We start from the raw sequence: 57,671 nt of genomic DNA, 5'->3' as shown, positions 1-57,671 counted from the left end.
CATGAAGGGGCAGGGAATGTTGCCGGGCGCGCTCAAGGTCCGCCGCCGCGCCGCCGTGCTGCGCGAAAAGCTCGAAGCCGATGCCAGGCAGAACAACCTGGCCCCGCACACGATGATGGACTGGGTGAGCCTGTTCGCCATGGCGGTGAATGAGGAAAATGCCGCCGGCGGGCGGGTGGTGACCGCGCCGACCAACGGCGCCGCAGGCGTGGTGCCGGCGGTTCTGCGCTATTACCGTGAATTTTGTCCCGGCGCGACGCGTGAGGGGATGCACCGTTTTCTGCTGGTGGCCACCGCCATTGGCGGTTTGTTCAAGAAGAACGCATCCATCTCGGGTGCTGAGGTCGGCTGCCAGGGTGAGGTCGGCGTGGCCGCTTCGATGGCCGCCGCCGGGCTCGCCGAAGCGCTCGGCAGCAGCAATGAACAGATTGAAAACGCGGCCGAGATTGCCATGGAGCATCATCTGGGCATGACCTGCGACCCGATCGGCGGGCTCGTGCAGATCCCCTGCATCGAGCGCAATGCTTTCGGGGCCGGCAAGGCCATCAGCGCCGCCTCTCTGGCGCGGCGTGGCGATGGCGTGCATCGCGTGTCGTTCGATCACGTACTTGATGCGATGCGACACACGGGCCGGGATATGATGGCCAAATATAAAGAAACATCGCAAGGAGGACTTGCCCTCAACTTTGTGGAATGTTGAGGGCAGGGCGCAAACAATTTCATCGCGGTGAAGGCGCGCGCCGCACGCGGAATGAGGCTGCGGCCCGAAGCGCCGAATGCCGTCATCCGGCCCAGAGGTGTATCAAGATCTGGTGAAGTTCGTAACAAAACTCTGCAAAAAATTAAATAGAGTCTCATACGGACCCAAAATTATCCAATCATAACAAGGAGAAGTCGCGCTCGAAAAACATTGGCCGAAACTATGCCTGTAAAGCATATTGTTTGTTAATATTAATGCATTTGATACATGTTTTGCCCTTCGCTAGGTAGCCCCTGAATTCTGTGGAGCTGAGATGATGGGCTGGCCTATCTACCCGCGCGGACTGCGGCCGGAAATGCGCGTCGGTAAGGTGTTTGAGACGCTTGTGGAGGACCGCTTATGCTGAAGATGCGGCATAGCCTGTCCGGATTGGCTGTCGTGCTCGGCCTGGCTGGCTGCGGCTGGTATGTTGTCGGCGGCCAGAAGGTGGATGCCGCTTCTCCACCTGCGCCTGTGTCGGCGACTCCTGTGGCGGTGACGCAAGTCGCGCAGGGAAACGTGCCGGTCGAGCTGAGCGGTCTCGGCCATGTGCAAGCCTTTAATCAGGTGACGATCAAGCCCCAGGTTTCCGGCCAGATCACCCAGATCGACTATGAGCAGGGCCACGTCGTGCAAAAGGGCCAGTTGCTCGTGCAGATCGACCCTCGCCCGTTTCAGGCGAAGGTAAACCAGGATCAGGCCAATCTGGCGCGCGATCTGGCCCATCTTGCGAATGCCAGGACCAATCTCAATCGTGACCAGCCGCTCGCCCGCAGCGGGTTCGTCAGTGCCCAGCAGGCCGACACGCAGCAATCCATGGTCGCGCAGGAGCTGGCCGCGGTCGCCGCCGACAAGGCCGTCCTCGAACAGGACCAGCTGTCGCTGGACTATGCCTCCATCAAATCCCCCATTACTGGCGTCGCCGGATTGCGGCTGGTCGATATCGGCAATGTCGTGCAGCCCAGCGATCCCCAGGGCCTTGTGACCGTGACCCAGGTGACGCCAATCGCCATGCTCTTCACGTTGCCGCAGGCGGAACTGCCGGATGTACAGTCTGCCATGAACCATGACGGCGGCAGGCAGTTGACGGTCGAGGCATGGTCTGACGACGGCACCAGAAAGCTGGCGACCGGGTGTCTGACCGTGATCAACAACACCGTCGACGCTGCCAGCGGCACGATCACGCTGCGTGCCGTGTTCACCAACCAGGACGAAATGCTCTGGCCCGGCGAATTCGTGCAGGCCCGGCTGATCGTCAAGACGATCCCGAACGGGTTGACCGTACCGGCGGCGGTCATCCAGCGCGGCCCGAACGGGGCCTATGTCTGGGTCGTACCACATGACGATAAGGCCAAGGCGCAGCCGGTGACGGTCGGGCAACTGGTCAATGGGCAGGCGCTCGTCACATCCGGCCTGGCGAAGGGCGAAACGGTTGTCACGGATGGGCAATATGGGCTGACGCCGGGGGCGCCGGTGATGATCACATCCAACGATGCGGTCAATCCGCTGCAGAATGCGCAAACCCAGATGCTGGGCATTCAGCCTTGAGCACGTCCAAGACGACACAGGGCGGCATCTCGGCGCCGTTCATCCGGCATCCCGTGGCCACTGCCATGCTGATGATCGCGCTTCTGCTGGTTGGGGTCGTGGCGTACCGGACATTGCCGATCGCCTCATTGCCTGCGATCAACCAACCGACGATCCAGGTGACAGCGGACATGCCGGGCGACGATCCCCAGACCATGGCCTCCTCGGTGGCGACCCCGCTGGAGCGCCAGCTGGGCGAGATCCCCGGTCTGTCGCAGATGACCTCCTCGAGTGCGACCGGTTTTACCCAGATCACCTTGCAGTTCAACGCGTCACGGACGGTGGATTCCGCCGCGGAGGATGTGCAGGCGGCAATCAACGCCGCCGCGGGCGATTTGCCGAAAACCATGCCGACGCCACCGATCTACCGCAAAACCAATCCTGCCGACGCACCGGTTTTGCTGCTGGCGCTCACTTCGAAAACCCTGCCGCTGACGACGGTCGATGATTATGGCGAGAGCATTCTCGCGCAGAAAATCTCGCAGGTGTCTGGTGTGGGCCTTGTCAGCATCGGCGGGCAGCAAACACCGGCGATGCGGGTGGATGTCAACCCGGCGCAGCTCTCGGCCGTTGGCCTGACGCTCGAAGATGTCCGAACCGCGCTTGCCAATGTCACTGTCGACGATCCGAAAGGCATCTTGGAGGGCAGGACACAATCCTACGCCCTACAGACCAATGACCAGCTCACCCAGATCGACGCCTATAACAATACGATCATCGCTTATCGCAATGGCGCCCCGATCCGCATCCGCGATATCGGCCATGCCTCGATCGGCCCGGCCAATGATCAACTCGCCGCGTGGTACGACAAAACGCCGGCCATCATCATTGCCGTGCAGCGCCTGCCTGACGCCAATGTCATCCAGACGGTGGACCTGATCAAGAAAGAGTTGCCGCGGCTCGAAGCCTCGATGCCGCCGGGGGTCAAGGTGTCCATCGTGTCCGACCGGACCACGACGATCCGCGCGGCGGTCAGCGATGTGGAATTCACGCTCATCCTCACCATCGGCCTGGTGGTCATGAGCATTCTCGTCTTCTTGCGCAATTTATGGGCGACGATCATCCCCGGCGTCGCCGTGCCGCTCTCGATCATCGGTACCTTCGCGATCATGGCGGCCCTCGGGTTCTCTCTCGACAATCTTTCCCTCATGGGGCTTTCGATCGCCGTGGGCTTCGTCGTCGACGATGCCATCGTGATGGTCGAAAATATCGTGCACCACCTTGAGAAAGGGGAAACCCCGATCGAGGCCGCGTTGAATGGTGCCGGCGAGATCGGCTTTACGATTCTCTCCATCTCGATCTCGCTGATGGCAGTCTTCATTCCGCTGCTGCTGATGCATGGCATTGTCGGCATGCTGCTATATGAATTCGCCATCACGGTCGCCGCGGCGATCGCCGTCTCCACGGTCATCTCGCTCACGCTCACGCCAATGCTCTCGGCCGTGCTGCTGCGCGCGCCGCCGCCGGGCGGCGTGCGCCATGGCCGGGCATATATGATCCTCGAACACGGGTTTGAGAGGCTGACCGCCGGTTATGACCATTTGCTAAGCATCGTGCTGCGGCATCAGCGGATCACCCTGTCGGTATTGATCGGCACGATCCTGTTGACCGGCTATCTCTACGGCGCCGCTCCAAAAAGCTTTTTTCCGCAGCAGGATACCGGGTTGATTTTCGGCGTTACCGAGGGGGCGCAGGATATCTCGATCGCCGACCTCGCGGCCAAGCAGCAGAAAATCATCAGCATCATTCTGAAAGATCCGGCGGTGCAATCGGTCGCGAGCTATATCGGGCCGGGTGGCGCCAATCCCGCGCCCAACCAGGGCCGCATGTTCATCCAGTTGCAGCCGGAAGGCCATCGCGGCCCGCACGCCTCGGCGGATCAGGTGATCGCGCGCCTCAACAAGCAATTGCAAACCCAGGTCGGCATCACGCTCTATATGCAGGCGGCACAGGACATCACCATTGGCGGGCGCGTCGCCAAGACCCAGTATCAGTACACGCTGACCGATGTGAGCCTGCAGGAGCTGGACGCCTGGGCGCCACGCGTCGTCGCACGGCTGAGCAAAGTACCCGGCCTCACCGGCGTGACCAGCGACCAGGAGAGCAATGGCCTCGTACTTTCCGTGCAGGTCGACCGTGATGCGGCCGCGCGCCTTGGCATCAGCCTTGCCGATGTCGACAACACGCTTGACGATGCCTTCGGCCAGCGCCTTGCTTCAACGGTCTACACCACGCTCAACCAATATAACGTGCTGCTGGAAGTCGCTCCGCAATTCCGCAGAGGCCCGGATGCCTTGTCGTCGATTTATCTGCGCTCCAGCGCCGGACAGGCGGTGCCGCTCAGCGAGATCGCGCATATTGTTCCCACGACTGAACCGCTCGTCGTGAATCATCAGGGGCAGTTCCCCTCTGTGACCGTATCGTTCAACCTCGCACCGGGCATGGCCATCGGCACGGCGGTGACCAAGGCGACGGCGGCGATCCATGCCATGCACATGCCGGCCAGCATCCAGGGCGGATTCCAGGGCATCGCTGCGGCGTATGAATCAGCACTCTCGGGCCAGCTGGTGCTCATCCTTGCCGCCCTGATCGCGGTCTATCTCGTGCTCGGCATGCTGTATGAGAGTTTCATCGTGCCGATCACGATCCTCTCGACGTTGCCATCGGCGGGCCTCGGCGCCTTGCTGATTTTGAAACTCGCCAACATGCCGCTCGACATTATCGGCATCATCGGCATCGTCTTGCTCATCGGGATTGTGCAGAAAAACGGCATCATGATGGTCGATTTTGCGCTCCATGCCGAGCGAGCCGGAAAGACGCCGCTGGAAGCCGCGCGCGAAGCGTGCCTGTCGCGGTTCCGTCCGATCCTCATGACCACGACCTGCGCCATTCTGGGGGGCGTCCCCTTGATGCTCGGCACCGGCACCGGGTCCGAAATCCGCCAACCGCTCGGCTACACGATCGTCGGCGGGCTGCTGGTCAGCCAGGTGCTGACGCTGTTCACGACGCCGGTCATCTATCTCTACATGAACAAACTGTCGCAGCGATTGCGGCCCAGACATTCGGCCGCGACGGCGCGAGGCCAAGTGCGCGATGCCGCGAAGGGGGAGCTTCATTGACCGGTCAGACGATGGTAGACGCAAGCCTTCCCAAATCCCAAGCAATCGCCCGCGCGGCCCGGCGGATGCGGGGGCGGCCATGGGCCGCGGCGACGCTGTTGCTCGCCTCGACCGTGCTTTCGGGGTGTTCCGTGGGGCCGGCCTATCACCGTCCGGTGGTCGCCCTTCCGGCCCATTTCAGCGAGAGCCCGGCCAGCCACGCGGAATGGCCTTCCAAGGATTGGTGGGAGGGATTCGGTTCGCCGCAACTGGACGCCTATATCACCCAGGCGGATTCACAGAATTTTGACATTGCCGCCGCGATCGCCCGCGTTCAGGAAGCTGACGCGCAGGCGCGGATTGCCGGTGCTCCGTTGCTGCCATCGATCACCGGTGGCGGTGCCGCCAGCGTGGACCGTGTCATCAACACCAGAGCCGCCACGCCGAATGCGTATCACCTTGGCGATCTTGGCGTCGCTGCATCCTATGAAGTGGATTTCTGGGGCAAGAACCACGATACGCTGGAAGCCGCCAAACAAACGGCGATGGCTGCGGCGTATAACCGGCAGGTGATTGCGCTGACGGTGACCTCCAGCGTTGCCATGACCTATTTCCAAGCGCTGGCGCTGCAGGACCAGATTGTGGTTGCGCAGAATAACCTGGTGGCGGCGCAGCAGATGCTCACCGGCATTCAGATGGAGTTTGCAAGAGGCTTGACCACGGAGCTGAACATCCAGCAGCAGCAGACGGTCGTGGATACGCTCCGGGCGTCGATCCCGCCGCTGCAGTTGCAGCTGTCGCAGGCAACCGACAGCCTGGCCATTTTGCTTGGGGAACCGCCCGAATATATCAAGTTGCCATCGGGATCGTTGTCGGACCTCAAAATGCCGGGCGTGGCGCCGGGCCTGCCTGCCGATTTGCTGGCGCGGCGCCCCGATGTGCATGAGGCCGAGGCGGAACTGATCGCCGCGAATGCGAACATCAAGGCGGCGCGCGCGGCGTTCCTGCCCAGTTTCACGCTGACCGGACAATACGGGCTTGAATCCGTGGGGCTTGCGAGCTTCGCGCCGCCTACGGCGATCTTCGCGCTTGGCGCTGGCTTGGTGCAGCCGATTTTCGAAGGCGGCGCGCTCACGGGTCAGCTCGAATATAGCAAAGCGCGCGATGCCGAATTGCTGGATGACTATCGCAAGTCGATCGTTTCCGCACTCGGCAATGTTGAGGATGGCCTGGCTGCCGTGCAGAGGACCGGACAGCAGCTCTCCGAGCAGACGGATGTGGTGAAGACGGCGCAGCGCGCTTACGAGATTTCCGAAGCACAATATAAAGCCGGCACGATCGACCTGCTCACGGTGCTGACGACGGAAACCGCCTTGTTCCAGGCGCAGCAAATGTTCATTCAAGTGCGCCTTGCACATGTGCAAGCGCTGGTGGGCCTGTTCCAGGCATTGGGTGGAGGTTGGCAGAGCAGCCTCACCTAGAGCCAACGCGGCTGGCGGTGGCGGCCCCAGAAAAACCTCTGGCGCTGGCGGCCGGTAGCCAAGCGACGAGAATGCGGCCGGATGGTATTGTACTGGAAAAGCTTGAACCTGCCGTCTCGACGGCGGGTGTCGCGGCGTTAGGGAAGCTTGATGGCACGGTCATCGCCCGCTATAAGGGCAGCGCCGGCGAACGCTCGTTAGTACGAACGTTCATTAGTATAGCTTCGTATAGTTTAAGGCTTCCGGCAACGTGCCGGGATGGTTGTGAGGTGCGCGCCTGATTGGCGCGCCGGGGCGCGCTGCGGGATTTTGCGGCACCGCGTATATGAGAAGGAATTCTAAAATGGCCCAGCAAACGACTGGCAAGCCGATCACGATCAACGTGAATGGTCGTGATCATGTGATCGATGCACCACCCGACAGCATGCTGCTTTACGCGCTGCGCGACAATCTCGGCCTGCGAGGCCCGAAATTCGGCTGCGGGTTGTCCGAGTGCGGTGCCTGCACCGTCATCTTGAATGGCAACGCCACCCATTCCTGCATCATGCCGCTCGCGGCGGCCGAAGGCCAGAAGATCACCACGCTCGAGGGTCTTGGCACGAAGGAGACGCCGAACAGACTGCAGGAAGCCTTTATCGAGGAACAGGCCGCCCAATGCGGCTACTGTATCGGCGGCATGATCATGACCGCACAGGCCCTGCTCGACCGCAATCCGAATCCTACCCGCGATGACATCAAGCAAGCGCTGGACGGCAATCTGTGCCGCTGCGGCACCCATATGCGCATCCTGCGCGCGGTGGAACGCGTCGCCAACAGCAATCCGGCAACCGGCACGGGAACGAAGTCATGAACGAGATCTCCCCGACTCTTGGCCGGCGCGGCCTTTTCAAACTCTCGGGTGGCCTCGTCGTCGCCTTCAGCCTGTTCAACCCGGCCGATGTGCGGGCCGCGCCCGGCGCGGCGCAAGCGGCGGGGGCCGGACCGATCCCGGGCGGCGTGCCGCCTGACGCCGGTGAGCTCTTTGCCTGGCTCGCGGTGCATCCCGACAACACCGTCACGCTCTTCACGGGTAAGGTCGATGTCGGCACCGGTGCTGAGACCGCGCTCGCGCAGATCGCGGCCGAGGAGCTGTATTTCCCGGTCGACCGGCTCAATGTCGTGATGGGCACGACCTCCGTCACGGTGAACCAGGGTCCATCCTATGGCAGCCGCACGATCCGCTATGCTGGCCCGCAGATCCGCCATGCGGCGGCGGCCGGCAAGGCGGCGCTGTTCGATCTCGCAGCCGAGCATTTCAAGGTCGACGCAAGCGCGCTTGTCGTCGCGAACGGCATCATCTCGGTGAACGGCGCGCCGTCCCGCTCGATCAGCTACGGCAAGCTCGTCGATGGCAAGAAGCTCACCATGGAGATCGGCGCCACCGGCAAGAGCTTCGACATGGTCGTGGCCCCGCAGGCGAAGCTGAAGGACCCCGCGACCTACACGATCGTCGGGACATCCGTGAAGCGCAAGGACATCCCGGCGAAGATCACCGCCACCTACACCTACATCCAGGACCTCAAGGTTCCGGGCATGCTGCATGGCCGCGTTGTGCGCCCCTACGGCGTCGGCGCCACGCTGCTCAGCGTGGATGAGACCGGGCTCAAGGACATTCCGGGTTTCGTGCAGGTGGTCCGGCGCGACAACTTCCTTGGCGTTGTCGCCGAGACGGAGTGGGGCGCGATTCAGGCGTCGCAAATGCTCGGCTCGGTGCTCGACCCACAAAGCCCGACTTCCAGCCAGGCCAAATGGTCGGATTGGAATGGCCTGCCGGAGCAGGATAAGATCTGGGACACGGTGCGGGCCGCGCCCGGCACCGATATGGAAGTCTCCCGCAACGGCGATGTCGATGCGGTGTTGAAGACCGCGGCGAAGACCTTCAAGGCGACGTTCCAGACGCCGTTCCAGATGCACGGCTCGATCGGCCCGTCCTGCGCCGTTGTCGATGTGAAGGATGATCGCTGCATCATCTATTCCGGCACGCAGATGCCGCACGAGGCGCGCCACGTCACCGCGAAGCTGCTCGGCATTCCGGCCGACCGCGTCGAGCTCATCTGGTACGGTGCGCCGGGCGCTTATGGCCGCAACGGCCTCGACCATGCGATCGCGGATGCCGCGATCATGTCGCAGGCGGTCGGCCGTCCGGTACGCGTGCAGTGGATGCGCTGGGACGAGCATGGCTGGGAACCGAAAGGCCCGGCCATCGTGCAGGATCTGGAAGGCGCGGTGGACCATCAGGGCAACGTGATCGCCTGGCGCCACCATATGTGGCTGCCGACCTCGATGGACACGCGGCTGATCGCGGCGGCGCTGATCGGCAAGCCGGATATCGTGGGCTCGGCCGGTGTGGGCACGCCCGCGATCACCTATGCGTATCAGTTCCCGAACACCGACGTCGCGGACCATGCCGAGGGCAAGGTGGCGCTGCTGACCGCCTGGCTGCGCTCGCCCGCGCAGTTCGAGACCACCTTCGCGATGGAAGCCTTCATCGATGAAATGGCCGCGGAGACCGGCCAGGACCCGATCGACTTCCGTTTGAAGCATCTGAGCGATCCCCGCGCGATCGCGGTGCTGCAGGCGGCGGCGAAGCTCTATGGCTGGGAGAAGCGGCCGGTACGCGGCAAGCGTCCGGCAGCCGGCAGCGGCCCGGTCACCGGCCGCGGTGTCGCCTGGGTCAATCGCGACGATGCCCGTGTGGCGACAATCGCGGATGTCACGGTGGATCCAAGCTCCGGCCAGATCAAGGTGACGCGCGTGGTCGTCGCGCATGATTGCGGGCTGGTGATCAACCCCGATGGTCTCAGGAACCAGATCGAGGGCAACATCGTCCAGTCGATCAGCCGCACGCTGCACGAGGAGGTGACGTTCGACCGCGCGCATGTGACGAGCCGCGACTGGTACGGTTATCCGATCCTGCGCTTTCATGAGGTTCCGGACAGCATCGACATCGTGTTCGTGAACAACACGCCGGAATACCCTTCCTATGGCGGGGGGGAGCCGGCGACCTGCCCGACCGCGGCGGTGATCAGCAACGCCGTGTTCGACGCGATCGGCGTACGCCTGCGTCAAACGCCGTTCCGTCCGGAACGGGTGAAGGCCACGATCGCCTGATCGTCTGCCGGAGGCATCGACGCGGCCGGGGTAACGGCGTTACCCCGGCCGCACAAAGCGTCCCAAACGCTAACGAAAGCAAACCGACATTTGCGGCCACCTCAGAGGGGCCGATGTGACGAAAGGGAGAGCGCCTTGCGGCGTCTCCCCTGCACCCGCCCCGGCCGTTCGCCTCGCTTACGGCGTGCTCTTCGCCGGAGGTGCCTTGAGCGCGCCGCGGAGGCTTGTCACCTGCGAAGCGTCGGCCGGTCCGCCTTTATTGCCCCAGCTCGACCGGATGTAAGTGACCACATCGGCGACTTCGCGATCGCTCAAGCGGCTCGCAAATCCCGGCATGACGGCCGGCATCGGCGCGCCCTGAGTGGGCGGCATCGTCGAGCCGGACAGGATGATATGAATGAGCGAGACGGGGTTTTGGCTGTTCACCACAGGATTGCCTGCCAAGGCGGGGAACATGCCGCTAAAGCCCGTACCGGTCGGCATATGGCAGGCCGCGCAGTTTGCGGCATAGACATTCGCACCGCGCGCCGGAGCGGTCGTGGCGGCTGCTTGCGCCATCGCCGGTTCATAAGTGAGGCCCGACTGCGGCCCTTCGATCGCCGGTCCCGCCGGGGGCAGAGATTTCAGGAAACGGGCGATGGCTTCGAGATCCGACGTCTGCAGATGCTGCGTGCTGTCCTCGACCACATCTGTCATGCCCCCGAACGCGGTGGCGTGGCTGTTGCGGCCGGTCTTCAGAAACGTGACGATGTCCGCCTCGCTCCAGCTGCCGAGGCCGGTCAGCGCATCGCCGCGCAGATCGCTGGCGAGGTAGTGATCCACCACGCCACCGGAAAGGTAATGTTCCCCTTGCTGAGGGGTCAATGCCAATTCCTGCAGGCCGATCCCCCGATCCGTGTGGCATGTGCCGCAATGCTCCGGCCCCTCGACGAGATACGCGCCGCGGTTGATCACCGGATCGCTGCTCAGCGTCGCGGCATGGGTCGTCACCGTTGGGGCAAACGCCCAGCGCCAATATGTCAGCGGCCAACGCATCGAGAGCGGCCAGGCAATGGCTTCAGGCTTGTCCGGCTGAGATACGGGCTTAACGCTGTTCATGAGATAGGCATAAAGCGCCTGAGTGTCAGCGTCGCTCATATGCGCATAAGAGGGGAACGGCATCGCCGGATACAAAGCCTCTCCATCCGGCCGTATGCCGCGGCGTACCGCACGCTCGAATGCGCCATAGGTATAATTGCCGATGCCCGTGGCTTTGTCGGGGGTGATGTTGCTTGTAAACACGGTGCCGATCGGCGTTGCGATCGGTAAGCCGCCTGCTAACGCCTGGCCTCCCGGCGCCGTATGGCAAGCCGCGCAATCGCCTGCCACAGCCACATAGGCGCCGCGCTGCAACAGTTCCGGCGTGACCGGCACCGTGAGCGTGGCTGAAGCATCGCCCCCGGTCCCACCAAATGCTTTGGCCGTGCCGACAGCAGCGCACAGGCCCAAGGCGCCAACGATAACCAGCCCTCCTGCGATACGCAGCGGTGTGGCGCGCAAATTATTCGGCATGTTCATTCGTTATTCCTAATCTGATCCCCGGGCTCGTTCTCTTTTATCGCCAATGCCGCGTTACAGCTTTACACGAGCGTAAGATGGCTCCAAGTGATTTCATGATAACGGGCTGGTTTAAAAGTTTCGAAAAAAACAGGAGATTTTTAGCTAATATCATGTGAGTCTGACTTGGAAAAGCTTGAGCCAGGTTGAGAATTGATACGCCTTACGGTATTTTTCCTAACGTTATTCTATCTGATTGGAGAAGTCCCAATGAAGTTCCTACGATATTCCTTTGCTCCGATCGCATTGCTGTTGATGGCTGCGGCGCCGAATGGGCAATCTATCGCGCAAAACGGCAACAATAACGGCGCGATGTCCTGTGCCTCCTGCCATGGGGCGACCTTCGGCGGCAACCCCGCGCTCCAGGCGCCGGCACTGGCCGGGCTTCCCGCGCCGACGATTCTGACGGCGCTCAATAATTTTGCGAGCAACCCGTCAAGCAACCCCATGATGCACCAGGTTGCCTCTGCACTCGCCCCGGACGAGCGCCAGGCCGTGGCGACCTATCTTTCCGGATTGAAAAAGGCCGACTGATTTTCCGTCTGTCTGCGGGCGATGCCTGCGGACGGATGCGGTGTAAGAAACGGTGCTGTGTCCTTCTCAAAAAAAGGCCACAGCACTTTTTTTCACATTGACCTCGCTTCCGGCGGCAGCGCCGCCGGAAGCGAGGTCAGAACATCACGCCGGGATTGCCGCCTTCACGACATCCGGGGTGAACGGCATGGAGCGCACGCGCCCGCCGGTCGCGGCGAAAATCGCATTCGAGACGGCCGGCGGCACCACCGCGGTGGTGGCCTCGCCGACGCCCCAAGGCGGACTGTCCGGACGATCGATCAGATCGATCACAATCTCCGGAATTTCCGGGAAAGTGATGATCGAATAGGTCGACCAGTCGAGGCTCGTCACCATGCGCCGGTCGAAAGTCACACGCTCCTTCATCGTGCGGCTCAACGTCTGGATCACATTGCCCTCGATCTGGTTGCGCGTTCCGTCCGGGTTGATCACCTGGCCGCAATCCTGAACGATGAAGAACCGCTTCACCTGCACCGCGCCGCTGGAACGGTCCACGGCGACTTCCGCCACGGCCGCCACATAGGTGCGATCCATCTCGTATTTGAGATAGGAGAGGCCGTAGCCGGTGGCGATCGCGGCATGCGGGTCGGCTTTCGGCCGATGGCGCCAGCCGGATATATCCGCGACCCGCTGCAGCGTCGCAATACCGCGCGGATCGTCCATCATCGTCTGCAGGCGCAGATCCAGCGGATCGACGCCGGATGCCACGGCGATCTCATCCAGGAACGACTCGTTGGCGAAGCTGTTCTGCATCCGCCCGGGCGTGCGCAGCCAGCCCGGCCGCAGCGGCGTGCTGGCAAGCCGACGCGCCGTCGTCTTGATGTTCGGGAAGCGGTACGGGATCTGCGTATTGTTGAGAATACCCCCCGGATTCATCCCGCCATCGCTCGGTAAACCGGCAAGGTCGGCGCCCAGCAGCGTGACATTCCCATTCCCCGTCGTGTCCGGATACCAGAACAGGGCATTCCAGGCCTGCACCTTGCCCGAGGCATCGAGCCCGGCTTCCATGTCGATCACCGTCGGCGGCGATTTCGGGTCCCACCCATGCTCGTCCTGGCGCATCCACTGCACGCGCACCGGCTTGCCCAGCGCCTGCGCCATCAGCGCGGCATCGGCGCCCACATCCTCGAAGCCGTTGCGGCCATAGCAGCCGGCGCCGGCGATATAGATGCACCGCACATTTTCCGGCTTCATGTTCAGCATTGCCGCCAGCTGCTTGCGCAGATTGTGGCTCGACTGCGCGGGCGTCCACAACGTCATCACCCCATCTTCCATCGCCGCCACCGAGCAGGACGGGCCGATCGAGCCATGGGTCTGGATTGCGATCTCGTAGGTCGCCTTCAGCTTGCGCGGCGCGGCCGCAAGGGCGGAGTCGACATCGCCGACCGCGCTCGACACCTGGTCGCGCGCCACCTGGGTGCTGCGCACATAATCATAGAGCTTGTCCTGGTCCGGCAGGTTCTGCACATCCGACCAGGTCGCCTTCAACGACCGCGCGGCCTTGATCGCCGCCCACTCATCGGGGGCGGCAACCGCCAGGAAATTGCCCTTGCGCACGATCTGCACCGAGGCCGGCACCGAGCTGTGGTCGACCGAGAGCAAGGTCGCGCCCACCGCGGGCGGACGGATCACCCGGCCATGCAGCATGCCGGGAAGGCGAAAATCCTGCACATAGGTGAAGGTCGCGAAAATTTTTGGCGGAATGTCCACGCGCGGCACGGATTTACCGACGATGGTGTAATCCGCGGGCGATTTCAGCGGCGCGGCATTGTCCACATTGAGCGTGAGCGGCTTCCAGGCGGGCAGCAGTTCGCCATAGGTGACCGAACCGCCGGCGGCGGCACGCACCACGCCGTCCTTGACGCTCAACGCCGAAACCGGCGCCTTCAGGTGGCTCGCGGCGAGCGTTAGCAATTCGCGACGCGCAGTCGCGGCGGCATGACGGACCTGCATGCCGCCGGCCTGCACCGACATGCTGCCATTGGTCGGGCCCTGGTCCGGGGTAAGCGCGGTGTCGCCCTGGATCATCGTCACCGCGGAGAACGGCACATCGAGTTCCTCGGCGAGGATCTGCATGAAGGCGGTCTGCACGCCGGTGCCGAGATCGACCTTGCCGGCATAGAGCGTGACCCGGCCACGCCGGTCGATGGCGATGTAGCTCTCGACGATGGTCGGGGAGATCGGCTTGCCGCCAAAGCCGGCGGTGGGGATGGCGGCGGCATTAACCTGTGCCAGCGCGCGGCCGGCGGGCAGGGAAAAGCTGACGACGAGACCTGCGGCGGCCTGCGCCAGGCGGCGGCGGCTGATAGTGGCGTTCATGTCTGCGTTTCCTTCGTTAGCTTACTGACGCGCGCATGACCGCGCGGACGATCCGCGCGTGCGTGCCACATTTGCAGAGATTGTTCGCCAAGGCCTCCTTGACGTCATGCTCCGTCGGATGCGGGTTCTGCGCAAGGAACGACGCGGACTGCATGATCATGCCGTTGATGCAGTAGCCGCATTGTGCAGCTTGCTCTTCCACGAACGAGGTCTGCAGCGGATGCGGATGCTCCGGCGTGCCGAGCCCTTCCAGCGTCACCACCTTGCTCGTGCCGACGGCCGAGAGCGGATACACGCAGGAGCGGGTCGCCTGGCCATCGATGTGCACGGTGCAGGCACCGCATTCCGCCATGCCGCAGCCGAAGCGGGGACCGTGCAAATGTAGATGGTCACGCAGCACATAGAGCAAGGGGGTGCTCGGGTCATCGATTTCGATGTGATGAACCTTGCCATTCACGGTTAGAGTCTCTGTCGGCATTCTTAGGCACTCCCACAATTATGACAGCCAACCTGCATTAAAACCTATCAATTGATCAAGGTCGTCAATGACGTTCAGGGGCGCATACTGCGCATGTGAGGTAGTCCCAAAAACCCCGGCCGGTTGCTTTTGTGCGCCGTTGGCGGGGAGCGGATCGTGCTTTTGAGGGCCCGATATGACGAAGCCAGGCACTCGGTGCCTGGCTGGTTTCGTACTTGGCGGTCAGGCAGGCGCGCCGAGGGCGCGGCACCCCAGACCCATTAAGGCAAAGCTGGTGCCGGCGCAGACGTCTCCTGCCACCCTCCGCCCAGCGCTTTGTAGAGCGTAAGGCTATTCTGCTGTGCTGCGAGCTTCAGGCTGACCAAAGTGAGCCGGGCACTGAACAAGGCATTTTCCGCCACCAGAACATTGAGGTAATTATCCACGCCGGCTCGAAAGCGCATATCGGCGAGCTGGTAATAGCGGCTGTCGGCATCCACCAGATTCTGCTGCGCCTGCACCTGCGCGACATAGGTCCCGCGGGCATTCAACGCATCGGCAACGTCATGGAAGGCCGACTGGATCGTTTTTTCGTATGCCGCGATTTCAATATTCCTTTCGACCCTGGCCATATCGAGATTGGCGATGTTCTGGCCCGCGGCGAAGATCGGCACGGTGATCGAAGGGTCAAACAGCCAGGACCCCGACGCCGGGCCAAACAGATGATTAAGCCCGGAACTGGCGGTGCCTCCGTTGGCCGTAATGGTGATGGAGGGGAAAAACGCCGCGCGCGCGGCGCCGATATTGGCGTTGGCGGCAAGCAACACATGCTCGGCCGAACGGATGTCAGGCCGCCGTTCCAGCAGGTCGGAAGGCAAGCCCGCCGGCAGGTCAGGCAATGCCGGAGACGCATCCAGCCCCGGGACCGCACTCATCTGCGCAAGCAACCCATGGGGGATCGGCGCGCCGGCCAGCAGCACCAGCTCGTCCATGTCCTCGGCCACTTGGCGCGTGTAGAGCGCCACCATGGCCTGGGCCGTGTCGAGCGTGGTTTGCGCTTGGGCAACATCCATCGCCGTATCGATGCCATGGGTCGCCGACATTTGCGTCAGTTGCAAGGAATGCGCCTGCACCGCCATCGTGTCCTGCGAGATCTGCAACGATTCCCGATCTGCCAGCCACGTATAATATTCCGAGCTGACCTCGGCGACGAGCATGATTTGCGTGCTGAGCGCCGTGTCCGCGTCGCTGAGATAGGTCTCGTGCGCGGCTTTCGCCTGGCTGCGGATTTTGCCGAACAAATCGAGCTCCCATGAAACCGCGCCAACGCCCAGGCTATAGTCGCGATAATTCAGCGGGGTGGCTGTGCCCATAACATCCGCAGGGGTATGGTAGACATTCCGCCCGGCGGTCGCATCAACCATCGGAAACAAATTGGCGCGGTCGACGCGGTATTGCGCCTGTGCCGCCTGCACGTTCAGCGTGGCGACCCGCAAATCCCGGTTATTGGCGAGGCTGAGCGCGATCAGCCCTTGCAAGGCGGGGTCACAAAAGAAATTTCGCCAGCCTATATCGGCCGCCGCAGTGCCGCTCCCGGCGGGTCCGGCACTGGCCGGCCATTCCGGGGAGACCGGTAAAGCGGGGCGCTTATAAACGGGGATCAGCGAGCAGCCCGAAAGCAAGCCAAGCAGCGCCGTGGTGGCAAGGGAATGGCGCATGGTTCAGTGCTCCCGCGCGGTGGCCGTTAGGACCGGATTTCGTTCCGAGCGGCGCTTCACCCTGGTTAGTGTAAGCACGACAACGAAGAACAAGGGCACGAAGAAAACCGCCAGCACGGTCGCGCTGACCATGCCGCCGACCACCGCCGTGCCGATTGCGGTGCGGGCCCCAGCCCCCGCACCGGTGGCAATGGCGAGCGGAAAGGTACCGCAAATGAAGGCGATCGAGGTCATCAGGATCGGCCGCAAACGTTCCCGCCCCGCATGCAGTGCCGCCTCGACCAGGCTTTCGCCTTTCTCGAAGAAGTCGCGGGCGAACTCGACGATCAGAATGGCGTTCTTTACCGCAAGACCCATCGTCGTCAGCAGGCCGATCTGAAAATACACGTCATTATCGATGCCGCGCACCAGGTTGGCGATCACCGCGCCGATGATGCCGAGCGGCACGACCAGCATCACCGCCACGGGGATGGACCAGCTTTCATACAAAGCCGCGAGGCAGAGCAGTACGAAAATCACCGAGATGCCGTACAGCGCGCCGGTCTGCGAACCGGCTTGCACCTGCTCGAAGGAAATCCCGGTCCATTCCATGCCAACCCCGGCGGGCATCTCGGCGGCGAGCTTCTCAATCTCGGCCATTGCCGCACCGCTGCTCACACCGGGCGCCGGCTCCCCTTGGATCTCATAAGCCGCGTCGCCGTTATAAATTTCCACAGCCTGCGGCCCGACCGTCCAACTGCCGGTCATGAAAGAGTCGAACGGCACCATGCCGCCGGCGTTGTTGCGGACATACCATTTCGCGAGGTCGCTCGGTTGCATGCGCGCATCCGCCTCGCCCTGGATATAGACGTCCTTCACGCGGCCATCGCGAATGAACTGGTCGATATATTCCGAGGCCAGCGCGCCTTCGATCGTGGTGTCGACATTGCCGATCGACAGGCCAAGGGCGGAAGCCTTTTCGCGGTCGACATGCAGCTTGTATTGAGGGGCCTCGCCCAAACCGTTCGGGCGCACGGCGACGAGCAGCGGATCTTTGGCGGCCAGAGCCAGGAACTTGTTGCGCGCGGCGTAAAAATCCGCATCGCTCAGATTCCCGATATTCTCAAGCTCGAAGTCGAAGCCGGAGGCATTGCCCAGTTCCAGCACCGGGGGCGGTTGCAGCAGGAAGACCTGGCCTTCCCGGCTATTGGCAAAATGCTGCATCACGCGCGCCGCGACGGCGCCAACCGATTGCGAGGGATCCGGGCGATCGGCCCAGGGCTTCATCAGCAACACCAGGAAGCCTTGGCTTTGTGCCCGGCCGGCGAAGCTGAAGCCGGAAACCGTGAACACGGATTGCACGTTCTTCGATTCGGTCTTCTCGACATATTGTTGAACCTCACGGTTCAGCTTTTCGGTCTGTTCGGCGGTCGAGCCATCCGGCAACGTCACCTGGCCGAGCAGCAGGCCCTGATCCTCATTGGGCAGGAAGCCCGCGGGCACGCGGCTGAACAGGTACACCATGGCCAGGGTAATCACGAGGAAGCCGAGCATGGAGACGCGGCGGCGTTTGGTCATCTTGCCGACGCCGCTCAGATAGCCCTCGCGCGTCGAATCCAAGCCGCGGTTGAACCATTTGAAGACGCGCATATCATGCAGACCGCCGGGTGCCGGCGGGCGGAGCAGCGTGGCGCATAAAGCCGGGGTAAAAATCAACGCGGTCAGGATCGAGAGCCCCATCGCCGAAACGATGGTGATCGAGAACTGGCGGTAGATGACGCCGGCCGAACCGCCGAAGAAGCTCATCGGCAGGAACACGGCGGACAGCACCAAAGCAATGCCGATCAGCGCGCTGGAAATTTCATCCATCGATTGCCGCGCCGCTTCCTTCGCCGGCAGGCCGCGCTCATGCATCAGCCTGTCGACATTCTCCACCACGACGATCGCATCATCCACCAGCAGGCCGACGGCGAGCACCATGGCCAGCATGGTCAGCGTGTTGATGGAATAGCCGAGCGCGGAGAGAATCCCGAACGTGCCGAGCAGCACCACCGGCACGGCGATGGTGGGGATCAGCGTGGCGCGGAAATTCTGCAGGAAGATCAGCATCACCACGAAGACGAGGGCGATGGCTTCAAGCAGGGTCTTAAACACCTCCTCGAGCGAGAGGGTGATGTAAGGCTGGGTATCATAGGGATAGACCATTTTCAGGCCGGGCGGCAGCCTGGCCTGAAGCTTCGACAGTTCCGCCTTGACGGCCTTTTCCACATCGAGCTGATTTGCCCCCGGCGTTAGCTGGAGGCCCATGGCGGCAGCCGGATGGCCGTTAAAGAGCGCGTTGATCGCGTAGCTTTGCGGCCCGAGCTCAATTTTTGCCACGTCGCCCAGATGGACCTGCGCACCGCTGGGCTCGACCTTGAGCAGGATATTGGCGAACTGCGCCGGGGTGTTGAACTGGCTCGGCCCGATCATCGTCGCATCCAGGCGTTGGCCGGGATTGGCGGGCAGGTCGCCGAGCTCGCCGGCCGGGATCGTCACGTTCTGCGCCGCGATCGCGTTTGCCACATCGCCGACCGTGAGCCCGTATTTGTAGAGCTGGCCCGGCTTCAGCCAGATGCGCATGGCATATTCGGAGCCGAACAGCGTGTAGTCGCCCACGCCAGGAATGCTGGCGACCGGGTCCTCCATGTTCGAAGCAATGTAGTCGCCAATGTCCGCATGAGTCATCCGCCCATCGGTGGAGACCAGCGCGAAGAACATCATATAGTCCTTCGTCGCTTTCTCGACATCGAGCCCAGCACTAAGGACTTCGCTCGGTAATGTCGCCTCGGCCAAAGAAAGCTTGTTCTGGACCTGCACCTGAGCGATGTCCGGATCCGTCCCTTGCTTGAAGGTCAGGTCGATGGTCATCGAACCGTCGGATTCCGAGGTCGCGTCGACATATTCGAGCCCGTCCAAACCCGTCATCTGCTGCAGGATCGGCCGCACCACGGTATCGGCGACGGTTTGCGCCGAAGCGCCCGCATAGGTGGTGGTGATGGAAATCTGCGTTGGCGCGATCATGGGATATTGCGAGATCGGCAGCTGCAAAATCGAGATCGCACCGGCCAACATCACGACAAGCGCCAGAACCCAGGCAAAAATCGGCCTGTCGATAAAAAAGCGAGACATAGCTTGATGAGGCCTTTTGCTTAATTGGCGCTGGAAACGACGAAGGACCGGGTCTCATCGACCGACGAAACCGCTTGGCCGGGGGCTGCGTTCAGCAGACCGTCCACGATCACCTTGTCACCCGGTTGCAGACCACCGGTGATGATCCAGTCACTGCCGACATTGCCGCCGATCTGGATCACGCGCTGCGAGACCATGTTCTTGGCACCCACCAGCAACACCGTCGCATCGCCACGGGTATCATGCGAAACCGCCTGCTGCGGGATCAGGATGCCATTCTTGTTGACACCTTCCTCGAGCTTCGCATGCACATACATGCCGGGCAGCAGCAAATGGTTCGGGTTGGAGAAAATGGCACGCACCAGCACCGTTCCGGTCATCTCATCCACATTTACCTGGGAGAATTGCAGCTTGCCGGTGAGCGGATAGGTGCTGCCGTCTTCGAGCATAAGCGAGACTTTCGCCGCGCCAGCGCCCTGCCTTTCGAACTGGCCGGAATCCTGTTCCTGCTTCAGGCGCAGCCAAGTGGCCGAGGATTCATTGACGTCGACATAGATCGGGTCGAGTTGCGTGACGGTGGCCAGCGCCGTGGCCTGATCCGCGGTCACCAGCGCCCCCGGCGTGACCGAGGAAGCGCCGATCGTGCCGGAAATCGGCGCGTACATTCTCGTGTATTGCAGATTGATCTGCGCCTGATCGAGCGCTGCTTTGGCGGAGGCGATGTCCGCCTCATCCTCAAGCGTGGCAGCCACGGCGTCGTCGTAATCCTGTTCGCTTACGGCCTGCGCGGCGGCCAGGGGCTTATAGCGCGCGGCCTTGGCCCGGTCGGTGGCCAGCGCGGCCTGGGCATGTTTTAGCGTGGCCTCGGCGCTGTCATAGCTTGCCTGATAGGTCGCGGGGTCGATTTGGTAGAGCGGTTGGCCGGCCTTGACATCACTGCCTTCCGCAAACAGCCGCTTCAAAATCACGCCGCTGACCTGCGGGCGGATTTCGGAGGTCAACACCGCCGAAGTGCGGCCCGGCAGATCCGTGATGCGCGCCACCGGCTGGGTATGCACCGTGATCACGCCCACCTGCGGCAATGCCGTGGCCGGAGGCGTCTGCTTTTTGCTGCAGCCCGAGACGAGCACGAGCGCCGCCAGACTGGCCGCCGCAATGGCGCCATTCCGCCCAGACCAAGGGTGGATCCAGTGCGTTTTTTTGTCAGCGGGGTGAAAGACGGAAACAATCGGGCCGCCAGACGGCGCGGCAGGGGTCGACATAGAATTCACCCTCACAAACATATTTACAGTACCTAATAGTACCGTTATTGGAAGGGGGGGCGCCATTGTCAAGTGCGCCGCGCAGAGAGCATCCAAGGTGCCAAGTTCGAAAACAGGGGAGATGAATGAGATGTCGGATGCAAAGGTGCGCGCCCGTGGGCGGCCGAAATGCATGCCTGATGACGCGCAATGCTGCATGATCGTAGGTAATGCGCGGCGGCTTTTTGTCCAGAAAGGTTACGGCGCGACGACGACGGACGACATCGCCGCGGAATGTAAAATTTCAAAGCAGACCTTGTACCGGCTGTTCCCCGGCAAGGCCGCCCTATTCGCCGCCGTGGTCTCCGCCCTTACCCAGAAATGTCTCGATCTACCGCGCGATGACGACGACCTGCCGCTGGCCGATTCACTGGCGCGCATTTTCATGGTCGACCGCGAGGAGACCGAGCAGGAACGCATCGAAATCTTGCGGCTCGTGATCGTGGAAGGGCGGCACTTTCCCGAGCTTTCGGATATTTTGAAACGCCATGGTTTAGAAGTTTCGCGGGCGGAACTGGCGGACTGGCTGACGCGGCAAGGCGCACGCGGGAGGCTCAAAGCCGGAGACATGATGGCGCTGGCTCAACTGCTGATCGATATGGTGTTCGGCGCCATCACGATAAGAAATATCGGTGATCTGGAGTGGCCCAGCGTGGAGCGGAGGCGCGCTCATATTCACACCTGTATCGATGTCTTCCTGCACGGCGTCTGCCCCTAGAGTCGGATGATTTTAGATCGAATCGCGTCGCGATCCGCTCTAAAATCTGAATCCGCCTCTAGATATAAGCTAGAGGGCGATTCAGACTTTAAGTCGAACCATGAAATGGTTCGACTTAAAGTCATCGCGCTCTAGCGCGCCGCGAAACATCGCGTCCGCCGCTTGGAACGAGCCGACGTCGTTTATCGGTTCCGGCTCATCAGCCGGACACTCTCCTGCGCTGTGCCGGTGCCTTTGAGTCCACCTGGCACCTCGCGGACAGCACAAAGAGGTCGCTTCGGCTCAAACAAAATGATGAGCCGAACAACGCCGTTAATTTAAAACATCGAATCCAATATGCCATTTTTGATAGATGGTATTATAGCTATTGTTCTTCATGACCGCGGACAGGGCACTGGCAAGCGCCAACCTAAGGCCGGTATCATCCTTACGTACAGCAATCCCATCCCGCACTTTGTGGAAAATCGGTACCCCAAATTCAAATTGTCCCGGGTCGATTTGATCGTAATAAGTGGCTGTTTCGTAAGCCACGCCGAACGCATCAACTTGTCCAAATTGCAGTTGCTGTAATGCCGTGGCGTTATCGGAAAAAGTTACAAGGGTGATTGGGCTCTTGCCCTCTTTGAGGAGCGCGTCGTTGGTCTGGGACAACACAAGGGACGCGGCCGTTCCCGTAACGACGGCCACTTTCTTTCCCGTCAGCGCTTCCACGCCTGGCAGCTTCGGGGCCCCAGCTTTGAGCAAAACCGTGCTTCCCGCAAAGCGATACGGAACCATATCGACCATTTGAAGGCGGTTCGGGGTGATGTTGAGACCCGATAAGACAGCATCGCAATGTTTGGCGAGCAAAGCCGGAATTACGCCGGCAAAAGGTACGTTGATCCATTTTACGGACAGTCCCAACTGGGACGCCAGTAATTCTCCCATTTCAATGTCAACACCTTCAGGCTTCAGTTTCTTGTCGTAGAATTCAAAGGGCGGTTGCGTCATCGCGCTGCAGAAGGTGATCGTCTTGGTCGCCAGTATGGAGGGGGGAAGGGAAGTGGCGTCTGCTTTGGCAGACGCGCATAAGCTCAGAAATAACAACGACAGGCCGACGACAACTCTAGAGATTTTACACGTTTTGACGGCTTTGATCTTCATTTGGTAATCCTGCAGGATTCGAGGTTCAATGATCGTATCGAAGGTGTTATTGTGAGCGATGATTTCGCCGACGTCAGAACGCCGCGGCATGGCCGTCGCGGCGGCTGTCACTGGCGGCAACGTAACCGTCTTCGAGATTTTCCGACAGGCGCCATATGAACTGCCCGGATCCGAAGTCCATGTACGGATCTTCCACGGACTTTAAACGGTGGCCCCGCTCTTCCAGCGCCTGCACGGTATCGGATCGCATCGTCGCTTCGACATCGAGCGTGAAGTCACGATTGACTTTCCACCTCGGCGCATCGCAGGCTGCTTGAGGTTGCTGTTTGTAGTCCAGCATATGCACGAGGGTCTGCAAATGCCCCTGCGGTTGCATGTCGCCGCCCATCACACCAAAGCTCATAACGGGCGAACCGTCCTTTGTCAGAAAAGCCGGGATGATGGTATGGAATGGCCGCTTGCCGCCTGCAACCATGTTGGGTGAGCACGGATCCATTGAAAATCCATAGCCACGGTTCTGCAAACTGATGCCGGTGCCTGGCACGACAATTCCAGATCCAAATCCGCGATAATTCGACTGGATGAATGAGACCATCATACCGCTCTCATCCGCTGCCGTTAGGTAAATCGTCCCGCCAGTGCGAGGCATGCCGAAGGTCGGTGTTTGCGCCCTTGTGCGATCGATAAGTCTCGCCCGCTCCGCCAGATAATTCTCGTCAAGCATGTCGCCGGGGGACACCTCCATTGCGCGTGGATCGGCGACGTACCGGTAGACATCAGAAAAAGCGAGCTTCATTGCCTCGATCTGAAGGTGCTGAGACTCTACGCCGTCCACTGGCAGACTTTCCAGATCAAAATTATTGAGGATGCCAAGCGCGATCAACGCAGCAATTCCCTGCCCATTTGGAGGCAACTCATGCACGTCATAGCCCCGATAGCGTTTGGAAATTGGCGTCACCCATTCCGGCTGGTAACCCGCAAGGTCCGCGTACGTCATAGCGCCGCCGCACTCTGAGCTGAAGGTAGCGATCTTTTCGGCTAATTCACCTTCGTAAAAACTGCGCAGGCCGTTCTTGACGAGAGCGCGCAGCGTGGCAGCGGCGGTCTTGAATACGAACCTCTCGCCGATAGCCGGTACACGACCATATGGCATGAATGTTTCTGCGAAGCCGGGTTGAGCGGACACTGGCGGCGCATTGGCAATCCATTTATGCCCAACAACCGGCGTTACTGCATAACCGCGTTCCGCGATCTCGATCGCGGGCTGTAAAATATCACCGAGGGAAAGCCGTCCAAACCGCCCGTGCAGCGCGCTCCACGCCGCAATAGCACCCGGCACAGTTGCGGCATCCCACCCTCGCGCCGGATGAACGGCATGGCCATTGCCATCTTCGCCATATTTACGCCTGAAGTAATCAGGGCTCCAAGCCACGGGTGCGGTACCGGAAGCATTTAGTCCGACAAGTTCCTTCCCATCCCAAAGGAGCGCAAACGCGTCGCTGCCAAGACCGTTCGAAACCGGCTCGACGATCGTCAGCATCGCGGCCGCCGCAATCGCCGCGTCGACGGCGTTTCCTCCCTGCGACAGGATGCGGAGCCCAGCCTGAGCGGCCAATGGCTGCGAGGTCGCGACAACATTGCGCGCCATCACGGGCATGCGCACAGTCGGATAAGGATTCTGCCAATTGAAAGACATTCATCAACTCCGGGAGGCGCCATTGATAGAGACGCTAGGGTTATTGCTAAGCGAGAATTTATTGTTAGCAATTTTGGTGCCAAGCTTAGTTTGATGAAAACATGTGCCGCCCGTATATGGCCGACATGGCCGCGGTGATACATTCGCGACCTTTAGCACGCCGTTTGCTCATAATTTGTCAAAAGCGATACTCGATGCATACCGTCTAGGCGAATAATGTCGAAGGTTGACATGTTATGGCAGCGGCGACCCAGATGGTATCTGCGGGAAACCAGACGTTAGCTGATTGACAGTCATTTTTGTTGGGCCGCGGGCATTTCTGTGGATCGCCGCTGCGAAAGCCGGCGTTCTTGCCGGCGTCCAACGTGCGCACCCGGCCGCACGCGCCGTTGCGACGATCGCTACAGCATGGCCGGAGTTGCGTTTCGCCGTGCGGTACCGTCCCACCCATTGGGTGCGCGGATGGATCGTGTAGCCGTCCCGACAGCGGAAGGGGGCGATCCGAGCCCCCACTTGGCGCTCTTGCACGGAGGACCAGCCGGCGTCACCTTCGACATGGAAGCGGTTTTATCCCAGGCCGTGCCTGTCTTCCGTGAACGTGGCTATGAAGGAGCTGAGACTTTGCTTCTCTTTGACCTTTATCCCGGAGCCTTCATCACCATGCTTGATCTTCAATGGTCCGATGATTTTAAAATAATCTGAGGGGTGCTCATCAAAAAATCCAAGCCATTCTCATAGCTTGGATTTCGTTCGGTCCGTCGCCGAAGCAGGCAAAACGCGGGTACAGTGCTGCAGACTCATGAGAACCCATTTTATGAGTGAATTAATCCCGCGATATGGGTAAAAATCCCATGAATTGCTTCCGCTAACAAACAGGGTGTTACGTATCCAGGTTCGCCACTTTCAGTGCGTTGCTCACGATGAATTCACGCCGCGGTTCGACGATGTCGCCCATCAGGGTCGTGAAAATCTGGTCGGTATCCTCGGCATCGGCGATCTTGACTTGCAGCAGCCGGCGCGCCTCGGGGTCCAGCGTGGTCTTCCAGAGCTGTTCCGGGTTCATCTCCCCCAGCCCTTTGAAGCGGTTGATGGTCAGGCCCTTGCGGCCATGACCCAGCATCGTTTCCCACAAGGCCGCCGGGCCGTGCACCGGCTTGATGGCGTTATCCAGGGTCAACGTGGTGTCAGCGCTGAACAGAGCGGCCAAGTGCGCGGCGCGTTCGGCGAGATAGCGCGCCTCGGTCGTGCGCAGGACCGCGGCGTCCACCGTGTAGCGTTCCGCCACACCGCGCACCATGCGGCCGAGCGTCACGCCCGACGCGTTCGACGTCACCACCCAGCCACGCTCTGCCACCGGCGCGTTGCCGTTCAGCCGTGCCGCCAGCGCCTGGTCGCGCTCCGGCTGGCCCAGCGCGTCCGGCGCCAGCATGCCGGCCATCGCCATCTGCTCCAGATACATCACCGGCAGCAGGCGCGAGAGCGCTTGCAGCCGGTGCACCACCTGGCCGAGCCAGGTCATCTCGCCGCGCAGTTCGTCGCCGGCGAAAACCCGCCCGCCCGCCGCCTGCAGCGACGCCTCGCCAAGCGCGCGCTCCAGCAGATAGGATTCCAGCGCTTCGTCATCCTTGAGATAACGCTCGTCATTGCCGCGCTTGGCGCGGTAAAGCGGCGGCTGCGCGATATAGAGATAGCCTTGCTCGATCAGCTTGGGCATCTGCCGGTAGAAGAAGGTCAGCAGCAGCGTGCGGATATGCGAGCCGTCCACGTCCGCGTCCGTCATGATGACGATGCGGTGATAGCGCAGCTTGGTGGCGTCGAACCCGCCTTGCTCCGGCTCGCCCTGGCCGATGCCCGTGCCGAGCGCGGTGATCAGCGTGCCGATCTCCTGGCTGCCCAGCATCTTGTCGAAGCGCGCGCGCTCCACGTTCAGGATCTTGCCTTTCAGCGGCAGGATCGCCTGGAATTTCCGGTCACGCCCTTGTTTGGCGGAGCCGCCTGCGGAGTCACCCTCGACCAGGAACAATTCGCACTTGGCCGGGTCGCGCTCCTGGCAGTCCGCCAGCTTGCCGGGCAGGGAGGAGATGTCGAGCACGCCCTTGCGGCGGGTCAGCTCGCGCGCCTTGCGCGCCGCTTCGCGCGCGGCCGCGGCGTCCATCACCTTCTGCACGATGTTCTTCGCTTCCTTTGGATGCGTCTCGAACCAGTGGCCGAGCGCATCGGCCACCGCCGCCTGCACCACCGGCTGCACCTCGGAACTGATCAGCTTGTCCTTGGTCTGCGAAGAGAATTTCGGGTCCGGCACTTTCACCGAGAGCACGGCGGTCAGCCCTTCGCGCATGTCCTCGCCGGAGAAATCCATGTTCTCCTTCTTGCTCAGGCTCTGCGCGTAGCGCGACACGATGCGGGTCAACGCGGCGCGGAACCCGGCCATATGCGTGCCGCCGTCGCGCTGCGGAATGTTGTTGGTGAAGCAGAGCATCGTCTCGTGGTAGGAATCGTTCCAGGTCAGCGCGAATTCCACCTTGATGCCGCTCTCCGGGGCGTCCGCGTTGGCGGTGATCGGCGCCGGCAGGATCGAGGTTTTCGCCCGGTCCAGCCAGACGGCGAATTCCTTCACGCCGCCCTGGTAGCAGAATTTCGCTTCCTGGAACGGCTCGTGCCGCTCGTCACGCAAAATGATGCTCAGGCCGGAGTTGAGGAAGGCCAGTTCGCGCAGCCGGCGCTCGAACACGCCATAATCGAATTCGACATGGCTGAACGTGGCGGCCGAGGGCTTGAACGTCACTTCGGTGCCGACCCGATGCTCCGACGGGCCGACCAGCGCCAGCGGCGCCTGGGTTTCGCCGTGCTGGAACCGGATGAAATGCTCCGCGCCATTGCGCCAGATCCGCACTTCCATCCATTCCGACAGCGCGTTCACCACGGCCGCGCCGACTCCGTGCAGGCCGCCCGATACCTTGTAGGAGTTCTGGTTGAATTTGCCTCCGGCATGCAGCTTGGTCAGCACCACCTCGGCGGCGGAAATGCCTTCCTCGGCATGAATGTCGGTCGGGATGCCGCGGCCGTCGTCGCGTACGGTCATGCTGCCGTCGCCGTTCAGCACCGCTTCCACCGTCGTGGCATAGCCGGCCTGGGCTTCGTCCACCGCGTTGTCGATGATCTCGAAGCCCATATGGTGCAGGCCCGAGCCGTCATCGGTGTCGCCGATATACATGCCCGGTCGTTTGCGGACCGCATCCAACCCCTTCAAGACGCTGATCGAGGCGGCGTCGTAAGCTTCAGGCGTGGCGGTGTCGGACGGGTTCGGCGGGGTGGACTCGGACATAAAAGCGGAGGCTCCAGAATCGTCAGCAATACCACTTTTTATAGCTTAAATGTTTGCGGAAACCTAATCGGAGCTACCGCGCGGCGGGGGCAGGGGCGGCGCGCCGGCGGTTCTTTACAACGAATTGTTGGCTTCCGGCCCGGCGCGGCTTTCGCTTCCGCGCGGCTTTCGCTATCAGCCGGCTTTCAATTTCGAATGGACTGGATATGGCTCGGCAAAAGCGCGGCCGCAAAATCGATGGCTGGCTGATTCTCGACAAACCGCAGGGGATCACCAGCACGCAGGCGGTCAATAAAGTGAAACGCGCGCTCGACGCGCAGAAGGCCGGGCATGGCGGCACGCTGGACCCGCTGGCGACCGGCATCCTGCCGATCGCGCTCGGCAATGCCACGAAAACCGTGCCCTATGTGATGGACGGCTCCAAGCGCTACCATTTCACCATCACCTTCGGCGAGGCCCGCGACACCGACGACGCCGAGGGCGCCGTGACCGCAACCAGCGATGTGCGCCCGACCGATGAGGAAATCCGCGCCGCGCTGCCCGCCTTCCGAGGCCTCATCATGCAGATCCCCCCCGCTTTCTCGGCCATCAAGGTCGAGGGCGAGCGCGCCTACGACCTGGCCCGCGCCGGCGCCCCGCCGGATCTGCCGCCGCGCCCGGCGCAGGTTGACCGGTTCGAGCTGATCGGAAGGCCGCATCCCGACATCGCCGAGTTCGAGGTGGAGTCCGGCAAGGGCGTGTATATGCGCTCGCTCGCCCGCGATCTCGCCCGCGCCTGCGGCACGGTCGGGCATATTTCCGTCCTGCGCCGGCTGCGGGTCGGCCCGTTCCTGGAAAATATGGCGGTTTCACTGGACAACCTGCTCGATCCGGCGCATACGCCCCACACTCTTGCCGAACTCGTTCGGCCGCTCGAGACCGCGCTGGACGACATCCCGGCACTGGCCCTGACGGCGAGCGAGGCCCATGCCCTTTCCCAAGGCCAGGCGATCAGCCTGGTCGACCTGATGGGGCGGATTCCAGATGAGGCCAATCCCGATGAGGGGCTGGTCCGGGTTCTGGCGGTGGGGCGTGTTCTGGCGCTGGCCCGCCTTTCCGAAGGCTGGCTGAAACCGGAGCGCTTGCTTCAACAATTTTCGTGAAGGATCTCACGATGTCGATTACGCCCGAGCGCCGCACGGCGCTGATTGCCGAATACGCCACCGCTGCCAACGACACCGGCAGCCCGGAAGTGCAGGTCGCTCTGCTCTCCGAGCGCATCTCCAACCTCACCGAGCACCTGAAGACGCATGCGAAAGACTTCCATTCGCGTCGCGGTCTGCTGGTGTTGGTCGGTCAGCGCCGTTCGTTGCTCGATTATCTGAAGCGCAAGAACGCCAAGCGCTATCAGGACCTCATCGGCCGCCTCAGCCTGCGCCGGTAACCGAAAAGCGGAGCTCAGGCTCCGCTTTTTTTATGCACTCAGCAGCACCCGGCCCCAAACTCTCCACGTCCGCTTTGCACCGCGTCATCCGGTGGGTGCTGCTGCTCAATCTCGGCTATTTCCTGTGCGAATTCGCGGTGGCGCGGGAGATCGGTTCGGTGTCCCTGTTCGCCGACAGCATCGATTTTCTCGAAGACAGCGCGCTTAATCTTCTGGTCCTGCTGGCGCTGGGCTGGTCCGCCCGCAACCGCGCGATTCTGGCCCGAATCCTGGCCGGGATTCTGCTCGTCCCCGGTCTCGCCACGCTCTGGACCGCCGGGCAGAAATTCTTCGCCCCGCTCCCGCCGGCCCCGGTGCCGCTCTCACTCACCGCGTTCGGCGCGCTCCTGGTCAATCTGACGGCCGCCCTGCTGCTGGCCCGCTACCGCGATCATGCCGGCGGCCTGACCAAGGCGGCGTTCCTGTCCGCCCGCAACGATGTGCTGGCAAATCTGGCGATCATCGCCGTCGGGCTCATCACCGCCTTCGCCTGGCACAGCGCCTGGCCCGACCTGCTGGCCGGGCTCGGCATCGCCGTCATGAATGCCGATGCGGCGCGCGCCGTGTGGCGCGCTGCGTAGGAAGAAAGCGGCCCGCTTTTTTGAAAAAAAGCGGCGCAAAAAACTTTTGTTTACGCTGGGCCATGGGCGTTGGTGCTGACACTGCCTCAGGTCCAGCATAACAAAGTTTTTTTGCTACTTTTTGTTCACAAAAAGTAGCGCTTACTTATTGTCTTACTCCGCGAGGTTCTTCTTTTTCGCGAAATTATGGTGCGCCTCGACATAGCGCACGGTGCCGGATTTGCTGCGCATGACGATGGAGTGGGTCACCGCGCTGTGCCCGGCGCGGTGGACGCCGCGCAGCATCGGGCCGCTGGTCACGCCGGTGGCGGCGAACATCACGTCGCCCTTGGCCATGTCGGTGATCGTATAGATGTGGTTCGGGTCGGTGATGCCCATGGTGCGGGCGCGGTCGATCTGCTCCTGGTTCTCGAACAGCAATTTGCCCTGCATCTGGCCGCCGATGCAGCGCAGCGCGGCGGCGGCGAGCACGCCTTCCGGCGCGCCGCCGGAGCCGAGATACATGTCGATGCCGGTGCTGGGCTGCGAGGCGGCGATCACGCCGGCCACGTCGCCGTCGCCGATCAGCATGATCCGCGCACCGGCTTCGCGGATTTTCGCGATCATCTCGGCATGGCGGTCACGGTCGAGCATGCAGACCATCAGCTCGGCGATGTCCACGCGCTTCGCCTGGGCCAGATTCTTTAGGTTTTCCGCGACCGGCGCGTCGAGCGCCACGACATTGTCGGGCAGCCCGCCGCCCACGGCGATCTTTTCCATATAGATATCGGGCGCGTGCAGGAAATTGCCCCGCTCGGCCAGGGCGATGGTGGCGATGGCGTTGGGGCCGCCTTTGGCGGTAATCGAGGTGCCTTCCAGCGGGTCGACGGCGATGTCCATGGCCGGGCCGCCCTGGCCGACTTTCTCGCCGATATAGAGCATCGGCGCCTCGTCCATTTCGCCTTCGCCGATCACCACGGTGCCGTCGATGGCGACGGTGTCGAAGGCTTTGCGCATGGCCTCCACGGCGGCGCCGTCGGCTTCGTTCTTTTTGCCGCGGCCGATCCAGCGCGAGGCGGCGATGGCCGCGGCCTCGGTCACCCGGACCAGTTCGAGGGCGAGGTTACGGTCCGAAACGTCTTCCAGGCGGCGTGCGGTCATAGCAAGGACTCCTTTAGTTCGGCTATTTCGGCTCAATACGAATGAGATTGGGCGCTTCCAGCACCGATTCCAGATCGGCGATGCGCGCCAGCGCCGCGGCGACCGCGGCTTCGTGCGTGTCATGGGTCACGAGCACGATCGGTACGGCCTCGCCGGGCTTGCGCCCGTGCTGCAACATCGAGGCCAGGGAAATATGGTGTTCGCGCAGGATCGCGGTGACGTCGGCCAGCACGCCGGGCTGGTCCACCACCATCAGGCGCAGGAAATACGCGCCGGTATGGTGGGCGATGGGCACCGCCGCCCCGGCTTCGGGCCGGCTGCGCGCCGTGCCCCAGACCGGCACGCGCGTGCCACGGGCGATGTCGATCAGGTCCGCCACCACCGCGCTCGCGGTTGGGCCTGCCCCGGCGCCGCGCCCCTGCAGGAACACCGTGCCGGCGAAATCGCTCTCCAGCAGCACGGCGTTATACACGCCCTCGACCGACGCCAGCAGGCTTTGCCGCGGCACCATGGCGGGATGCACGCGCATGGCCACGCCTTCGGCGGTACGGTGGGCGATGCCCAGCAGCTTGATCCGGTAGCCGAGTTCTTCGGCGAATTTGATGTCCAGCGCGCTGACGCGGCGGATGCCCTCGACATGCACGGCGGCGAAATCGACCTGCTGGCCGAAGGCGAGGGCCGCCAGAATCGCCAGCTTGTGCGCGGCATCCACGCCGTCGATGTCGAAGGCCGGGTCGGCCTCCGCATAGCCGAGCGCCTGGGCGTCGGCGAGCACCTCGGCGAAGTCGCGGCCTTCCTCGCGCATGGTGGTGAGGATGTAGTTGCAGGTGCCGTTGAGGATGCCGGCGACGCGGTCGATCCGGTTCCCGGCCAGGCCCTCGCGCAGCGCCTTGATCACCGGAATCCCGCCCGCGACCGCGGCCTCATAGGCCAGCGTCACGTTGGCCTGGTAAGCTGCCTGTGCCAGCGCCGCGCCATGCAGGGCGAGCAGCGCCTTGTTGGCGGTGACGACCGGTTTTTTTGCGGCCAGCGCCTGCGCGACCAGCGCCTTGGCCGGGCCGTCCGAACCGCCGACCAGCTCCACCACCACATCGACCGCATCGTCGGTGGCCAGCGCCGCCGGGGTCTCGTGCCAGCGGATCCCGTCCAGCGCCACGCCGCGGTCGCGCGAGCGGTCGCGGGCCGAGACGGCGGTGACGACGATCGGCCGCCCTGCTCGGGCCGTGATCAGTTCGGCATTGTCGCGCAGCAGCCGCATGACACCGGCGCCCACGGTACCAAGGCCAGCGATACCGATCTTCAGGGGGCGGATCGCTTCACGTTTCAGGGAGTCCATGTGAGCCTGCTGCCTCAATATTGTCGTGCCACTTCCGCGATGGCGTCCACCGGGCCGCCATTATCGGTCGCCATGAAATGGCGGATGTTGCGCAGCGCCTGACGCAGCCGGTGCTGGTTCTCCACCAGCGCGATGCGCACATGGGTGTCGCCATATTCGCCGAAGCCGAGGCCCGGCGCCACTGCGACCTTGGCCTTGGCGAGCAGCAGCTTGGAGAATTCGACGCTGCCCAGATGCGCGTAGCGCGCGGGAATCGGCGCCCAGGCGAACATCGAGCCGTTCGGGGAGGGGACATCCCACCCAGCGGCGTGCAAGCCCTTGATCAGGATATCGCGGCGCTCGCGGTACAAAGCGCGCATCTCGTCGACGCACTCCTGCGGGCCGTTCAGCGCCGCCGTGGCCGCGACCTGGATCGGCGTGAACGCCCCATAGTCGAGGTAGGATTTCATCCGCGCCAGTGCGGCGATCAGCCGCGGATTGCCGGCGGCAAAGCCCATGCGCCAGCCCGGCATCGAATAGGTCTTCGACATCGTGGTGAATTCCACCGTGATGTCCTTCGCCCCGTCCACCTGCAGCACCGAAGGCGGCGGATTGCCGTCGAAATAGATTTCGCCATAGGCGAGGTCGGAGATGATGAAGAGCTCGGTCTTGCGCGCCAGCGCGACGAGTTCCTTGTAGAAATCCAGATCCGCCATGTAGGCGGTCGGGTTGGACGGGAAATTCACGATCACCGCGGTCGGTTTCGGCACGGAATGGCGCACCGCGCGGTCGATCGCACGCAGCATCTCCTCGCCCGGCTCGGCCGGGATCGAGCGCACCGAGGCGCCGGCGATGATGAAGCCGAACTGATGGATCGGATAGGACGGGTTGGGCACCAGGATCGTATCGCCCGGGCTGGTGATGGCGGCGGCGAGGTTGGCCAGCCCTTCCTTGGAGCCGAGGGTGGCGATCGTTTCCGTCTCCGGGTCGAGCTTCACGCCGAACCGGCGGGCGTAATAGCCGGCCAGCGCCTTGCGCAGGCCGGGGATGCCCTTGCTCACGGAATAGCGGTGGCTGCGCGGGTCCTGCACGGTTTCCACCAGCTTGGCGACGATGTGCGGCGGGGTTGGGCTGTCAGGGTTGCCCATGCCCAGGTCAATAATGTCCTCGGCCGCCGCGCGCGCCTTGGCCTTGGCGGCGTTCACCTCAGCGAAAACATAAGGGGGCAGGCGGCGGATGCGATGGAATTCTTCGGACATGAGGCGCTCGAGGTCCTTTGGTTGCGTATGACGGCTTCAGCTTGGCCGGGTGTCTAATATACCAATTGTACGAAGCCGCCAGAACCGTCGCGGCTCGCGACGAGATTTATCACGCCCGGCGGCACGCCGTTGGCGGTGAGCTGGGCGGCCAGCCGCCGGGCTCGCGCCAGGGCCAGCGGGAGCGAATCGCCGTCGCCGAAGCCGCCGACCAGCACGTGCGCATCGCCCCGCCCGGCGGCGGCGAAGGTGAGCGGCAAAACATCCTGGACGGGCAAAACCGCCGAGCCGCGGCGGAAGGCCAGCAGCACGGGCGGCGGGGTGGGTTTGGGCTGCGGCTCCGGCGGGACGATTTTCGGCGGCGCCGGGGTCGAGGGGATGGCAGGCAGATTTAGGCCGGGAATGTTAGGCACCGGCGGCGGCGCGCCGGGCAGTTCCAGCCCGGCCAGGGCCAGGGGCGAGGGGGGTGACACGTCGGGCCCCTGGTGGGCAACGGTGGCGGCGATTTTCGCCTGCGCGTCGGGCGCTTGGGGCTTCGGCGCTGGTGGCACGTCGGCGAGATTCGGGTATGGCAGATCATGGCCCGGAGGGGGTTGCCGCTTTTGGGCAATCGCACCACCTTCGATGCTGTGATACAAACCGACAGGACCCGAACACCCTGCCAACAACAACAATGTCAGCAAACTCGATGCCGCTCCCCGATGCCGACCGGCCATCATTTTCTTCCCCACAATCAAAAACGCGCGGCGGACCGCGCTGGGCGGGAACCCGTCCCGGGCTTGTTTGCCCGAGAACCGCCGCCACGGAAAGGATCGTCCAATGCCCGAGACCAAAGGACCGGATGAAACGGACATCAAGCTCCCGGACCCCGAGTTCATGGGCCGCTCGATGGCCGACATCGCCGTCCGTTCGCAGCGCCTGGTCAATGACTGGCTGAAGCGCCAGACCCAGGAGGGGGTTAATCTCGACCCGCTGAATGTCGGCGGCGCCTTCCTGGAAATGACCACCAAGCTGCTCGCCAACCCGGCCGTGCTGATGCAGGCGCAGATGGGCCTGTGGCGGGATTACATGACGCTGTGGCAGAACACCACGCGGCGCATCCTGGGCGAGCCGGCGGAGCCGGTGATCCGGAGCGACCCCAAGGATAAGCGCTTCGCCGATCCGGCCTGGCAGCAGAACGAGGTCTTCGACTTCATCAAGCAATCCTACCTGCTCTCCGCCCGCTACATCAACGATGTGATCGGCAAGGTGGACGGGTTGCCGCCGAAAACCGCGCAAAAGATCGATTTCTACGCGCGCCAGTTCGTCAACGCGCTGAGCCCCTCGAATTTCCTGTTCACTAACCCGGAGGTGCTGCGCCGCACCCGTGAATCGGGTGGCGAGAATCTGGTGCGCGGCCTCAACAACCTGCTCAACGATCTGGAGCGGGGGCGCGGCAATCTGCGCATCAGGATGACCGACAACGAAGCCTTCAAGGTCGGCGGCAACATCGCGGTCTCGGACGGCAAGGTGGTGTTCCAGAACGAATTGATGCAGCTGATCCAGTACGCGCCGAGCACCGAAACGGTGCTGGCCCGGCCGTTGGTGATCTTCCCGCCCTGGATCAACAAATTCTACATCCTGGATCTGCGGCCGAAAAACTCCCTCGTGCGCTACCTCGTCTCCCAGGGCCACACGGTGTTCATGGTGAGCTGGGTGAATCCCGATGCCAGCCTGGCGCTGAAGAATTTCGACGATTATATGGTCGAGGGCGTGTTCGCCGCGCTGGACGCGATCGAAAAGGCCACGAAGATTCGCGAGGTGAACACGATTGGTTATTGCCTCGGCGGCACCTTGCTGGCGGCGACCCTCGGCTACATGAAGGCGAAGGGCGACGACCGCATCAAATCCGCCACCTTCCTCGTGACGCTGACGGATTTTTCCGATGCCGGCGAGCTCGGCGTGTTCATCGACGAGGAGCAGCTGAGCACGCTGGAAGAGCGCATGATGCGCCGCGGCTATCTCGAGGGCAATGAGATGGCGACCACTTTCAACATGCTGCGCGCCAACGACCTGATCTGGTCGTTCGTGGTGAATAATTACCTGCTCGGCCAGGAGCCGTTTCCCTTCGACCTGCTGTACTGGAATTCCGACGCCACGCGCATGCCGCCAGCGATGCATTCTTTCTATTTACGAAACATGTATCAGAAGAACCTGCTCTCCCAGCCGGGCGGCCTGTCGATGAAGGGCGTGCCGATCGATTTGCGCCAGGTCGACATCCCGGTCTATTTCCTGTCCTGCCGCGAGGACCACATCGCCCCCTGGACCAGCACCTATCGCGGTGCGCGGCTGTTCGGCGGCAAGGTGCGCTTCGTGCTCGCCGGCTCCGGTCATATCGCCGGCGTGGTCAATCCGCCGGAAGGCGGCAAGTACAACCATTTCATCAACGATACGCTGCCCGACACGGCCGACGCCTGGTTCGAGGGGGCAATCGAGGTGGCGGGTTCCTGGTGGCCGGACTGGCAGCATTGGGTCACCGGCCTGGACCATAACATGGTACCGGCGCGGATTCCGGGGAAAGGGCTGAAGGTGATCGAACCGGCGCCGGGGTCTTATGTCACCGTCCGTAGCTAAGAGAAGGAAGGCTTCTTTTTGTTCACAAAAAGAAGCAAAAAAACTTTATTAATGCCGGGTCATGGGCGTTGTCGCAGACACTGCCCATGGCCCAGCATAACAAAGTTTTTTTGCGCTACTTTTTGTTCACAAAAAGTAGCCTCTTTCCTTTCTGTCTTGCTTCAATTGCCAGCCTGAGGAGACCGGTTTAAGCACCCGCCACAATGCGTATTCTGCAAATCATGGCGGCGCGCGGCAATGGCGGGGCCGAGCTGTACTCGACCGACATCATGCTGAGCCTGCATGAAGCGGGGGTGGAGCAATGTGTGGTGCTGCATCCCCAGGCCCTGCGGCGCGATGAACTCAGCCGCGCCGGGCTGCGCGTGGAGACGGCGCCGCTGGAGACCGGCTTCCGGCCCTGGCAGAAACGGCGTTTGCGCCAGTTGATCGAGCGGGAAAAGCCCGATTTGATCCATTGCTGGATGCGCCGCGCCGCCAGTCTGGTGCCGCAGGACGCGCGAGACCGGGCGGCGGTGATCGGCTGGTATGGCGATTATGAGGAATATAAGCATTTCGCGCATTGCTCCGCCTTCATCGGCGTCACGCGGGATCTGGTGCGGCACATGCACGAGTCCGGCGCCCCCGCCGGGCGGGCTTTCTATGTTCCGACCTTTCCTTCGGTCGAGCCCGGCGCCCCGCTCGACCGCGCGACGCTGAACACCCCCGCCGACGCCAAGGTGCTGCTGACCCTCTCCCGCCTGCACGCCACCAAGGGGTTGGACACGGTGCTGCAAGCGCTGCCCAAGCTGCCGGACTGCTATTTGTGGATCGCCGGCGAAGGGCCGTTGCGCGAGGAGCTGGAACAGCTCGCCCGCCGCCTGAACGTTCTGGAGCGCGTGCGCTTTCTCGGCTGGCGGACCGACCGCGGCGCGCTGCTGGGGGCGGCGGATATCTGCCTGTTGCCGTCGCGTTATGAACCGTTCGGCACGGTGATCCTGGATGCCTGGTCGGCGGGCACGGCCTTCATCGCCTGCGAGAGCGACGGGCCGCGCGCCTATATCCGCAACGGCGAAAACGGCATGCTGGTGCCGGCCGACGCGCCGGAGGCCCTGGCCGCCGCGATCCGCCAGGTGCTGGACGAGCCGGCCCTGAAAGAGCGGATCGAAGCCGGGGGCCAGGCCGAATACCGTGCCGATTTCACCCGCGAGGTGGTGACGCGGCGCATGATCGATTGCTATCAGACCATTCTTGGCACCACGAGATGACCAGACGTCCGAATGCGACCTGACATGCTGAGGAAGATCGCGCTGGTGGCGGCGTTCCTGGTGCCCTTTGGATTGCTGCATGCCTTTCCCCTGGCGGAAATCGGCATCTTCATTGTCGATGTGTTGTTTCTGGCCACGATGGCGCGGCGCCGGGAGCTGGGCTGGGCGCGCCAGCCCTGGTTCGTGCTGGGCTTGGCCTGGTGGGCCTGGCTGCTGCTCTGTTCCACGCCCTTCACGCCGTTCGGCTCGGCCGGTTGGGTTATGGGCTTTGTCCAAGCCCTGGTGATCCTGAGGCTGCTGGTGTTCGCGGTGGCGTTGCAGACCTGGCTGCTGGTCACGCCCCGCGCGCAGAAGGCGGCGTGGCTGGCCTTGGTGCTGTCCTGCCTGTGGGTCGGCGTTGAGAGCTGGCAGCAATTTCTCACCGGCAGCAATATTTTCGGCGATCATCGCTGGGCGGACGGGTCGCTGACCGGGCCGTTCTGGAAGCCGCGCGCCGGCGCGCTTTACATGCATCTGTTATTCCCGGCGATGTTGCCGGTGGTGGTGGCCCTGCTCTCGCGCGCCGGCACCCTATGGCGCAGCGCCGGCGCCCTGCTCGCGCTCATCGGCGTGGTGACGTCGGTGCTGATCGGCCAGCGCATGGGGGTGGCTCTGACCGGGCTTGGCGTCGTCGTCACGGCCTTGTTCATCCGCCAGCTGCGTTTCATTGCCGTCGCCATAGTCGCCGTGGCCGCCATCGTGATCGTCGCCACGCCGGTTATCTCGCCGCCGACCTATGCCAAGCTGGTCCACGAGACGAGCCGGAATCTCAGCCATTTCTCCCAGAGCCCTTACGGCGAGCTTTACACCCGCGCGACCGTGATGGGGCTGCAATCGCCCTGGCATGGCTGGGGCTATAACGGGTTCCGCGAACTATGCCCGGCGCCGCGATTCGACGCGGGCCTGCCCGCGCTCGGGATTGCGCCGACCCAGCGGGCTCTGGGCGCCTGCAACCTTCACCCGCATAATTATTACGTTCAGGCCTTCGTGGATGCGGGTGTGCCCGGCTTGATCCTGTTTGTGCTGATGGCGCTCTCCTGGATGGTGGTTTTGGGGCGGAATCTGTTCCGGGCGCCGGAGCCGCTGCGCGTGGGCCTGTTCGTCAGCGCGCTCACTTTCACCTGGCCGCTCGGCTCCACGGACGAATTTCCTGCCTTGTACATGGTCGGCTGGCTGTTCTTCATCCTCGGCCTCGGTTTTTCGCTCCGGCCGCGGCCGGCGGCCCCGGCGTCCTGAATGGCGGCGGCCGGCGTGCGGGTCGCCATGATCCTTCCGGCGCGCGAGCATTTCGCGCCGCATGCCGCCGGGGCCATCTCCCTGGTGGTGCGGCGGTTCTGCGCGCTCACGCCGGGGGCCGTGGTCATGGGGACGCCGCGCCCGCAAACTTTTGACGGCATCGACTACCGGCCGGTGCACGGCTTTATGTCCACGCTGCGCGCGCTCCGCCGCGTGGCGCCGGACGCGGTGGAAGTGCACCAGCAGCCGCGTCTGGCGATGATGCTGGCTCTGGCCCTGCCGGGATGCTCCGTGTCGCTGTTCCTGCATAACGACCCGCTGACCATGCGGGGGCTGAAGACGCGCTTCGGCCGCCGCCTCGCGCTGGCTCTGCTGCATAATGTGGTCTGCGTCTCGGAATTTCTCGCTGGGCGCTACCGTACCGGGCTTTCCGGCGCCGGCCCGGCCGTGCTGCCCAATCCTTTGAGCATCGCCGAGCTGCCGCCCCGCGCGGCGCAGCGGCGCAAGACCGTGCTTTTCGTCGGGCGCATCACCGAAGATAAGGCGCCGGACGTGTTCATCGCAGCCTGCGCGCAGGCTTTGCCGCAACTGCCCGGCTGGACCGCGCGGATGATCGGCGGCGACCGTTTCGGCCCGGACAGTCCGGAAACCGCCTATGTGACCTCCATGCGCGACGCGGCGGCCAGAGCCGGGGTGGCGTTCGAGGGGCCGCGCCCGCATGCGGAGGTGCTGGCGGCGATGGCGGAGGCTGCCATCGTGGTGGTGCCGAGCCGTTGGGACGAGCCGTTCGGCCTCACCGCGCTGGAGGCCCTGGCGAGCGGCGCGGCGCTGATCACGACGGGGCAGGGCGGGCTGCGCGAGGTGGCGGGGGCGGCGGCCCGGTTCGTGCCGCCGGGCGACGCGCTGGCCACCGCTGCCGCCCTCATCAGCCTCGCCACGGACGATGCCGGCCGTGCCGCCCTGGCGGAAGCCGGGCTCGCTCAGGCCGCCCGGTTTGAGACCGCTTCCCTCGCCGACCAATTGAACGCCTTGCGCTGAAAGCATGGAGCGCATCTTCCGGCCGGCCGCCACCATGCCTAAATAAGCGGATAAATTTTTTGTAGGACCCGGATACCATGTCTGACACGCTCACCCCCGTCACCGTGCTCACCGGCTATCTCGGCGCCGGCAAGACCACGCTGCTCAACCGCCTGCTCAGCGAGAATCACGGCAAGAAATATGCCGTGGTGATCAACGAGTTCGGCGAGCTCGGCGTCGATAACGACCTCGTCGTCGATTCCGACGAGGAAGTGTTCGAAATGAACAATGGCTGCATCTGCTGCACCGTGCGCGGCGACCTGATCCGCATCGTCGGCGGGCTGATGAAGCGCGCGCAGAAATTCGACGGGATCATCGTCGAGACCACCGGCCTCGCCAACCCGGCTCCGGTGGCGCAGACCTTCTTCGTCGACGAGGACGTGAAGGCGAAAACCCGGCTGGATGCGATCATCACCGTGGTCGACGCCAAACACCTGCTTGAGCGCCTGAACGATTCCCCGGAAGCGGCGGACCAGATCGCCTTTGCCGACGTCATCGTCCTCAACAAGCTGGATCTGGTGACGCCGGAGGAGCTGCAGGCCGTCGAAGACCGCATCCGCCAGATCAACCGCTTCGCCGCCATCCACAAGGCCACCCGCGCTGACGTCCCGGCCGACAAGCTGCTCGGCCTCAACGCTTTCGACCTGCAGCGCGTGCTCGCCTCCGTGCCGGATTTTCTCGAAGAGGATTCGCACACCCATAACGAACATCTCTCCAGCATCAGCCTGTCCACCGACAAGCCGCTCGATCCGGAGAAGTTCAACCTCTGGATCGGCCATATCCTGCAGACCCAGGGGCAGGATCTGCTGCGCACGAAAGGCATTCTGTCCTACAAGAACGAGGACCGCCGTTTCGCTTTCCAGGCCGTGCATATGATCGCCGATGGCGATTTTCTGGCGCCCTGGGGGGCTGACGAGACGCGCGTCAGCCGTCTCGTCTTCATCGGCCGCGACCTGAACCGCCCGGCGCTGCGGCGCGGTTTCGAGAGCTGCGCGGCGTAAATCCCGCCGCCGCGTCGCGCCTGCCGCCCGGCCCCGTATGCCCCGCATGCGGTGCCGGGCGGCTTGTATGGCGGCCGCCGGCGTCGCCGCGGCACTGTCCTCATCGCTTCGTGAATCTTTGGAGTTGATGTTGAACGATTAACGAAATGATAGTAGGGTCTACGACAAAGTTAAAATTTGTTAAAGAAAGTCGTTCCGATGTTCAACAATCTGTCCGCTACCCTCCGTGCGTTCAAGATGAATGACAAGGCCGTTACGGCCATCGAATACGCGCTCATCGCCGCGTTGATCGCGGTCGTGATCATCGTCGCTGTCAGCGCTCTCGGAAACAATGTGGCCAACACGTTCAATAATGTCTCCAGCGAGCTCTAGGCTTTGACGAAGGCTGCCCCGGGGAAGTGGGATGAACAGCGGCGTGAAACACGCCGCCTCGTCGCGGGTGTTGCGCGAATGGCGCAGCGTACGTTCCTGATTCTGGGGGAAGACGAGCAAAGCTCTTATCCGTGCAAAATCCTCGATGCTTCCGATAACGGCTACCGCATCGGCCTGCGGCCGATGCCGACGCTGACGGTCGGCAACGAGGTGACGCTCGAATATACGGATAAAACACGGCGGAAATTCTACATCCGCTGGATTGCCGCCCATGAAATCGGGCTGCAGGCCGTTTAAGATCAGGAAAGCAGCCGCTTTTTGAAAAAAGCGGCACCAAAAACTTTTGTCATTCTGGGCCTCTGGCGCTGAGCCGGCACGGGCTCGTTAGCCAAGCTGCCGGCTCATATAGACCCGTCGAAATCCTGTCTCAGTGCCGCGATGCGTCTCGGAGAAGCCGAGCCTCGTGTACCAGCCGATATTCTCGGTCATCAGCTCATTGGTGTAGAGTCTGAGGTGGACAAGGCCGCGCTGTCGTGCGGTCTCTTCCGCAAATTCCATCAGCCGCCGGCCGATCTTTTGCCCCTGTGCCGCCGGCGCGACGGCAATATTGTCGAGCAGCAGCGCCTCCGGCTCGGCAATCAGCACCACCAGCCCCGCCAACGCGCCGTCAGTTTCGATGAGGTAGACGAAGCCCCGCGCGATCGCGGCGGCATAATCGTCATTCATCGGTCCCGGCGCGCGCCCAAGGCGGGGGATGTAAGGCGCATAGGCCGTGTTCACCAGCTTTTGCACTGCCTCCAGATCCTCGGCCAGCGCGGGGCGAATGTTCGACATGTTGCGATCTTAGTGGGCCCGTACCGGCGAAACCACCACGGCCCAAAGTTAACAAAGTTTTTTGCTACTTTTGTTCACAAAAAGTAGCGCTTTCTCTTCTTTTTCTTTCTCGTCGTCCCAACAAAAAAGCCCCGGGATTGCTCCCGGGGCCCTCATTGTCGTCGGTTGAGCGTGGATTAGAAATCCATATCGCCCATGCCACCCATGCCACCCATGCCGCCCGGAGCGCCGGCCGGAGCCTTCTTCTCGGGGCGTTCGGTCACGCCGGCTTCGGTGGTGATGATCAGCGCGGCCACGGACGCTGCGTCCTGCAGCGCGGTGCGCACGACCTTGGTCGGGTCGATGATGCCGGCCTTGACCATGTCCTTGAACTCGCCGGACTGGGCGTCGAAGCCGAACGTGTACTCGTCCTTGTCGAGCACCTTGCCGGCGATGACCGCGCCGTCTTCACCGGCGTTCTCGGCGATCTGGCGCAGCGGCACCTGGATCGCGCGGCGGATGATGTCGATGCCGACGCGCTGGTCTTCATTGTCCGCCTTCAGCTTGGCGAGGACGAGCGAGGCGCGGGCCAGGGCGATACCACCGCCCGGCACGATGCCTTCCTCAACCGCGGCGCGGGTCGCATGCAGCGCGTCGTCGACGCGGTCCTTGCGCTCCTTCACCTCGACCTCGGACGCACCGCCGACGCGGATCACCGCGACGCCGCCCGCGAGCTTGGCCAGGCGCTCCTGGAGCTTCTCACGGTCGTAGTCGGAGGTGGTCTCCTCGATCTGCGCGCGGATCTGGTTGACGCGGCCGGTGATGTCGGCCTTCTTGCCAGCGCCTTCGATGATCGTGGTGTTCTCTTTCTCGATGAGCACCTTCTTGGCCTTGCCGAGCATCGGCAGGGTGACGGTCTCGAGTTTGATGCCGAGATCCTCGGAGATCACCTGGCCACCGGTGAGGATGGCGATGTCTTCCAGGATGGCCTTGCGGCGGTCGCCGAAGCCCGGGGCCTTCACGGCGGCGATCTTCAGCCCGCCACGCAGCTTGTTGACGACCAGGGTGGCCAGCGCCTCGCCCTCAACGTCTTCCGCGATGATCAGCAGCGGCTTGCCGGTCTGCACGATGGCTTCGAGCAGCGGCAGCATCGGCTGCAGGCCGGAGAGCTTCTTCTCGAAGATCAGGATGTACGGGCTGTCGAGGTCCGCGATCATCTTCTCCGGGTTGGTGATGAAGTACGGAGAAACATAGCCGCGGTCGAACTGCATGCCTTCGACGACGTCGAGCTCGGTCTGGATGCCCTTGGCTTCCTCAACCGTGATCACGCCCTCGTTGCCGACCTTCTGCATTGCCTTGGAGATCATGTCGCCGATCTCGCCCTCGCCGTTGGCGGAAATGGTGCCAACCTGGGCGGTCTCGGCCGGGGTGGTGATCTTCTTGGTGCGCTTCTTCAGCTCTTCCACGACGGTGTTGACCGCCTTGTCGATGCCGCGGCGCAGATCCATCGGGTTCAGGCCGGCGGCAACCGCCTTCACGCCCTCGCGGACGATGGCCTGGCCCAGAACGGTGGCGGTGGTGGTGCCGTCGCCGGCGAGGTCGTTGGTCTTGGAGGCGACCTCGCGCATCAACTGCGCGCCCAGGTTCTCGAACTTGTCAGCCAGCTCGATTTCCTTGGCGACGGTCACGCCGTCCTTGGTGATGCGCGGCGCGCCGAAGGATTTCTCGATGACCACGTTGCGGCCTTTCGGGCCGAGCGTGACCTTGACGGCATTGGCGAGGGTGTCGACGCCGCGCAGCATGCGGTCGCGTGCATCGGGCCCGAAACGTACGTCTTTGGCAGCCATGTGATGACTCCTGATGAAAAGGGAAAATGCAGCTTGCCGCTCTCCGCCGCCCGAATGTCAGCGCGGCCGAGTGCGGCACGGGGTTTTAGGCGCTCTTCTTCTTGGCGCCGGAATCCTCGACGATGCCGAGAATGTCCGATTCCTTCATGATCAGCAGGTCTTCACCGTCGATCTTCACCTCGGTGCCCGACCACTTGCCGAACAGCACGCGGTCACCCGCCTTCACTTCAAGGGCGACAAGCGCGCCGGCTTCGTTGCGCGCGCCGGGGCCGGCGGCGACGATCTCACCTTCCATCGGCTTTTCCTTGGCGGTGTCGGGGATGATGATGCCACCGGCGGTCTTCTCTTCGGCATTCAGCCGGCGAACGACGACGCGGTCGTGCAGGGGGCGGAATTTTGCCATCTGGATCGCTCCTAAAACGAACAGTCTTGAAAGACTCGCAGCCCGTCCGGCCCGGCACGCGGCACCGCGGCTGCTAGCACTCCCGAGAAGAGAGTGCCAAACATCTAAAGTTGGCCCGGAGCCAAGTCAAGCCGCCAGCACTATCCCGCCGCGAGTGCCAACTCGTTGCATTCATCGGGGCTTTTTGTAAGAAAGGAAGCGCTACTTTTTGTGAACAAAAAGTAGCAAAAAAACTTTGTTAACTTTGGGCCGTGCTGGTTTCAACGCCACCGGCCCAGCGTAACCAAAAGTTTTTGCGGCGCTTTTTTCAAAAAGCGCCTGCTTCCTTCACTTAGCCGGCCGGGGCGGATTCACGCTGTAATCATAAAACCCGCGGCCGGATTTGCGGCCGAGCCAGCCGGCATTCACATATTTCACCAGCAGCGGGCAGGGGCGGTATTTGTCCTCGCCGAGCCCCTCATGCAGCACCCGCATGATCGCCAGCAGCGTGTCTAGCCCGATGAAATCGGCCAGCTCCAGCGGTCCCATCGGGTGGTTGGCGCCGAGTTTCAGGCCGGCATCGATGGCGGTGACCGTGCCGGTGCCTTCCTGCAGCGTGAAAATCGCCTCGTTGATCATCGGGCAGAGGATGCGGTTGACGATGAATCCCGGCGAATCCTGCGCCGCCGCCACGGTCTTGCCGAGTTTTTCCGCGACCGCCTGCACGGCGGCGAACGTGGCGTCGCTGGTGGCGATGCCGCGGATGATCTCCACCAGCTTCATCATCGGCACCGGGTTGAAGAAATGCATGCCGATGAACTTGTCCGGCCGCCCGGACATCGCCGCCAGCTTGGTGATGGAGAGGGACGAGGTGTTGCTGGCCAGAAGGGTGTCGGCGCTTAAAACCGGCGCGATCTGGCGGTAAATCTGTTCCTTCAGCTCTTCCCGTTCGGGCACCGCCTCGATGATGAGGTCGGCGCCCTGCAGGCGCGAAAGGTCGGTGCTGGTAACGAGGCGTTTGAGCGCCTCGTCCTTGGCGGCGGCGGTGATCGTGCCTTTCGTCACCTGCCGGTCCATGTTCTTGGTCATGGTGGCGACGGCTTTCGGCAACGCCGCCTCGAACGCGTCAATCAGCGTCACGTCGAAGCCGGAAAGAAGGGCGGTATGGGCGATGCCATTCCCCATCAGCCCGGCGCCGATGACGCCGATTTTCGCGATGTTCATAAGGTTTCCTTCAGCTCCGGAAGAATGGTGAAGAGATCGCCGACCAGGCCGTAATCAGCCACCTGGAAGATCGGCGCGTCCGCATCCTTGTTGATGGCAACGATCACCTTGCTGTCCTTCATGCCGGCCAGATGCTGGATCGCGCCGGAAATGCCGACGGCGATATAGAGGTCCGGCGCCACGACCTTGCCGGTCTGGCCGACCTGATAATCGTTCGGCGCGAAGCCGGCATCCACCGCCGCGCGGGAGGCGCCCACGGCCGCGCCGAGCTTGTCGGCGATCGGCTCGATCAGGGCGGTGAAATTCTCGCCGCTCTGCATGCCGCGCCCGCCGGAAATGATCACCCGCGCCGCGGTCAGTTCCGGGCGCTCGCTTTGCGAAAGTTCGGCGCCGACATAGCGCGATTTGGCCGCTGCGTCAGGCACCGCCACGCGCTCCAGGCTCGCCGAACCGCCTTCGGCGGGCACCGGGTCGAAGCTCGCGGCGCGCACGGTGATGACCTTCCTGGCGTCGGAGGATTTCACGGTGGCCAGCGCATTGCCGGCATAGATCGGCCGCACGAAGGTGTCGGCGTCGATCACGTCCGACACGTCGCTGATCGGCTGCACGTCCAGCAGCGCGGCAAGGCGGGGCAGCACGTTTTTGCCCATCGCGGTCGCGGCGGCGAAAATATGCGAATAGCCGGGTGCTAAGGAAACCAGCAAGGCGGCCAGCGGCTCGGCCAGCGCATGCTCCAAAGTGGCGTCGTCGGCCACGAGAATTTTGCTCAGGCCCGGCAGCTTGGCGGCGTCTTCGGCGAGCTTGCCCACATCCTTGCCGGCGATCAGCCCATGCACGTCGCCCAGTTTCAGGGCGGCGGCGATGGCGGAGCGCGCCGGCTGCTTCACGCCGTGTGCGTCGAAGTCGAGAATCACGAGAGAGGTCATGGTCAGATCACCTTCGCTTCGTTGCGCAGCTTGTCGACCAAAGCCGCCACATCGGCCACCTTGACGCCAGTCTTGCGCGGCGGCGGCTCCGCCACCTTGATGATTGTCAAACGCGGCGCCGGATCGACGCCGAGATCCGCCGGCTTGAGCGCCTCGATCGGTTTGTTGCGCGCCTTCATGAGGTTCGGCAGCGAGGCGTAGCGCGGCTCGTTCAGGCGCAGATCGGCGGTGATCACCGCCGGCAGGGTCAGCGCCACGGTCTCCAGCCCGCCATCCACTTCGCGGGTCACGTTCGCCACGCCGCCGGAGATTTCCACCTTGCTGGCGAAGGTGCCTTGCGGCCAGCCGAGCAAGGCCGCCAGCATCTGGCCGGTGGCATTCATGTCGTCGTCGATCGCCTGCTTGCCCATCACCACCAGGTCGATGCCTTCCTTCTCGACCAGCGCCTTCAACATTTTCGCGACCGAAAGCGGCTCCAAAGCCGCGTCGGTCTCGACCAGGATGCCGCGGTCGGCGCCCATCGCCAGCGCGGTGCGGATCGTGTCCTGGCATTGCGCCACACCCATGGACACGGCGATCACTTCCTTGGCGATCCCTTTCTCCTTGAGGCGCACCGCCTCCTCGACGGCGATTTCGTCGAACGGGTTCATCGACATTTTCACGCCGCTGGTCTCGACGGAACTCTGGTCGGCTTTGACCCGGACCTTGACGTTGTAATCGACCACGCGTTTCACGGCGACCAATAATTTCATGGTGTTATTTAACCTGTGTTGGGTTTGTGGCTCGGGCCTCGGACTTAGATATTGGCTCTTTGCCGCCGGGGAAAGGGCAGCGGTTGCGCAAGGTCTATTCTGATTGCCGCATACGGCATAGCCGTTCGATGGCTTCCTCGATTTCTTCCAGCCGGGCGCAGTAGCTGAGGCGGAAAAAATCCCCGCCGCGCGCGGCGTCGAAATCATAGCCCGGCGTTGCCGCGATGCCCGCTTCGTCGAGCAGCCGGTCACATAGGGCAATGCTGTCGGCGGCGCGCCCGGCTATGTCGGCGTAGACATAGAACGCGCCGTCCGGGGAGGAGAATTTCTTGAACCCCGCCGCGTTCAGCCCTTCCGCCATGATCTCCCGGGCCTGCGCATAGATGGCGCGCCGCGCCTCCAGCTCGTCATGGCAATTGAATGCGGCTTCCGCCGCCAGTTGGGAGATGTGCGGCACGGAGATGAAGAAATTCTGCGCCAGCCGCTCCACGGGGCGCACCAGTTCCTCCGGCAGCACCATCCAGCCGACGCGCCAGCCGGTCATGGAGAAATATTTCGAGAAGGAATTGATGACGATGGCGCTGTCGCTGAAGCTGGCGGCGGAGGCCACCGGCTTGCCGTAGGTCAGGCCGTGATAGATCTCGTCGGAGATCAGGCGGATGCCGTTGGCATGGCAATAGCGGGCGAGGGCGGCAATGGCGTCCGGCGGCAGCATCGAGCCGGTCGGGTTGGCGGGGCTCGCGATCAGCAGCCCGTCGGGCTTTTGCGGCAGCGCCTCGAGCATGGCGACGGTCGGCTGGAACCCGGTCTCGATGCCGCAGGGCAGAATCAGCGGTTTCAGGCCGAGGGCGGTCGCGATGTTCACGTAAGGCGGATAATAGGGCGCGGCGAGGGCGAGCGTGTCGCCGGGGTCGAAGGCGGCTAGATAGGCCAGGGAAAACGCGCCGGAGGCGCCGAAGGTCACGGCGATCCGCTCGGGCGCGACCGCCGTGCCGTACCAGTCATGGATATGCGCGCTGAGCCGTTCGCGCAGGCTCCGGCGGCCGAGCGCCTCGGTGTAGCCCATCACGTCGCCGGTCTGCAGCGCCTGGGCCACGGCCCGGCGCGCGCCTTCGGGCAGGCCGGTGCCGGGCTGCCCCACCTCCATGCGCAAGATGCGTGGCGCATCCGGGGGCAAAGCGCGCTGTCGTGCGTTGGCCCGGTTGATCACATCCATCACCCGGAACGATGGCACCTCGCGGCCGATGCCGATTTTCAGCGCCACGGACTCAGCGCCCGCCGATGGCCAACCCCTGGCCGCGCGGGTCGACGCTGGCGGTGCAGGAGCCTTCGCCGCCCGGCACCCCGCCGGGGCAGGCGATCACGTCGGCGCGGCCGGGGTCCGGCACCGGCGCGACTTTGTGGCGCCCGTCGGAGACGGCGTCGGTCAGCGCTAGGCGCGCCGCGGCGGCGGCGGCTGCCTGGCCGGTGCCGGCGGCGGCGGCGCGGAAGGTGAGGGCGTCGTCATAGGCGATGCCCGCCGCCAGTTGCGGCGCCGGCACGTTGCGCGGCGAGGCAGCAAGCAGCACGCCGGTGCCCGGCGCGATGCGCCCGGTGCCGAACAGATTATTGATGCTGACCGCGCAGGCAACGACGCCGCCTTTCTTGTCCAGGGCCATGAAGGCGGCGGACGCGGGCAGGGTCTGGCCGTTGGCGGCTTCGGTCGGCAGCATTGCCAGAGTCAGGCCATGCGCCCGGGAGATAACCGGCTTCACGAATTTCGGCGTGGAATCGGCCAGGTCGGCCACGGTCAGTCCGGCGCCCGCCTGGTCGGCGGCGGCGACGAATTGCTGGGCGCTGGTGCCGGCATAGAACCCCTGCAGCCCCTGGGTGCGCAGCACCTCGAACGTGCTGGCGAGATCGGGCTGCACGAGATTGGCGCCGGCCGGCAGAATCGTGCCGTTCGGCCCGAATACAGCGGCCGCGGCAGGGTCGCCGAGCAGCGCCCGGCCCACGACCTGCAGGTCGGCTTCCAGCGCCGGTGAGACCGGGGAGCCGGCGGCCAGCTGTTCGGCCGGCTCGATCACGCTGGCATAAGGCAGGTCGCCATAGCGGGCCTGAAGCGCCAGCAGCCCGCGCGCCATGGCCGGCACCGCGGCCGGGCGGCTGCCGCCATTTCCGGCGGGGCTGCCGGCGGGAAACAGCAGCGCCACCGGGGGCTGCATCTGTCCCTGCGCATTCGGCATTTTCACGATGCAGGCGCCGCCGCCGCCAAGCCCGGCGCGCGACGGCAGGGTGACGCTGAGGGCAAACCCCTCCGCCGCCGCGGCATCCGCCGCATCGCCGCCATTATTGAGCATCTGGCGCCCCGCCAAGGCGGCTTGCGGTTCGTCCGCGACCGCATAGCCGAACACGCTGGGCGCCACATTGGTTTCGCCGAGGGCGGCGTTCTGGTCGCTTCCAAGACCAAGCGTCTGGTGGCCAATGCCGCAGCCGGAGAGAATCCCCAGGGCCGCGAGCGCCGCAGCGGGGCGTAGAATATGGCTATGCAAAATCAGTCGTCCTCGGAGTGGAACATACGAAACCGCGTGGGGCGTGCTTAACCGTGAAATGCGAGGGCGGCAACTTTGGGGCTGATTTTAAGGAAGAAAGGGCCGCTTTTTGAAAAAAGCGGCGCAAAAACTTTTGTTAAACTGGGCCTGTGGCGTTGAAACCAGCACGGCCCAAAGTTAGCAAAGTTTTTTTGCTACTTTTTGTTCACAAAAAGTAGCGCTTTCCTTGCTTAACTTGCGCTCAGGCTTCCACGGACTGGCAACTGCGCGGCGAGATCATGGCCAGGAATTCCCGCCGTGTCGAAGGGTCGTCGCGGAAGGCGCCGAGCATGCGGCTGGTGACCATGCTGGAGCCCGGCTTGTGCACGCCGCGGGTGGACATGCATTGGTGCCCGGCTTCGATCACCACGGCCACGCCGCGCGGCTGCAGCACCTCGGCGATGGTGTTGGCGATCTGCGCCGTCAACTTCTCCTGGATCTGGAAGCGGCGCGCATAGGCGTCCACCACGCGGGCGAGCTTGCTGATGCCCACCGCGCGGTTGCCCGGCAGATAGGCGACATGGGCGCGGCCGATGATCGGCACCATATGGTGCTCGCAATGGCTTTCGATGCGGATGTCGCGCAGCACCACCATCTCGTCATAGCCTTCGATTTCCTCGAAGGTGCGGGTGAGCAGCGCCACCGGATCTTCTTCATAGCCTGCGAAAAACTCCTCGTAGGAGCGCACCACGCGGGCGGGGGTGTCCAGCAGACCCTCGCGGTCGGGATTTTCGCCGGCCCAGCGCAACAGCGTACGTACCGCGTCTTCGGCCTCGCGGCGGCTCGGTTTCGCGGCGGCCGTCAGATTCGCGGCGGGCGTATGAATATTCACGGCAGTCTCCGTATGCGGCTTGAAATCCTGGTTCGTTCTTTGTGAACCCTGAAAGGCATGTGGGCAAGGCTGGGAACCGGCAAGCCAGAGAGCCGCGCGTTACGTTTCAATCAGAAAAAACGGCCGTTTTTTCGGTCGTTTCGGGCCCGTGGCGTGGCAATGGCGCAGGCGCACATTGCAGACATGTTCCGGCGTCTAGAGACGGATTCAGACTTAAAGTCATCGCGCTCTAATGGCGCAACGTGTTCTGGTGCGGGCTGTCGAGGCTGAAGGTCGGAATCTCGATATCGAACTCGGTGCCGTCGGTCACCGCCAGCATATGGTACTTGCCGCACATGAAGCCCGAAGACGTAGCCAGCGGCGTGCCGGAGGTGTATTCGAACACCTCGCCCGGTTCCAGCCTTGGCGTCTCGCCGACCACGCCCTCGCCATGCACATACTGCACGCGGCCATGCGCATTGGTGATAGTCCAGCTACGCGCCAGCAATTGCACGATTTGCGGGCTGTGATTGGCGATGCTGACATGATAGGCCCAAACATAGTGGCCGTTCTCCGGCTCCGATTTGTCGGCCAGATAAAACACTTGGACGGTGACGGTGATACCTGCCGTCGTAGCTTCAAAGCCTGGGGTCATAAAGAATTGCCTTACTGGCTTGCATTTTCCCGGTCCGGGTTGGGAAGCCTAACCCAGCCGGGAGAGGCAAACAAGGGCAGCATTTCTGCCTTGTATAGATGGATTGCCCGCGGCGTGGCGTGGGGCGGCACGCCCGGATCACGGCGCGGCCGGCTTTGCCCGGCGAGGGGCGCGCTGCTACATCTGGAGCAATGAATATGTTTTCTGTCTTGAGCCGCCGCGGCGCGGTCGCCGTGTGCATCTTGCTGTCAGCCTGCGCGGCCGGACCGGGTGGTGGCGTGGCCGGCGATCCGCCCAGCGACCGGGCCTATGGGGCCTTCCTGTCAGCGCGGTACGCCGAGACTCAGCACGATCCTGGGCTCGCCAGCCAATATTATACGCAGGCTCTGCATGTCGAGCCGGGCAACCAGCAACTGGTCGATGAAGGGTTCCTCGCCGCCTTGCTGGCCGGCAGCCCGGAAGCTGAAAAGCTTGCCGCGGAAGTGCCGGCCAACGCCCTCGCCGTCATGCTGCGCGGCAACCAGGCGGCGCAAAGCGGCGATTACGCGGCGGCCAACCAGATTTTCACGCAGCTGCCGCAGGACCAGATGATCGGCCTGATCCGGCCGCTGCTGCTGGCCTGGACCCTTTTCGGCCAGGGCGACGCCGACAAGGCGCTCGCCGTGCTGAAGCCCCATTTCGATAACGGCCCGTTCAGCGCCGTCTACGTGCTGAACGGCGCTTTGATGGCGGACGCCGTTCATGACGACGCGCTGGCGGCGCAGCTCTATAATCAGGCTTCCAGCGGCTCGACCAATCTGCGTCTCGCCGAGATTCTCGGCAGCTGGCACCAGCGGCACGGGCAGCCGGAGCAGGCGGCACAGGATCTGGCGGTGCTGGTCGCGGCGCATCCCAATTTGCAGATCTCCTTGCCGCAATTGCAGGCGCAGCTTGGCAAGCCGGTGATCGACACGGCCACGCAGGGGCTGGCCGAGGCTTATCTGACCCTGGCCGGTTCGCTCGACGCGCCAGCGCAATCCTTCCTGCGCATCACGTTGCTGCATTTCGCGCTGATGCTGCGGCCGGACCTCACCCCGGCGCGGCTGCTGCTGGCGGGCGCACAGCTCGGCAACCCCGGCGCCACGCCGAAGCCAGCCCAGATGCGGAACGCGCTGGCCACGCTGCAGCCCGTGACGCCGGACGATCCGCTCTACGGCCCGGTGGCGATGCAGCAGGCGCAATTGCTGGCGGCGCTGAATCGGCCGGCTGAGGCGGTTGCCCTGATCGACAAGCTCAGCGCCGCGGCGCCGAACGATCCTGGCCTGCAGGCCGGTGCCGGCGACATCTGGCGCAACGCCGGTCAGCCGGCCAAGGCGCTGCCCTATTATAATCGTGCCCTGGCCATGGTCGGCTCGCCGCCGCCGGCGGCGGCATGGGCCCTGTATTTCGATCGTGGCCTCAGCCAGGATGCACTCGGCAACTGGGCTGCCGCCGAGCCGGACATCGTCGAGGCGCTCGCCCTCTCGCCCGACCAGCCTTATGTGCTGAATTATCTCGGCTATAGCTGGGCCATGCGTGGCGAGCACCTGGAGCGGGCGCAGGCGATGCTGCAGCGGGCCGTAAGCCTCGACCCGAATGACGGCGCGGTGCTCGACTCGCTCGGTTATGTCGATCTTCATCTGCATCACACGCGCGCGGCCGTCGCCGAGCTCACCCGGGCGGTCGAGCTTGCTCCGGACGATGCCGAGGTCAACGCGCATCTGGGCGATGCATTCTGGCAGTCGGGTCAGAAGCTACAGGCCAATTACCAATGGCAGCGCGCGCTGACCCTAAAACCCGACTCCAAGCTGCAGACCGAGCTCAAGGCCAAGCTGCACAATTATTTCCCGGCCAAATGACGCACACCAGCTTCGCGCCCGCCAAGGTCAATCTGTATCTGCACGTCATCGGCCGGCGCGCCGATGGCTATCATCTGCTCGACAGCCTGGCGGTATTTCCCGCCGTGGGCGACATTGTAGGCGTATCCCCGGCGGCGGCGCTGGGCCTGAGCATTTCCGGCGGCTTCGGCGCGGCGCTGCAGGCCGAGCCGGATAATCTGCTGCTGCGCGCCGCGCGCCTCCTGCGTCCGGGCGCGGGCGTCGCCCTCACGCTGGAGAAGAACCTGCCGGTCGCCTCGGGCATCGGCGGCGGGTCCGCGGATGCCGCGGCGGCGCTGCGCCTGCTGTCGCGGCATTGGGACATTGCCGCGCCGCTGCATGAGGCGGCTCTGGCTTTGGGCGCGGACGTGCCGGTCTGCCTCGACTCGGTGCCGGCCCGGATGGGCGGCATCGGCGACATATTGGCGCCCACACCGCGCCTGCCGCGCTTCGGCATCGTGCTGGTCAATCCCGGCGTGGCGGTGGCCACTCCCGCCGTTTTCAAGGCCCGGCAAGGGCCGTTCTCGGCCCCGGCCACGCTGCCGGCAGCGTGGCATGACGCGCGAGGCATGGCGGATGCGCTCAGCCGCCTGACCAATGATCTGCAAGCCCCGGCCGTGGCCCTGCAGCCGGTGATCGGCGAAGTGCTGGCCGCGCTGGAAACCCTGCCCGGCGCGCTGCTGGCGCGCATGAGCGGCTCCGGCGCGACCTGCTTCGCGATTTTCGCAACGCCTGAGGAAGCCGCCGCGGCCGCTGAAATAATTTACCGTCCCGGATGGTGGAGTTGGGGCGGGGGTCTTTACGAGCCACCCCCCGTCGACCTATGAGCGGGACGCGTTGGGACGTCGCCAAGCGGTAAGGCAGCGGATTTTGATTCCGCCATGCGGAGGTTCGAATCCTCCCGTCCCAGCCAGTTCAGGTAAGCCAGTCAGTGAGTAAGCAGGCGCTTTTTGAAAAAAGCGCCGCAAAAACTTTTTTTATGCTGGGCCATGGGCTGTGGCAGCCACAAAGCCCATGGCCCAGCATAACAAAGTTTTTTTGCTTCTTTTTGTTCACAAAAAGAAGCGCTTCCTTCCCTTCTTTTAGCCCTCCAGCATCATCCGCGTCTGCGCGGCCAGGGCGTCGAGCGAGAAAGGTTTGGCGATCAGCGCCATGCCCGGTTCCAGCGCGCGCCCGACATCGGTGTGGCCGGTCATGAACAGAATTTTGAGCCCGGGCCGCAGCGACCTCGCTTGCGCGGCCATTTCCTGGCCATCAATGTCCGGCAGGCCGATATCGGCGATGAGCAGGTCAATGTCCTGCGGCGTGTGCAGGATGTTGAGCCCCGCCAGGCCGGCCGCCGCCTCCAGGGGCGCAAAGCCCAGCTCCTTCAGTTTGATCACCACCAGTTCGCGCACGGTCGGCTCGTCTTCCACCACCAGCACGGTGCCGAACGGGGGCACGCGGGGGGTCACGGGGCGATGGCCGGCAGGCGCAGCCGGGCCGTGGTGCCTTCGCCTTCGTGGCTGACCAGCTCCAGCGTGCCGCCGCTTCGCCGGGCGAAACGTTCGACGATGGCCAGGCCGAGCCCCTGGCCGGCGCCGCCCGTGCGGGTGCTGAAAAACGGTTCGGTGGCCCGGCGGAGGATATCAGCCGCCATGCCGGGACCGGTATCCGTCACGCTGATGACGGCGTCGTCCCCGGCATATTCGGTGCGCAGCGTGATGCGGCCATTCATGCCCGCCGCCTGGGCGGCATTGTCCAGCAATTCCCGCAACGCCAGTTCCAGTTGTGGGGCGGAGCAGAGCACGTCCTTGCCGACCGCCAGCTCCATGTCGATGGCGAGGCCGGTGGCGCGCAGCGTCTCGATCACGCGGGGGATGACGGCATCGAGCGCGACTGGCGCGGCCGCCTGCGCATCGCGACCGGAGAAAGCCAGCAGGCGCTGCGTGAAGTGCGCGGCGCGGCTCCCGGCTTGGCGGGCACTGGCGAGGTAATCGTCGAACTCCGCCATGCCGCCGCGCCGCGCACGGTTCTGCATCAGCTCCAGATTACCGAGAATGCCGGTCAGAAGATTGTTGAGGTCGTGCGCCGTCTGGGCTGCGAACAGTTCGATGGCGGAAAGCCCGGCCGATGAGTCAGAAATGATGTCAGTCATTGAATTCCTGTGAAACGGTCGTCACTTTCACATTAAACTTCGTAAAGGCGAAGAAAAATGCAGATGGTTTCACAAAAGTTTTACGGTTAAACTGCGGAACCTTAAGCAATCATCGTAGTACAGCATAAGGGAGGGCGAAACCATGCGTATCTTGCTCATCGAGGATGATGAAGATGTCGCCCGAGTGATCACGGCGGGCATGGGCGAAGCCGGGCATCAGGTGATTTTTGCCGCGACCGGACCGGAAGGGATGCGCCGGGCCCTGGACGGTGGTTTCGACGTGATGATTTTCGACCGGCAATTGCCGGACGGGGTCGACAGCGCCAATCTGCTGAAGGATCTGCGCGGCCGGGGGGTCGGCACGCCGGTGCTGTTCCTGTCGGGCCATGGGGGCTTAAGGAACTGGATCAAGGGCCTCGATGCCGGCGGCGATGATTATATCGCCAAGCCTTTCGTCTTCACTGATCTGCTCAGCCATTGCGAAGCGCTGGGGCAACGCGGAAACGGCGAGGCCGCGTAAGGCCGCGCAGTTTCCAGAAGTTTTTGCGCCGCTTTGTTCAAAAAGCGGCCGCTTTCTTGTTTCCCGGACTGAGGGATTGCAAAAATTTCACCAACCCGGCGGTCGATTCATCATCGGCGGCGGTGCCTTGGCCCGACACGGCCGGCAGCAGGGCGGTCGCCAGTTCCTTGCCGAGCTCCACGCCCCATTGGTCGAAGGCGTTGATGTTCCAGATCGCCGCTTCGACGAAGATGCGATGCTCATACAACGCGATGATCCGGCCGAGCGTCTCCGGCGTGAGTTTTCGGTAAGCCAGCGTCAGGGATGGGCGGTTGCCGGGAAACACGCGGTGCGGCGCCAGTCCTGCCGGCCGGCCCGCGTCTCGCGCCTGGCGGGTTGCCTCCTCCAGCGAGCGGCCTTGCATGAGGGCCTGGGCCTGGGCCAGGCAGTTGGCGACCAGCAGGTCATGATGGTCGCGCATCTCCGGCTCGTGGCCTTCAGCGGCGATCATGAATTCGCAGGGGATGATGTTCGTGCCCTGGTGCAGCAGCTGGTAGAAGGCGTGCTGGCCGTTGGTGCCGGGTTCGCCGAAGACCAGCGGGCCGGTCGGGTGGCGCACGTGCGTGCCGTCCTGCTGCACGCTCTTGCCGTTGGATTCCATGTCCAGCTGCTGCAGATAGGCGGGCAGGCGGGCCAGACGCTGGTCATAGGGCAGGATGGCGCGGGCGGCGTAGCCGCAGACATCGCGGTGCCAGATTCCGACCAGCGCCAGCAGCACCGGCAGATTTTGCGCGAAAGGTGCGGTGCAGAAATGCCGGTCCATCGCCTGCGCCCCGGCGAGGAATTCCCGGAAGCGCGCGGCGCCGATGGCCAGCATCACCGGCAGCCCGATGGCCGACCACACCGAATAGCGGCCGCCCACCCAGTCCCAGAAGCCGAACACGCGCTCAGGCGCGATGCCGAAGGCGGCGACCTTGTCGAGAGCGGTGGAGACCGCGGCGAAATGCGCGGCAACCGCCGCCTCGCCAAGGCCGGCGACGATCCAGCGCCGCGCCGAGGCGGCGTTGGTCATGGTCTCGATGGTCGTGAAGGTTTTCGAGGCGACGATGATCAAGGTGCGCGCGGGATCCAGCGCCCGCAGCGTGTCGGCCAGATGCGCGCCGTCGACATTGGCGACGAAATGCGTGCGCGGCCCGTCATGATAGGGGGCCAGGGCCGCCGTCACCATCACCGGGCCGAGATCCGAGCCGCCGATGCCGATATTGACCACGTCGGTGAAGGGTTGGCCGTCGGCGGCGGTAATCTGCCCCGACCGCACGCCCTCGGCGAAGGCGAACAAGCGCGCGAACGTCTCGTTCACGGCCGGCATCACATCCTGGCCGTTCACCAGCACCGGCCGGTTGTCGAGATTGCGCAGGGCGGTGTGCAGCACCGGGCGGTTTTCCGTGGTGTTGATGGCCGCGCCGGCGAACATGGCGTCGCGCTTGGCCGCGACATTCGCCGTCGCGGCAATGTCCAGCAGCAAAGCGAGCGCGCTTGCGTCGAGGCCGGTCTTGGAAAAATCCAGCAGCATGTCGTCGAGCCGGGCGGAAAACGCCGCGAACCGGCCGGGATTCTGGGCGAACAATCGCTTGATGTTGGCGTTGCCTTGGGCCAGTGCAGTCAGTTCCGTCCAGACTTCCATGCGTGTCGTCCTACTGCTGTTGTTCCAGCGTGACTTTACGGGGATCTGCGGAAGAAGAAAGCGGCCGCTTTTTGAAAAAAGCGGCGCAA

Annotated in this window: 48 protein-coding genes and 1 tRNA gene (1 of these 49 running past the window's edge); 23 read left to right on the top strand and 26 right to left on the bottom strand. The window is 63.5% G+C overall.

What is annotated here, in order from left to right; genetic code table 11:
• From VNC39_RS05370 to VNC39_RS05345, 6 genes are all read left to right on the top strand, one after another.
• Positions 1–700 carry the 3' portion of an L-serine ammonia-lyase gene (locus VNC39_RS05370; RefSeq protein WP_325396936.1) on the top strand. Its footprint begins 671 nt before the window's first position, so 700 of the gene's 1,371 nt are visible here — the last part of the coding sequence; its start codon lies off the left edge, out of view; its stop codon occupies positions 698–700.
• Between the two features lie 399 nt (positions 701–1,099).
• A complete protein-coding gene (locus VNC39_RS05365) occupies positions 1,100–2,287 on the top strand; it encodes an efflux RND transporter periplasmic adaptor subunit (protein WP_325396935.1) in 1,188 nt (395 codons plus the stop codon).
• Complete coding sequence (locus VNC39_RS05360; RefSeq protein WP_325396933.1) at positions 2,284–5,445, top strand: efflux RND transporter permease subunit; 3,162 nt, start codon at positions 2,284–2,286, stop codon at positions 5,443–5,445. Before VNC39_RS05365 ends, VNC39_RS05360 begins: the two co-directional genes overlap by 4 nt.
• Entirely contained in the window at positions 5,442–6,905 is a 1,464-nt protein-coding gene (locus VNC39_RS05355; RefSeq protein ID WP_325396931.1) for an efflux transporter outer membrane subunit, read from the top strand. The genes VNC39_RS05360 and VNC39_RS05355 overlap by 4 nt, the downstream gene beginning before the upstream one ends.
• A gap of 343 nt (positions 6,906–7,248) precedes the next feature.
• Positions 7,249–7,755 (top strand): (2Fe-2S)-binding protein, encoded by a 507-nt coding sequence (locus tag VNC39_RS05350; RefSeq protein ID WP_325396929.1) that lies wholly within the window; start codon positions 7,249–7,251, stop codon positions 7,753–7,755.
• On the top strand, positions 7,752–10,055 hold the full coding sequence (locus tag VNC39_RS05345; protein ID WP_325396928.1) for a xanthine dehydrogenase family protein molybdopterin-binding subunit: 2,304 nt from the start codon (positions 7,752–7,754) through the stop codon (positions 10,053–10,055). The genes VNC39_RS05350 and VNC39_RS05345 overlap by 4 nt, the downstream gene beginning before the upstream one ends.
• A 177-nt stretch (positions 10,056–10,232) precedes the next feature.
• Here the strand turns inward: VNC39_RS05345 and VNC39_RS05340 are convergent, their stop codons facing one another.
• Positions 10,233–11,612 (bottom strand): cytochrome c, encoded by a 1,380-nt coding sequence (locus tag VNC39_RS05340; protein ID WP_325396926.1) that lies wholly within the window; start codon positions 11,610–11,612, stop codon positions 10,233–10,235.
• Positions 11,613–11,861: 249 nt separating this feature from the next.
• On the opposite strand from VNC39_RS05340, the gene VNC39_RS05335 reads away from it, so the two are divergent.
• Positions 11,862–12,185: a c-type cytochrome gene (locus VNC39_RS05335; protein WP_325396924.1), complete on the top strand. Its 324-nt coding sequence runs from the start codon at positions 11,862–11,864 to the stop codon at positions 12,183–12,185.
• 144 nt (positions 12,186–12,329) lie between these two features.
• On the opposite strand, the gene VNC39_RS05330 is transcribed toward VNC39_RS05335, so the two are convergent.
• From VNC39_RS05330 to VNC39_RS05310, 5 genes are all read right to left on the bottom strand, one after another.
• The gene (locus VNC39_RS05330; protein WP_325396922.1) at positions 12,330–14,543 is read right to left on the bottom strand and encodes a xanthine dehydrogenase family protein molybdopterin-binding subunit; all 2,214 of its coding nucleotides are present in this window, start codon (positions 14,541–14,543) and stop codon (positions 12,330–12,332) included.
• 16 nt (positions 14,544–14,559) lie between these two features.
• Complete coding sequence (locus VNC39_RS05325) at positions 14,560–15,021, bottom strand: (2Fe-2S)-binding protein (RefSeq protein ID WP_325396920.1); 462 nt, start codon at positions 15,019–15,021, stop codon at positions 14,560–14,562.
• A 260-nt stretch (positions 15,022–15,281) separates the two neighbouring features.
• The gene (locus tag VNC39_RS05320; protein WP_325396918.1) at positions 15,282–16,718 is read right to left on the bottom strand and encodes an efflux transporter outer membrane subunit; all 1,437 of its coding nucleotides are present in this window, start codon (positions 16,716–16,718) and stop codon (positions 15,282–15,284) included.
• Between the two features lie 3 nt (positions 16,719–16,721).
• A complete protein-coding gene (locus VNC39_RS05315; RefSeq protein ID WP_325396916.1) occupies positions 16,722–19,868 on the bottom strand; it encodes an efflux RND transporter permease subunit in 3,147 nt (1,048 codons plus the stop codon).
• A gap of 20 nt (positions 19,869–19,888) precedes the next feature.
• A complete protein-coding gene (locus VNC39_RS05310; RefSeq protein WP_325396914.1) occupies positions 19,889–21,130 on the bottom strand; it encodes an efflux RND transporter periplasmic adaptor subunit in 1,242 nt (413 codons plus the stop codon).
• 172 nt (positions 21,131–21,302) lie between these two features.
• On the opposite strand from VNC39_RS05310, the gene VNC39_RS05305 reads away from it, so the two are divergent.
• Positions 21,303–21,887, top strand: a complete 585-nt coding sequence (locus tag VNC39_RS05305; RefSeq protein WP_325396912.1) for a TetR/AcrR family transcriptional regulator — start codon at positions 21,303–21,305, stop codon at positions 21,885–21,887.
• A 312-nt stretch (positions 21,888–22,199) separates the two neighbouring features.
• Here VNC39_RS05305 and VNC39_RS05300 read toward each other — a convergent pair whose 3' ends face one another.
• Positions 22,200–23,141 carry an ABC transporter substrate-binding protein gene (locus VNC39_RS05300; RefSeq protein ID WP_325396910.1) on the bottom strand — a complete coding sequence of 314 codons (942 nt, stop codon included), beginning with the start codon at positions 23,139–23,141 and terminating at the stop codon, positions 22,200–22,202.
• The gene (locus VNC39_RS05295; RefSeq protein ID WP_325396908.1) at positions 23,104–24,726 is read right to left on the bottom strand and encodes a gamma-glutamyltransferase family protein; all 1,623 of its coding nucleotides are present in this window, start codon (positions 24,724–24,726) and stop codon (positions 23,104–23,106) included. Before VNC39_RS05295 ends, VNC39_RS05300 begins: the two co-directional genes overlap by 38 nt.
• 513 nt (positions 24,727–25,239) lie before the next feature.
• On the opposite strand from VNC39_RS05295, the gene VNC39_RS05290 reads away from it, so the two are divergent.
• On the top strand, positions 25,240–25,428 hold the full coding sequence (locus VNC39_RS05290; protein WP_325396906.1) for a hypothetical protein: 189 nt from the start codon (positions 25,240–25,242) through the stop codon (positions 25,426–25,428).
• Between the two features lie 178 nt (positions 25,429–25,606).
• On the opposite strand, the gene gyrB is transcribed toward VNC39_RS05290, so the two are convergent.
• Positions 25,607–28,051 (bottom strand): DNA topoisomerase (ATP-hydrolyzing) subunit B, encoded by a 2,445-nt coding sequence (gene gyrB / locus VNC39_RS05285; protein WP_325396904.1) that lies wholly within the window; start codon positions 28,049–28,051, stop codon positions 25,607–25,609.
• A 206-nt stretch (positions 28,052–28,257) separates the two neighbouring features.
• Here gyrB and truB point away from each other — a divergent pair, with 206 nt between their 5' ends.
• The 3 genes from truB to VNC39_RS05270 are packed head-to-tail and all read left to right on the top strand — an operon-like array spanning position 28,258 to position 30,094.
• The gene (truB, locus tag VNC39_RS05280) at positions 28,258–29,193 is read left to right on the top strand and encodes a tRNA pseudouridine(55) synthase TruB (protein ID WP_325396902.1); all 936 of its coding nucleotides are present in this window, start codon (positions 28,258–28,260) and stop codon (positions 29,191–29,193) included.
• Positions 29,194–29,204: 11 nt separating this feature from the next.
• Positions 29,205–29,474 carry a 30S ribosomal protein S15 gene (gene rpsO, locus VNC39_RS05275; RefSeq protein ID WP_325396900.1) on the top strand — a complete coding sequence of 90 codons (270 nt, stop codon included), beginning with the start codon at positions 29,205–29,207 and terminating at the stop codon, positions 29,472–29,474.
• 32 nt (positions 29,475–29,506) lie between these two features.
• Complete coding sequence (locus tag VNC39_RS05270; protein WP_325396898.1) at positions 29,507–30,094, top strand: cation transporter; 588 nt, start codon at positions 29,507–29,509, stop codon at positions 30,092–30,094.
• A 153-nt stretch (positions 30,095–30,247) separates the two neighbouring features.
• Here VNC39_RS05270 and glpX read toward each other — a convergent pair whose 3' ends face one another.
• The 4 genes from glpX to VNC39_RS05250 are packed head-to-tail and all read right to left on the bottom strand — an operon-like array spanning position 30,248 to position 34,443.
• Positions 30,248–31,234, bottom strand: a complete 987-nt coding sequence (gene glpX, locus VNC39_RS05265; RefSeq protein WP_325396896.1) for a class II fructose-bisphosphatase — start codon at positions 31,232–31,234, stop codon at positions 30,248–30,250.
• A gap of 22 nt (positions 31,235–31,256) precedes the next feature.
• Positions 31,257–32,570 carry a homoserine dehydrogenase gene (locus VNC39_RS05260; protein ID WP_325396894.1) on the bottom strand — a complete coding sequence of 438 codons (1,314 nt, stop codon included), beginning with the start codon at positions 32,568–32,570 and terminating at the stop codon, positions 31,257–31,259.
• A gap of 14 nt (positions 32,571–32,584) precedes the next feature.
• Positions 32,585–33,808 (bottom strand): LL-diaminopimelate aminotransferase, encoded by a 1,224-nt coding sequence (locus VNC39_RS05255; RefSeq protein ID WP_325396892.1) that lies wholly within the window; start codon positions 33,806–33,808, stop codon positions 32,585–32,587.
• Between the two features lie 53 nt (positions 33,809–33,861).
• Entirely contained in the window at positions 33,862–34,443 is a 582-nt protein-coding gene (locus tag VNC39_RS05250; protein WP_325396890.1) for a hypothetical protein, read from the bottom strand.
• Positions 34,444–34,624: 181 nt separating this feature from the next.
• Here VNC39_RS05250 and phaC point away from each other — a divergent pair, with 181 nt between their 5' ends.
• The 7 genes from phaC (at position 34,625) to VNC39_RS05215 (ending at position 41,684) form a co-directional block, all read left to right on the top strand.
• Positions 34,625–36,418 (top strand): class I poly(R)-hydroxyalkanoic acid synthase, encoded by a 1,794-nt coding sequence (phaC, locus tag VNC39_RS05245; protein ID WP_325396888.1) that lies wholly within the window; start codon positions 34,625–34,627, stop codon positions 36,416–36,418.
• Between the two features lie 203 nt (positions 36,419–36,621).
• Entirely contained in the window at positions 36,622–37,662 is a 1,041-nt protein-coding gene (locus VNC39_RS05240) for a glycosyltransferase (protein WP_325396886.1), read from the top strand.
• A 24-nt stretch (positions 37,663–37,686) separates the two neighbouring features.
• A complete protein-coding gene (locus VNC39_RS05235) occupies positions 37,687–38,937 on the top strand; it encodes an O-antigen ligase family protein (RefSeq protein ID WP_325396884.1) in 1,251 nt (416 codons plus the stop codon).
• On the top strand, positions 38,938–39,975 hold the full coding sequence (locus VNC39_RS05230; RefSeq protein ID WP_325396882.1) for a glycosyltransferase family 4 protein: 1,038 nt from the start codon (positions 38,938–38,940) through the stop codon (positions 39,973–39,975).
• A gap of 77 nt (positions 39,976–40,052) precedes the next feature.
• Positions 40,053–41,015, top strand: coding sequence for a CobW family GTP-binding protein (locus VNC39_RS05225; RefSeq protein ID WP_325396880.1), 963 nt, complete (start codon positions 40,053–40,055; stop codon positions 41,013–41,015).
• 237 nt (positions 41,016–41,252) lie between these two features.
• Positions 41,253–41,387, top strand: coding sequence for a Flp family type IVb pilin (locus VNC39_RS05220; protein WP_325396878.1), 135 nt, complete (start codon positions 41,253–41,255; stop codon positions 41,385–41,387).
• A 3-nt stretch (positions 41,388–41,390) separates the two neighbouring features.
• Positions 41,391–41,684 carry a hypothetical protein gene (locus tag VNC39_RS05215; RefSeq protein WP_325396876.1) on the top strand — a complete coding sequence of 98 codons (294 nt, stop codon included), beginning with the start codon at positions 41,391–41,393 and terminating at the stop codon, positions 41,682–41,684.
• 87 nt (positions 41,685–41,771) lie between these two features.
• Here the strand turns inward: VNC39_RS05215 and VNC39_RS05210 are convergent, their stop codons facing one another.
• The 10 genes from VNC39_RS05210 to apaG form a co-directional block, all read right to left on the bottom strand.
• Positions 41,772–42,221 carry a GNAT family N-acetyltransferase gene (locus tag VNC39_RS05210; protein WP_325396874.1) on the bottom strand — a complete coding sequence of 150 codons (450 nt, stop codon included), beginning with the start codon at positions 42,219–42,221 and terminating at the stop codon, positions 41,772–41,774.
• A 176-nt stretch (positions 42,222–42,397) separates the two neighbouring features.
• Positions 42,398–44,047, bottom strand: coding sequence for a chaperonin GroEL (gene groL, locus VNC39_RS05205; protein ID WP_325396872.1), 1,650 nt, complete (start codon positions 44,045–44,047; stop codon positions 42,398–42,400).
• An 85-nt stretch (positions 44,048–44,132) separates the two neighbouring features.
• Positions 44,133–44,450 (bottom strand): co-chaperone GroES, encoded by a 318-nt coding sequence (groES, locus tag VNC39_RS05200; RefSeq protein ID WP_325396870.1) that lies wholly within the window; start codon positions 44,448–44,450, stop codon positions 44,133–44,135.
• Between the two features lie 327 nt (positions 44,451–44,777).
• Positions 44,778–45,653, bottom strand: coding sequence for a 3-hydroxybutyryl-CoA dehydrogenase (locus tag VNC39_RS05195; RefSeq protein ID WP_325396869.1), 876 nt, complete (start codon positions 45,651–45,653; stop codon positions 44,778–44,780).
• On the bottom strand, positions 45,650–46,579 hold the full coding sequence (locus VNC39_RS05190; RefSeq protein ID WP_325396867.1) for an FAD-binding protein: 930 nt from the start codon (positions 46,577–46,579) through the stop codon (positions 45,650–45,652). The genes VNC39_RS05195 and VNC39_RS05190 overlap by 4 nt, the downstream gene beginning before the upstream one ends.
• A gap of 2 nt (positions 46,580–46,581) precedes the next feature.
• Positions 46,582–47,331 carry an electron transfer flavoprotein subunit beta/FixA family protein gene (locus VNC39_RS05185; protein ID WP_325396865.1) on the bottom strand — a complete coding sequence of 250 codons (750 nt, stop codon included), beginning with the start codon at positions 47,329–47,331 and terminating at the stop codon, positions 46,582–46,584.
• 94 nt (positions 47,332–47,425) lie between these two features.
• Entirely contained in the window at positions 47,426–48,595 is a 1,170-nt protein-coding gene (locus VNC39_RS05180) for a pyridoxal phosphate-dependent aminotransferase (protein WP_325396863.1), read from the bottom strand.
• Between the two features lie 4 nt (positions 48,596–48,599).
• Positions 48,600–49,862: a gamma-glutamyltransferase gene (locus VNC39_RS05175; RefSeq protein WP_325396861.1), complete on the bottom strand. Its 1,263-nt coding sequence runs from the start codon at positions 49,860–49,862 to the stop codon at positions 48,600–48,602.
• A 241-nt stretch (positions 49,863–50,103) separates the two neighbouring features.
• On the bottom strand, positions 50,104–50,733 hold the full coding sequence (gene folE / locus VNC39_RS05170; protein ID WP_325396859.1) for a GTP cyclohydrolase I FolE: 630 nt from the start codon (positions 50,731–50,733) through the stop codon (positions 50,104–50,106).
• A gap of 229 nt (positions 50,734–50,962) precedes the next feature.
• Positions 50,963–51,367 carry a Co2+/Mg2+ efflux protein ApaG gene (gene apaG, locus VNC39_RS05165; RefSeq protein WP_325396857.1) on the bottom strand — a complete coding sequence of 135 codons (405 nt, stop codon included), beginning with the start codon at positions 51,365–51,367 and terminating at the stop codon, positions 50,963–50,965.
• A gap of 197 nt (positions 51,368–51,564) precedes the next feature.
• Here apaG and VNC39_RS05160 point away from each other — a divergent pair, with 197 nt between their 5' ends.
• The 3 genes from VNC39_RS05160 to VNC39_RS05150 all read left to right on the top strand — a co-directional run bounded on the left by VNC39_RS05160 (position 51,565) and on the right by VNC39_RS05150 (position 54,175).
• A complete protein-coding gene (locus VNC39_RS05160; protein ID WP_325396855.1) occupies positions 51,565–53,244 on the top strand; it encodes a tetratricopeptide repeat protein in 1,680 nt (559 codons plus the stop codon).
• A complete protein-coding gene (locus VNC39_RS05155; RefSeq protein WP_325396853.1) occupies positions 53,241–54,089 on the top strand; it encodes a 4-(cytidine 5'-diphospho)-2-C-methyl-D-erythritol kinase in 849 nt (282 codons plus the stop codon). Before VNC39_RS05160 ends, VNC39_RS05155 begins: the two co-directional genes overlap by 4 nt.
• 11 nt (positions 54,090–54,100) lie before the next feature.
• Positions 54,101–54,175: transfer RNA gene (locus VNC39_RS05150), tRNA-Gln, on the top strand.
• A 169-nt stretch (positions 54,176–54,344) separates the two neighbouring features.
• Here the strand turns inward: VNC39_RS05150 and VNC39_RS05145 are convergent.
• The gene (locus VNC39_RS05145) at positions 54,345–54,716 is read right to left on the bottom strand and encodes a response regulator (RefSeq protein WP_325396851.1); all 372 of its coding nucleotides are present in this window, start codon (positions 54,714–54,716) and stop codon (positions 54,345–54,347) included.
• Entirely contained in the window at positions 54,713–55,399 is a 687-nt protein-coding gene (locus VNC39_RS05140) for a sensor histidine kinase (protein WP_325396849.1), read from the bottom strand. The genes VNC39_RS05145 and VNC39_RS05140 overlap by 4 nt, the downstream gene beginning before the upstream one ends.
• 142 nt (positions 55,400–55,541) lie before the next feature.
• Between VNC39_RS05140 and VNC39_RS05135 the strand changes: the two genes are divergently transcribed.
• Positions 55,542–55,919, top strand: a complete 378-nt coding sequence (locus VNC39_RS05135) for a response regulator transcription factor (protein WP_325396847.1) — start codon at positions 55,542–55,544, stop codon at positions 55,917–55,919.
• A gap of 37 nt (positions 55,920–55,956) precedes the next feature.
• Here VNC39_RS05135 and pgi read toward each other — a convergent pair whose 3' ends face one another.
• Positions 55,957–57,627, bottom strand: coding sequence for a glucose-6-phosphate isomerase (gene pgi / locus VNC39_RS05130; RefSeq protein ID WP_325397046.1), 1,671 nt, complete (start codon positions 57,625–57,627; stop codon positions 55,957–55,959).
• Between the last annotated feature and the right edge of the window lie 44 nt (positions 57,628–57,671).

Source organism: Acidocella sp., assembly GCF_035535915.1.
In the GTDB taxonomy this organism is placed as follows: Bacteria; Pseudomonadota; Alphaproteobacteria; order Acetobacterales; family Acetobacteraceae; genus Acidocella.
Note: the sequence above shows the minus strand (reverse complement) of the source record. Positions and strands in the feature narration are given on the sequence as shown.

Excerpts from the sequence above, each read along its gene's own strand:
- VNC39_RS05220 (WP_325396878.1), top strand. The coding sequence starts at position 41,253 with ATGAATGACAAGGCCGTTACGGCCATCGAATACGCGCTCATCGCCGCG.
- VNC39_RS05350 (WP_325396929.1), top strand. The coding sequence starts at position 7,249 with ATGGCCCAGCAAACGACTGGCAAGCCGATCACGATCAACGTGAATGGT.
- groL (WP_325396872.1), bottom strand. The coding sequence starts at position 44,047 with ATGGCTGCCAAAGACGTACGTTTCGGGCCCGATGCACGCGACCGCATG.
- VNC39_RS05185 (WP_325396865.1), bottom strand. The coding sequence starts at position 47,331 with ATGAAATTATTGGTCGCCGTGAAACGCGTGGTCGATTACAACGTCAAG.
- VNC39_RS05230 (WP_325396882.1), top strand. The coding sequence starts at position 38,938 with ATGGCGGCGGCCGGCGTGCGGGTCGCCATGATCCTTCCGGCGCGCGAG.
- VNC39_RS05195 (WP_325396869.1), bottom strand. The coding sequence starts at position 45,653 with ATGAACATCGCGAAAATCGGCGTCATCGGCGCCGGGCTGATGGGGAAT.
- VNC39_RS05330 (WP_325396922.1), bottom strand. The coding sequence starts at position 14,543 with ATGAACGCCACTATCAGCCGCCGCCGCCTGGCGCAGGCCGCCGCAGGT.
- VNC39_RS05270 (WP_325396898.1), top strand. The coding sequence starts at position 29,507 with ATGCACTCAGCAGCACCCGGCCCCAAACTCTCCACGTCCGCTTTGCAC.
- glpX (WP_325396896.1), bottom strand. The coding sequence starts at position 31,234 with ATGACCGCACGCCGCCTGGAAGACGTTTCGGACCGTAACCTCGCCCTC.
- VNC39_RS05190 (WP_325396867.1), bottom strand. The coding sequence starts at position 46,579 with ATGACCTCTCTCGTGATTCTCGACTTCGACGCACACGGCGTGAAGCAG.
- phaC (WP_325396888.1), top strand. The coding sequence starts at position 34,625 with ATGCCCGAGACCAAAGGACCGGATGAAACGGACATCAAGCTCCCGGAC.
- VNC39_RS05140 (WP_325396849.1), bottom strand. The coding sequence starts at position 55,399 with ATGACTGACATCATTTCTGACTCATCGGCCGGGCTTTCCGCCATCGAA.
- gyrB (WP_325396904.1), bottom strand. The coding sequence starts at position 28,051 with ATGTCCGAGTCCACCCCGCCGAACCCGTCCGACACCGCCACGCCTGAA.
- VNC39_RS05210 (WP_325396874.1), bottom strand. The coding sequence starts at position 42,221 with ATGTCGAACATTCGCCCCGCGCTGGCCGAGGATCTGGAGGCAGTGCAA.
- VNC39_RS05235 (WP_325396884.1), top strand. The coding sequence starts at position 37,687 with ATGCTGAGGAAGATCGCGCTGGTGGCGGCGTTCCTGGTGCCCTTTGGA.
- VNC39_RS05365 (WP_325396935.1), top strand. The coding sequence starts at position 1,100 with ATGCTGAAGATGCGGCATAGCCTGTCCGGATTGGCTGTCGTGCTCGGC.
- VNC39_RS05260 (WP_325396894.1), bottom strand. The coding sequence starts at position 32,570 with ATGGACTCCCTGAAACGTGAAGCGATCCGCCCCCTGAAGATCGGTATC.
- groES (WP_325396870.1), bottom strand. The coding sequence starts at position 44,450 with ATGGCAAAATTCCGCCCCCTGCACGACCGCGTCGTCGTTCGCCGGCTG.
- VNC39_RS05240 (WP_325396886.1), top strand. The coding sequence starts at position 36,622 with ATGCGTATTCTGCAAATCATGGCGGCGCGCGGCAATGGCGGGGCCGAG.
- apaG (WP_325396857.1), bottom strand. The coding sequence starts at position 51,367 with ATGACCCCAGGCTTTGAAGCTACGACGGCAGGTATCACCGTCACCGTC.
- VNC39_RS05305 (WP_325396912.1), top strand. The coding sequence starts at position 21,303 with ATGCCTGATGACGCGCAATGCTGCATGATCGTAGGTAATGCGCGGCGG.
- VNC39_RS05325 (WP_325396920.1), bottom strand. The coding sequence starts at position 15,021 with ATGCCGACAGAGACTCTAACCGTGAATGGCAAGGTTCATCACATCGAA.
- VNC39_RS05345 (WP_325396928.1), top strand. The coding sequence starts at position 7,752 with ATGAACGAGATCTCCCCGACTCTTGGCCGGCGCGGCCTTTTCAAACTC.
- VNC39_RS05315 (WP_325396916.1), bottom strand. The coding sequence starts at position 19,868 with ATGTCTCGCTTTTTTATCGACAGGCCGATTTTTGCCTGGGTTCTGGCG.
- VNC39_RS05310 (WP_325396914.1), bottom strand. The coding sequence starts at position 21,130 with ATGTCGACCCCTGCCGCGCCGTCTGGCGGCCCGATTGTTTCCGTCTTT.
- VNC39_RS05160 (WP_325396855.1), top strand. The coding sequence starts at position 51,565 with ATGTTTTCTGTCTTGAGCCGCCGCGGCGCGGTCGCCGTGTGCATCTTG.
- VNC39_RS05225 (WP_325396880.1), top strand. The coding sequence starts at position 40,053 with ATGTCTGACACGCTCACCCCCGTCACCGTGCTCACCGGCTATCTCGGC.
- VNC39_RS05320 (WP_325396918.1), bottom strand. The coding sequence starts at position 16,718 with ATGCGCCATTCCCTTGCCACCACGGCGCTGCTTGGCTTGCTTTCGGGC.
- VNC39_RS05335 (WP_325396924.1), top strand. The coding sequence starts at position 11,862 with ATGAAGTTCCTACGATATTCCTTTGCTCCGATCGCATTGCTGTTGATG.
- VNC39_RS05295 (WP_325396908.1), bottom strand. The coding sequence starts at position 24,726 with ATGTCTTTCAATTGGCAGAATCCTTATCCGACTGTGCGCATGCCCGTG.
- VNC39_RS05340 (WP_325396926.1), bottom strand. The coding sequence starts at position 11,612 with ATGAACATGCCGAATAATTTGCGCGCCACACCGCTGCGTATCGCAGGA.
- VNC39_RS05155 (WP_325396853.1), top strand. The coding sequence starts at position 53,241 with ATGACGCACACCAGCTTCGCGCCCGCCAAGGTCAATCTGTATCTGCAC.
- truB (WP_325396902.1), top strand. The coding sequence starts at position 28,258 with ATGGCTCGGCAAAAGCGCGGCCGCAAAATCGATGGCTGGCTGATTCTC.
- VNC39_RS05255 (WP_325396892.1), bottom strand. The coding sequence starts at position 33,808 with ATGTCCGAAGAATTCCATCGCATCCGCCGCCTGCCCCCTTATGTTTTC.
- rpsO (WP_325396900.1), top strand. The coding sequence starts at position 29,205 with ATGTCGATTACGCCCGAGCGCCGCACGGCGCTGATTGCCGAATACGCC.
- VNC39_RS05135 (WP_325396847.1), top strand. The coding sequence starts at position 55,542 with ATGCGTATCTTGCTCATCGAGGATGATGAAGATGTCGCCCGAGTGATC.